The 56,920-nt window shown below is 72.1% G+C and carries 52 protein-coding genes and 1 pseudogene (2 of these 53 only partly in view); 15 read left to right on the forward strand and 38 right to left on the reverse strand.

Annotated features, from left to right (window positions below; genetic code table 11):
• From O7610_RS13750 to O7610_RS13780, 8 genes are all read right to left on the reverse strand, one after another.
• Positions 1 to 1,613: the 5' portion of an aminotransferase class V-fold PLP-dependent enzyme gene (locus O7610_RS13750; protein ID WP_281551129.1), read on the reverse strand. 961 nt of this gene lie to the left of the window's left edge; only the first 1,613 of its 2,574 coding nucleotides appear in the window; its start codon is at positions 1,611 to 1,613; its stop codon lies off the left edge, out of view.
• Between the two features lie 72 nt (positions 1,614 to 1,685).
• The gene (locus tag O7610_RS13755) at positions 1,686 to 3,140 is read right to left on the reverse strand and encodes an aldehyde dehydrogenase family protein (protein WP_281551130.1); all 1,455 of its coding nucleotides are present in this window, start codon (positions 3,138 to 3,140) and stop codon (positions 1,686 to 1,688) included.
• A 12-nt stretch (positions 3,141 to 3,152) separates the two neighbouring features.
• On the reverse strand, positions 3,153 to 4,685 hold the full coding sequence (locus O7610_RS13760; RefSeq protein ID WP_281551131.1) for a glutamine synthetase family protein: 1,533 nt from the start codon (positions 4,683 to 4,685) through the stop codon (positions 3,153 to 3,155).
• Positions 4,678 to 6,039, reverse strand: a complete 1,362-nt coding sequence (locus O7610_RS13765) for a Rieske 2Fe-2S domain-containing protein (RefSeq protein WP_281551132.1) — start codon at positions 6,037 to 6,039, stop codon at positions 4,678 to 4,680. Before O7610_RS13765 ends, O7610_RS13760 begins: the two co-directional genes overlap by 8 nt.
• 111 nt (positions 6,040 to 6,150) lie before the next feature.
• A complete protein-coding gene (locus tag O7610_RS13770) occupies positions 6,151 to 6,324 on the reverse strand; it encodes a hypothetical protein (protein ID WP_281567293.1) in 174 nt (57 codons plus the stop codon).
• Positions 6,321 to 7,601 (reverse strand): RNA-guided endonuclease InsQ/TnpB family protein, encoded by a 1,281-nt coding sequence (locus O7610_RS30650; protein WP_353850383.1) that lies wholly within the window; start codon positions 7,599 to 7,601, stop codon positions 6,321 to 6,323. Before O7610_RS30650 ends, O7610_RS13770 begins: the two co-directional genes overlap by 4 nt.
• A 226-nt stretch (positions 7,602 to 7,827) precedes the next feature.
• The gene (locus O7610_RS13775) at positions 7,828 to 8,604 is read right to left on the reverse strand and encodes a hypothetical protein (protein WP_281551134.1); all 777 of its coding nucleotides are present in this window, start codon (positions 8,602 to 8,604) and stop codon (positions 7,828 to 7,830) included.
• A gap of 140 nt (positions 8,605 to 8,744) precedes the next feature.
• Positions 8,745 to 9,326, reverse strand: a complete 582-nt coding sequence (locus tag O7610_RS13780) for a helix-turn-helix domain-containing protein (protein WP_281551135.1) — start codon at positions 9,324 to 9,326, stop codon at positions 8,745 to 8,747.
• A gap of 80 nt (positions 9,327 to 9,406) precedes the next feature.
• On the opposite strand from O7610_RS13780, the gene O7610_RS13785 reads away from it, so the two are divergent.
• Both O7610_RS13785 and O7610_RS13790 read left to right on the forward strand, forming a co-directional pair.
• On the forward strand, positions 9,407 to 10,060 hold the full coding sequence (locus tag O7610_RS13785; RefSeq protein WP_289213448.1) for a class I SAM-dependent methyltransferase: 654 nt from the start codon (positions 9,407 to 9,409) through the stop codon (positions 10,058 to 10,060).
• 156 nt (positions 10,061 to 10,216) lie between these two features.
• Positions 10,217 to 10,786, forward strand: a complete 570-nt coding sequence (locus O7610_RS13790) for a GntR family transcriptional regulator (protein WP_289213449.1) — start codon at positions 10,217 to 10,219, stop codon at positions 10,784 to 10,786.
• Positions 10,787 to 10,903: 117 nt separating this feature from the next.
• On the opposite strand, the gene O7610_RS13795 is transcribed toward O7610_RS13790, so the two are convergent.
• From O7610_RS13795 to O7610_RS13810, 4 genes are all read right to left on the reverse strand, one after another.
• Complete coding sequence (locus O7610_RS13795) at positions 10,904 to 11,149, reverse strand: hypothetical protein (protein ID WP_289213450.1); 246 nt, start codon at positions 11,147 to 11,149, stop codon at positions 10,904 to 10,906.
• A 121-nt stretch (positions 11,150 to 11,270) separates the two neighbouring features.
• Positions 11,271 to 12,167 (reverse strand): carbohydrate ABC transporter permease, encoded by an 897-nt coding sequence (locus tag O7610_RS13800; RefSeq protein ID WP_281551140.1) that lies wholly within the window; start codon positions 12,165 to 12,167, stop codon positions 11,271 to 11,273.
• Positions 12,164 to 13,093 carry a carbohydrate ABC transporter permease gene (locus tag O7610_RS13805; RefSeq protein WP_281551141.1) on the reverse strand — a complete coding sequence of 310 codons (930 nt, stop codon included), beginning with the start codon at positions 13,091 to 13,093 and terminating at the stop codon, positions 12,164 to 12,166. Before O7610_RS13805 ends, O7610_RS13800 begins: the two co-directional genes overlap by 4 nt.
• A 9-nt stretch (positions 13,094 to 13,102) precedes the next feature.
• Positions 13,103 to 14,386 (reverse strand): extracellular solute-binding protein, encoded by a 1,284-nt coding sequence (locus O7610_RS13810; protein ID WP_289213451.1) that lies wholly within the window; start codon positions 14,384 to 14,386, stop codon positions 13,103 to 13,105.
• Between the two features lie 258 nt (positions 14,387 to 14,644).
• Here O7610_RS13810 and O7610_RS13815 point away from each other — a divergent pair, with 258 nt between their 5' ends.
• A complete protein-coding gene (locus O7610_RS13815; RefSeq protein WP_281551143.1) occupies positions 14,645 to 16,270 on the forward strand; it encodes a glycoside hydrolase family 43 protein in 1,626 nt (541 codons plus the stop codon).
• Positions 16,271 to 16,283: 13 nt separating this feature from the next.
• Here the strand turns inward: O7610_RS13815 and O7610_RS13820 are convergent, their stop codons facing one another.
• The 5 genes from O7610_RS13820 to O7610_RS13840 form a co-directional block, all read right to left on the reverse strand.
• On the reverse strand, positions 16,284 to 17,042 hold the full coding sequence (locus O7610_RS13820; protein ID WP_281551144.1) for a beta-ketoacyl-ACP reductase: 759 nt from the start codon (positions 17,040 to 17,042) through the stop codon (positions 16,284 to 16,286).
• 100 nt (positions 17,043 to 17,142) lie between these two features.
• Entirely contained in the window at positions 17,143 to 18,417 is a 1,275-nt protein-coding gene (locus tag O7610_RS13825) for an MFS transporter (protein ID WP_281551145.1), read from the reverse strand.
• 46 nt (positions 18,418 to 18,463) lie between these two features.
• Entirely contained in the window at positions 18,464 to 18,739 is a 276-nt protein-coding gene (locus tag O7610_RS13830; RefSeq protein ID WP_281551146.1) for a ubiquitin-like small modifier protein 1, read from the reverse strand.
• A 1-nt stretch (position 18,740) separates the two neighbouring features.
• Positions 18,741 to 19,841: a WD40/YVTN/BNR-like repeat-containing protein gene (locus tag O7610_RS13835; RefSeq protein WP_289213452.1), complete on the reverse strand. Its 1,101-nt coding sequence runs from the start codon at positions 19,839 to 19,841 to the stop codon at positions 18,741 to 18,743.
• 116 nt (positions 19,842 to 19,957) lie between these two features.
• Positions 19,958 to 20,488, reverse strand: coding sequence for a hypothetical protein (locus O7610_RS13840; protein WP_281551148.1), 531 nt, complete (start codon positions 20,486 to 20,488; stop codon positions 19,958 to 19,960).
• Between the two features lie 346 nt (positions 20,489 to 20,834).
• Between O7610_RS13840 and metH the strand changes: the two genes are divergently transcribed.
• Positions 20,835 to 24,482, forward strand: coding sequence for a methionine synthase (gene metH, locus O7610_RS13845; RefSeq protein WP_475049418.1), 3,648 nt, complete (start codon positions 20,835 to 20,837; stop codon positions 24,480 to 24,482).
• Positions 24,483 to 24,509: 27 nt separating this feature from the next.
• Here the strand turns inward: metH and O7610_RS30865 are convergent, their stop codons facing one another.
• From O7610_RS30865 to O7610_RS13855, 3 genes and pseudogenes are all read right to left on the reverse strand, one after another.
• Positions 24,510 to 25,400 (reverse strand): hypothetical protein, encoded by an 891-nt coding sequence (locus tag O7610_RS30865; RefSeq protein WP_281551150.1) that lies wholly within the window; start codon positions 25,398 to 25,400, stop codon positions 24,510 to 24,512.
• A gap of 96 nt (positions 25,401 to 25,496) precedes the next feature.
• Positions 25,497 to 26,363: pseudogene (locus O7610_RS13850) on the reverse strand (phosphatase PAP2 family protein); the annotation flags it as partial.
• Positions 26,364 to 26,453: 90 nt separating this feature from the next.
• Positions 26,454 to 27,080: a hypothetical protein gene (locus O7610_RS13855; RefSeq protein ID WP_281551152.1), complete on the reverse strand. Its 627-nt coding sequence runs from the start codon at positions 27,078 to 27,080 to the stop codon at positions 26,454 to 26,456.
• A 114-nt stretch (positions 27,081 to 27,194) separates the two neighbouring features.
• Here O7610_RS13855 and O7610_RS13860 point away from each other — a divergent pair, with 114 nt between their 5' ends.
• On the forward strand, positions 27,195 to 28,436 hold the full coding sequence (locus tag O7610_RS13860; protein ID WP_281551153.1) for a GNAT family N-acetyltransferase: 1,242 nt from the start codon (positions 27,195 to 27,197) through the stop codon (positions 28,434 to 28,436).
• Between the two features lie 23 nt (positions 28,437 to 28,459).
• On the forward strand, positions 28,460 to 28,927 hold the full coding sequence (locus tag O7610_RS13865) for a hypothetical protein (RefSeq protein WP_281551154.1): 468 nt from the start codon (positions 28,460 to 28,462) through the stop codon (positions 28,925 to 28,927).
• 60 nt (positions 28,928 to 28,987) lie between these two features.
• On the opposite strand, the gene O7610_RS13870 is transcribed toward O7610_RS13865, so the two are convergent.
• The 4 genes from O7610_RS13870 to O7610_RS13885 form a co-directional block, all read right to left on the reverse strand.
• Positions 28,988 to 29,455, reverse strand: a complete 468-nt coding sequence (locus O7610_RS13870) for a ribose-5-phosphate isomerase (RefSeq protein WP_281551155.1) — start codon at positions 29,453 to 29,455, stop codon at positions 28,988 to 28,990.
• Positions 29,456 to 29,539: 84 nt separating this feature from the next.
• The gene (locus O7610_RS13875) at positions 29,540 to 30,739 is read right to left on the reverse strand and encodes a DUF1015 family protein (protein WP_281551156.1); all 1,200 of its coding nucleotides are present in this window, start codon (positions 30,737 to 30,739) and stop codon (positions 29,540 to 29,542) included.
• A 159-nt stretch (positions 30,740 to 30,898) separates the two neighbouring features.
• Positions 30,899 to 31,135 carry a hypothetical protein gene (locus O7610_RS13880; protein ID WP_281551157.1) on the reverse strand — a complete coding sequence of 79 codons (237 nt, stop codon included), beginning with the start codon at positions 31,133 to 31,135 and terminating at the stop codon, positions 30,899 to 30,901.
• Positions 31,136 to 31,285: 150 nt separating this feature from the next.
• Positions 31,286 to 31,912 (reverse strand): DsbA family protein, encoded by a 627-nt coding sequence (locus tag O7610_RS13885; protein WP_281551158.1) that lies wholly within the window; start codon positions 31,910 to 31,912, stop codon positions 31,286 to 31,288.
• A gap of 221 nt (positions 31,913 to 32,133) precedes the next feature.
• Between O7610_RS13885 and pepN the strand changes: the two genes are divergently transcribed.
• On the forward strand, positions 32,134 to 34,686 hold the full coding sequence (gene pepN / locus O7610_RS13890; protein WP_281551159.1) for an aminopeptidase N: 2,553 nt from the start codon (positions 32,134 to 32,136) through the stop codon (positions 34,684 to 34,686).
• Between the two features lie 103 nt (positions 34,687 to 34,789).
• Here the strand turns inward: pepN and O7610_RS13895 are convergent, their stop codons facing one another.
• The 3 genes from O7610_RS13895 to O7610_RS13905 form a co-directional block, all read right to left on the reverse strand.
• On the reverse strand, positions 34,790 to 34,966 hold the full coding sequence (locus O7610_RS13895) for a hypothetical protein (RefSeq protein WP_281551160.1): 177 nt from the start codon (positions 34,964 to 34,966) through the stop codon (positions 34,790 to 34,792).
• Between the two features lie 75 nt (positions 34,967 to 35,041).
• Entirely contained in the window at positions 35,042 to 35,335 is a 294-nt protein-coding gene (locus tag O7610_RS13900) for a hypothetical protein (protein ID WP_281567292.1), read from the reverse strand.
• Positions 35,320 to 35,460: a hypothetical protein gene (locus O7610_RS13905; RefSeq protein WP_281551162.1), complete on the reverse strand. Its 141-nt coding sequence runs from the start codon at positions 35,458 to 35,460 to the stop codon at positions 35,320 to 35,322. The genes O7610_RS13900 and O7610_RS13905 overlap by 16 nt, the downstream gene beginning before the upstream one ends.
• Positions 35,461 to 36,073: 613 nt before the next feature.
• Here O7610_RS13905 and O7610_RS13910 point away from each other — a divergent pair.
• The gene (locus tag O7610_RS13910; RefSeq protein WP_281551163.1) at positions 36,074 to 37,108 is read left to right on the forward strand and encodes an NAD(P)-dependent alcohol dehydrogenase; all 1,035 of its coding nucleotides are present in this window, start codon (positions 36,074 to 36,076) and stop codon (positions 37,106 to 37,108) included.
• A 41-nt stretch (positions 37,109 to 37,149) separates the two neighbouring features.
• Here the strand turns inward: O7610_RS13910 and O7610_RS13915 are convergent, their stop codons facing one another.
• From O7610_RS13915 to O7610_RS13925, 3 genes are read right to left on the reverse strand one after another with little or no spacing between them, the layout of a single operon-like run.
• Positions 37,150 to 37,569, reverse strand: a complete 420-nt coding sequence (locus tag O7610_RS13915; RefSeq protein ID WP_278170924.1) for a DUF5130 family protein — start codon at positions 37,567 to 37,569, stop codon at positions 37,150 to 37,152.
• Positions 37,556 to 37,852: an aa3-type cytochrome oxidase subunit CtaJ gene (gene ctaJ / locus O7610_RS13920; protein ID WP_502959092.1), complete on the reverse strand. Its 297-nt coding sequence runs from the start codon at positions 37,850 to 37,852 to the stop codon at positions 37,556 to 37,558. Before ctaJ ends, O7610_RS13915 begins: the two co-directional genes overlap by 14 nt.
• Before the next feature lie 26 nt (positions 37,853 to 37,878).
• Positions 37,879 to 39,387, reverse strand: a complete 1,509-nt coding sequence (locus O7610_RS13925; protein WP_289213454.1) for an amidase — start codon at positions 39,385 to 39,387, stop codon at positions 37,879 to 37,881.
• Positions 39,388 to 39,602: 215 nt separating this feature from the next.
• Between O7610_RS13925 and O7610_RS13930 the strand changes: the two genes are divergently transcribed.
• Positions 39,603 to 40,130, forward strand: a complete 528-nt coding sequence (locus O7610_RS13930) for a hypothetical protein (RefSeq protein WP_281551165.1) — start codon at positions 39,603 to 39,605, stop codon at positions 40,128 to 40,130.
• A gap of 225 nt (positions 40,131 to 40,355) precedes the next feature.
• The gene (locus O7610_RS13935; RefSeq protein ID WP_289213455.1) at positions 40,356 to 41,183 is read left to right on the forward strand and encodes a class F sortase; all 828 of its coding nucleotides are present in this window, start codon (positions 40,356 to 40,358) and stop codon (positions 41,181 to 41,183) included.
• 63 nt (positions 41,184 to 41,246) lie between these two features.
• Here O7610_RS13935 and O7610_RS13940 read toward each other — a convergent pair whose 3' ends face one another.
• Entirely contained in the window at positions 41,247 to 41,780 is a 534-nt protein-coding gene (locus tag O7610_RS13940; protein WP_281551167.1) for an HNH endonuclease, read from the reverse strand.
• A 267-nt stretch (positions 41,781 to 42,047) separates the two neighbouring features.
• Here O7610_RS13940 and O7610_RS13945 point away from each other — a divergent pair, with 267 nt between their 5' ends.
• From O7610_RS13945 to O7610_RS13955, 3 genes are all read left to right on the forward strand, one after another.
• Positions 42,048 to 43,133 carry a mechanosensitive ion channel family protein gene (locus O7610_RS13945; RefSeq protein WP_502959093.1) on the forward strand — a complete coding sequence of 362 codons (1,086 nt, stop codon included), beginning with the start codon at positions 42,048 to 42,050 and terminating at the stop codon, positions 43,131 to 43,133.
• Between the two features lie 266 nt (positions 43,134 to 43,399).
• Positions 43,400 to 44,833: an MFS transporter gene (locus tag O7610_RS13950; RefSeq protein WP_281551168.1), complete on the forward strand. Its 1,434-nt coding sequence runs from the start codon at positions 43,400 to 43,402 to the stop codon at positions 44,831 to 44,833.
• A 68-nt stretch (positions 44,834 to 44,901) separates the two neighbouring features.
• Complete coding sequence (locus O7610_RS13955) at positions 44,902 to 45,372, forward strand: globin (RefSeq protein ID WP_281551169.1); 471 nt, start codon at positions 44,902 to 44,904, stop codon at positions 45,370 to 45,372.
• A 7-nt stretch (positions 45,373 to 45,379) separates the two neighbouring features.
• On the opposite strand, the gene O7610_RS13960 is transcribed toward O7610_RS13955, so the two are convergent.
• The 4 genes from O7610_RS13960 to ettA all read right to left on the reverse strand — a co-directional run bounded on the left by O7610_RS13960 (position 45,380) and on the right by ettA (position 49,093).
• Entirely contained in the window at positions 45,380 to 46,012 is a 633-nt protein-coding gene (locus tag O7610_RS13960; RefSeq protein ID WP_289213456.1) for a type III secretion system chaperone family protein, read from the reverse strand.
• A gap of 129 nt (positions 46,013 to 46,141) precedes the next feature.
• Positions 46,142 to 46,915 carry a DUF8185 domain-containing protein gene (locus tag O7610_RS13965; protein WP_289213457.1) on the reverse strand — a complete coding sequence of 258 codons (774 nt, stop codon included), beginning with the start codon at positions 46,913 to 46,915 and terminating at the stop codon, positions 46,142 to 46,144.
• Positions 46,912 to 47,334 carry an acyl-CoA thioesterase gene (locus O7610_RS13970; RefSeq protein WP_281555672.1) on the reverse strand — a complete coding sequence of 141 codons (423 nt, stop codon included), beginning with the start codon at positions 47,332 to 47,334 and terminating at the stop codon, positions 46,912 to 46,914. Before O7610_RS13970 ends, O7610_RS13965 begins: the two co-directional genes overlap by 4 nt.
• Positions 47,335 to 47,416: 82 nt before the next feature.
• Entirely contained in the window at positions 47,417 to 49,093 is a 1,677-nt protein-coding gene (ettA, locus tag O7610_RS13975; protein ID WP_281551172.1) for an energy-dependent translational throttle protein EttA, read from the reverse strand.
• Between the two features lie 359 nt (positions 49,094 to 49,452).
• Between ettA and O7610_RS13980 the strand changes: the two genes are divergently transcribed.
• Together O7610_RS13980 and otsB are read left to right on the forward strand one after the other, a co-directional pair.
• Positions 49,453 to 50,850, forward strand: coding sequence for an alpha,alpha-trehalose-phosphate synthase (UDP-forming) (locus O7610_RS13980; protein ID WP_281551173.1), 1,398 nt, complete (start codon positions 49,453 to 49,455; stop codon positions 50,848 to 50,850).
• The gene (gene otsB / locus O7610_RS13985; RefSeq protein WP_281551174.1) at positions 50,851 to 53,460 is read left to right on the forward strand and encodes a trehalose-phosphatase; all 2,610 of its coding nucleotides are present in this window, start codon (positions 50,851 to 50,853) and stop codon (positions 53,458 to 53,460) included. It begins immediately after the preceding gene.
• A 46-nt stretch (positions 53,461 to 53,506) separates the two neighbouring features.
• Here the strand turns inward: otsB and cobA are convergent, their stop codons facing one another.
• The 3 genes in view from cobA to cobC are tightly spaced (at most 47 nt apart) and all read right to left on the reverse strand, a layout consistent with a single transcriptional unit that may run on beyond the window.
• Positions 53,507 to 54,787 carry a uroporphyrinogen-III C-methyltransferase gene (gene cobA, locus O7610_RS13990; protein WP_281551175.1) on the reverse strand — a complete coding sequence of 427 codons (1,281 nt, stop codon included), beginning with the start codon at positions 54,785 to 54,787 and terminating at the stop codon, positions 53,507 to 53,509.
• Positions 54,784 to 55,833: a nicotinate-nucleotide--dimethylbenzimidazole phosphoribosyltransferase gene (gene cobT / locus O7610_RS13995; RefSeq protein ID WP_289213622.1), complete on the reverse strand. Its 1,050-nt coding sequence runs from the start codon at positions 55,831 to 55,833 to the stop codon at positions 54,784 to 54,786. Before cobT ends, cobA begins: the two co-directional genes overlap by 4 nt.
• Positions 55,834 to 55,880: 47 nt before the next feature.
• Positions 55,881 to 56,920 carry the 3' portion of an Rv2231c family histidinol phosphate aminotransferase CobC gene (gene cobC, locus O7610_RS14000; RefSeq protein ID WP_502959094.1) on the reverse strand. It continues 10 nt past the right edge of the window, so 1,040 of the gene's 1,050 nt are visible here — the last part of the coding sequence; the start codon falls outside the window, past its right edge; the stop codon is at positions 55,881 to 55,883.

A 56,920-nucleotide genomic window follows, 5' to 3' on the forward strand; every position in this document is an offset into this window, starting at 1 on the left:
CCGGCGGCCTGTTCCAGCTCGCGCCAACCGGTGTACGCGCGGTCCACCAGGTCGTCCCAGACCGGCGACGGATAGGCGCGACGGATCATCCGGGTCTGTCCGTGTGACGATCCTTCCGTGTGCCCGGCCGGCAGCCGGTCAAGCTGGATCACCCGGACACCGCGTGCGACGAGTGCCCAGGCCGCGCTGCGTCCGTGGACGCCGGCACCGATGACGATCACGTCGGCCCGGCGGTCTGCACCGGTCAGCAGCGCGGGAGCCGGGCCCGGCGCTGGCGGCACCGGCGGCACAGCGTCCGGCGTGGCAGTCGCCGTCGGTGGCGTCGGTACGCCGGTGGCCGCCGGGCGGGCCAGTCGGGCGAGCAGCGCGTCCACCTCGGTGTCGTCGTTGTAGACGTGCACGGAGGCTCGGACCACCGCAGGCAGGCCGCGCCGACCCAGGTCCCACTGGCCGTGGCTGGCCGGCACGGCGACCAGGTGCAGGCCGGCGGCGCGCAACGTGCGTACCGTGGTGGCCGGCTCCTCGCCGTCGCGGACGAAGGTGACGATGCCACCGCCGGCCGCCGGCGGGTCGACCACGGTCACTCCGGGCAGCTCGGCCAGCCCGGCCCGCAGCCGGGCGGCCAACTGGCTGACGTACGCCGAGATGGCGTCGACGCCGAGGGCAAGCGCCTCGGTCAGCGCGGCGCCCAGGCCGAGCCGCAACGCGTGCGACGCCTCCCAGGTCTCGTACCGTCGGGCACCGGGCAGCAGGTCGTACTCCTCGTCGCCGGTCCATCGGGCCCCGCGTACGTCCGGGGTCAACGGACGGGCGCGTTCACGCAGCGCCGGGTCGAGATAGAGCAGCCCGGTGCCGCGCGGTCCACGCAGGAACTTGCGGCCGGTGGCGACCAGGATGTCGGCGTGCATCGCGCCGACGTCGACGGGCAGTTGGCCGACCGACTGGGTGGCGTCGACCAGCAGCGGTACGCCGGCAGCGGCGACCCGGGCGCCGATCTGCGCGACCGGTTCGATCAGCGCCGACGAGGTCGGTACGTGGGCGACAGTGACCAGCGCGGCCGGCTGCCGCAGCGCCTGCTCCAACTGGTGCAGGTCGACGCCGCCCGAGTCGTCGGTGGGCAGCACCTCGACGCTGATGCCCCGGGCGCGGCGCAGCTCGAGCAGGTGCAGTGCCGAGCTGACGTAGCTGGACGCGGAGGCGAGGATCCGGTCGCCGGGGCCGAGCCGCAGCGCGTCGATCGCCCGGTGCCACGCCACGGTGGCACTCTCCACCAGGGCGATGTCCTCTCCTGTCGCGCCGAGCAGCCGGCCAGCCAGGTGGTAGACGTCGGCGGTCCGCTCGGCGGCGGCCTCGGCCGCCTCGTAGCCGCCGAGCCGCGACTCGAGCCGCAGGTGGTCGATGACCGTGTCGAGTACGGCGAGGCTGGGCAGTGCGGCGCCGGCGGCGTTGAGGTGGTGGGCCAGGGTCGCGCCGGGAGTGGCGGCCCTCAGCGCCGCAGGGTCCAGCGTCAGCGCGCCCGCCGGCACAGACGCCGGGCCCAGCGGCACGGGCGCCGGGTCGGCGGGCTCCGCGACCGCACCCGCCGGCCCGGTCTGGGATGCAGAGTCTCTCAAGATGGATCCCATCGGTGATCGAGGCGGTGCCCGGTCCGGTCGACGGCACCTCGCCGGACCGGGCACCGCCGGTCAGAGCGCGACGACGACGCCCTTGCGCTCGCAGTACGAATGCAGGGCTTCGTCGCCCAAATCCCGGCCCAGACCGGAGTCCCCGACCCCGCCGAAGGACAGCGCCGGGTCGAAGATGTTGTACGTGTTCACCCAGACCGTGCCGACCCGCAGCACGGCCGCCATCCGGTGTGCCCGGGACAGGTCCCGGGTCCACACCCCGGCGGCCAGCCCGTACGACGTGTCGTTGCCGATCGCGACCGCCTCGTCCTCATCGTCGAAGGCGATCACCCCGGTCACCGGCCCGAAGATCTCCTCCCGGGCGATGGCCATGTCATTGCGTACCCCGGTGAACAGGGTCGGCTCGACGAAGTAGCCGGGCCGGTCCGGCACCCCGCCGCCGACCGCGACCGTGGCCCCTTCCCGGATGCCGGTCTCGATGTACGACAGCACCTGCTGGCGCTGCTCCTCGGAGACCAGCGGGCCGACGGTCACCCCGCCGTCCAGTCCGTTGCCCAGCGGCACCCGGCGGGTCGCTGCGGCCAGCCGCTCGGTCATCTCGTCCAGGATCGACCGCTGCACCAGCAGCCGGCTGCCGGCGGTGCACATCTGCCCGGAGTGGCCGAACGACGCCCGCATCGCGGTCAGCACCGCGGCGTCCAGGTCGGCGTCGGCGAAGACAATGTTCGGGCTCTTCCCACCCAACTCCAGGGTGAGCCGTTTCGTCGTCGCCGCCGCGCCGGCCATCACCAACCGGCCCACCTCAGTGGAGCCGGTGAACGACACCTTCGCCACGCCCGGGTGGGCGACCAGCGCCGCGCCGACCTCGCCGTCGCCGGTGAGCACGTTGAACACCCCCGGCGGCACGCCGGCCTCGGCGGCCAGGGCGGCCACCCGCAACATGGTCAGCGGGGTCTGCTCGGCCGGCTTGACCACCACCGGGCAGCCGGCGGCCAGCGCCGGGGCGATCTTGAAACAGCCGGTCATGATCGGAAAGTTCCACGGCAGGATCAGCGCCGCCACACCGACCGGCTCCAGCACCGTGTAGACGTGGTGGCCGCCGCCGTCGATCGGCACGACGGTGCCGGTCAGCCTGCTGGTCGCCCCGGCGAAGTGCCGGAACGCCCGGGCCGCCGCGCCGGTGTCGGCCCGGGAACGTTCGATCGGCTTGCCGTTGTCCCGGGTCTCCAGCACCGCCAACTCCTCGAGGTGCGCCTCGATCAGGTCGGCGAGCCGGTGCAGCACCCGGGTGCGCTCCAGCGGAGCCAGACCGCTCCACCGCCGGTCGGCGTACGCCCGGGTGGCGGCGGCCACCGCCGCGTCCACGTCCTCGGCGGTGGCCTGGGCGACCCGGCTGATCACCGCGCCGGTGGACGGGTCACGCACCTCGATCAGCGCGCGCCCACCGGGGGCGATCCACCCGCCGTCGACGTGGAACGGCTCCAGGTCGGCCAGCGGGGCGACAGACGACGTCATCGGGCTACTCCCTCAGATCAGATCGAAGTACTCGCGCTGCTCCCAGTCGGAGACGTGCGCGAGGTAGCGGGCGAACTCGCGGCGCTTGAGCGTCGCGTACCAGGAGATCACCGGGGCGCCGAGCGCGGCGGTGAACGCCGGATCGGCCTCCAGCGCGGTCAGCGCCTCGGCCAGCGAGGCCGGCAGCCGGGGCGCGTCGGCGGCGTACGGATCCTGCACCGCCGGCGGCGGGGCGAGCCGCCGGTCGATCCCGTCCAGGCCACTGACCAGCTGCGACGCGATATACAGGTACGGATTGGCGGCCGGCTCGCCGCACCGGTTCTCCAGCCGTACGCCGGTGTCGGAGCCGGCACCGACGGCCCGGACCATAGCCCCCTTGTTGTCGACCCCCCAGGCCACCCGGTCCGGCGCGAGGGAAAACGGCAGGTAGCGCTTGTAGCCGTTGACCGTCGGGGTGGCGAAGGCGGCTGCCGCACCGGCGTGCTCCAGCAGACCGGCGAGGTAGTGCCCGGCGACCGGGGAGAGCGCCTCCCCCGGCGTGACCGGGTCGAACGCCGCCGTGCCGGTGGCCAGCTCGCGCAGCGACTGGTGCAGGTGCCACCCGGTGGAGGCGGTCTGGGCACCGGCCGGGCGGGACATGAACGTGGCGTGGTAGCCGTGCCGGCGGCAGAGCTGGCGGATCGCCGAGCGGGCCAGCAGCACCTGGTCGGCGGCGACCGCCGCGTCCCCGGCGGTCATGGTGATCTCGAACTGGCTCGGCCCGAACTCCAGCTCCAGGGAGCGCAGCGGCAGGTCGAGCCGGGTCAGCCCGTGGTGCAGCAGTTGGACGACCTCGTCGGCGCGGTCCAGCCCGTCCTCGTGCAGCAGTTGCGCGCCCCGGCTCAGCGGCCGGGCGCCGCTGGCCCGGCCGGGCGCACCCGGCCGGCCGACCTGGTCGTCGTCGAGCCCGCCGTCGGTGGGACCGTCGGTGGCGAAGACGTGGAACTCCAGCTCGGCGCCGACGGTCATCGCGTACCCGGCGGCGGCCAACCGGTCGAGCTGCGTGCGCAGCAGGCCACGGGTGCAGAACGGCACCGCGGCACCGTCGGGGAACCGCAGGTCGCACAGCAACCAGCCGGTCCGTGGCGCCCACGGCAGCACCCGGAACGTGGTCGGGTCGGGCACCAGCACGATGTCCCCGGCACCGGCGAACCCGCTCACCCCGACGCCGGTGTCGGCGGCGAAGACCGGGAAGACCGACGCGCCGGACGGGTCCTTGAGCAGCAGCGACGACGGCGCGGTCACGCCGGACCGCAGTGCCGTGGCGGCGGCTTCCCGGGTCAGCGTCTTGCCACGCAGCACGCCGTGCTGGTCGGCGAAAGAGAACCGGATCAGCTCGATACCGAGCTCGTCGACGACCCGGCGCAGCTGGCCGGCGGCGGCGTACTGGGTGTCGGTCCACAGCTGGTGACGGTCGATGAAGCCGCCCCGGTCGGCGGCGAGCATCGGCACCACGCGGCGGCCGTCCCCGCCGTCGGCGACGGGCCGTTCGTCGAGGCTACGCATCGCCGGCCGCCGACCGCGTCGGAGCGCCGACCGCCGACCGCGACGGGGTGCCGGCCCACGGGGAGCCGGCCCGCCGCTGCGCCTCACGTTCGCGCCAGGTCTGCTCCCAGCCGTCGGTCGGGGCCACGGTGTCGACGGCGAGCGGGCCGGTCAGCTCGGCGGCCGCAGCCTCGTCGGCCGGGCGGGCCGGGACCGGGTTGCCGGCCTCGAAGGCGTCAATGGCGCGCAGCAGCAGCCGGCGGTTCGCGGTCACCGCCCGGTCGGAGACACCGAGTCGCTCCACGGTGCGGTCCTGGATCGGGCCCATGCTCTCCACCGCCCACTGGTCGTGGACGTTGATGTCCAGCCCCATTCCGGTGTAGGTCAGGTCCCGCTGCTCGGCCGGGTCGAAGCCCCAGTTGTTGGCCCGGTTGCGCAGCGGCCGGTAGTCCGGCAGGGAGACCTCGTCGAGCCGCTGGGCGAGCAGGGTCTGCTTGTCGGTCGGCTCGGCGAAGTCGTAAAAGATCATGTACCAGTAGTGGTGGTAGTCGTCGATCGGCACGTGCCACTGGCAGAAAACCTTGTCGTTGCCGAACGGGACCACGAACGCGTTGGGGAAGACCAGGTTCGTGATGCGTACGTGGCGGATCTCGTCGGTGAGCTGGCGCAGCGCGTACACCCGCAGGCCGTGCTCGGCCTGCTCGACCTCGATGTCCGGCCGGTAGGCGTCGCCGACCAGCTTGGACAGCTTCTGCCCGGTGCCGGCGACCTCCTCGCTGAACTGCTGGCCGTAGACGTCGCGCGGATCCTCGTCGATGAACCGGTGCAGGAACGAGACGTGGCTGGGGTCGATGCCGCCCTCGACGCCCTGCAGCCAGTTGCACTCCCACAGCCCTTTGAAGGCGAAGGTGTACTCGTCGGGTGCCTGGAAGCAGTCGTAGTGCGGCATCGGCGGCGGGTCGCCCTCGCCGAGGTAGGCGAAGACGATGCCGTTGCGCTCGACGCACGGGTAGCTGGGGATGCGCACCTTGCTGGCGAAGGTGCTGTGCGGCGGCTCGGCCGGCTGCTCCAGGCAGCGCCCGTCCGGCCCGTACAGCCAACCGTGGTAGAGGCAGCGCAGCCCGCCGTCCTCGTGCCGGCCGTACGCCAGGTCGACGCCCCGGTGCGCGCAGAACCGCCCGACCAGCGACCAGCCGCCGTCGGCCTGCTTGAACAGCACCAGGTCCTCGCCGAGCAGCCGGACCGGTTTGACCGGCCGCTGCGGGTCCATCTCCGACACCAGCGCCGCCGGCTGCCAGTACGCGCGCATCAGCCGGCCGAGCGGTGTGCCCGGCCCGGAGCGGGTGATCCGCTCGTTCTCCTCGCGCCGCAGCATGGCACCCCTCTCAGCTAGGCATCCGATCCAGCATGCATTGGATCCAATCCTGGCATAGATGTGGGCGGCGCGATAGTTGCAGCATCCCGCTATCTGCGGAATCGCGGACGGTCACTCCAGCGTCACCGCCGGTCCGCTCGATCTGCTGGCGCTCGCCCGCACCACGAACCGGTCAGCGCCGACCCACGCCCGGACCAGCGCCGACACCAGCACGTCGGCCAGCCGCAACCGGCGGGCCAGGCGGAACAACCCGGACGACCGACCGGCGAACAGCGGCCACGTCAAAGCCCTGGAGTCGAGGCACATCCGGGTGGTGGCCCGGATCCCGTGACGGGCCGCCAGGACATGCTGGTCCGAGAACGGAAAAGGGAAGACGGTACGGCGACCGACCCCGGGCAACTCGACCCGCGTCCGACGCGGCCAGCACCGGCCGTGCGCACCGACGCGGTCGCGGCCTGCTCGACGATCCACCGCACCGAGTCACGACCGTGCGGGTCGCCGGTGCCGAGCATCAGCGCCAACACCACCCTCGTACCGGCGGCGATCAGCCGGTTCCGCGCCCGGCACCCGGACGTCTTCGGCCGATCCTGCTGGTGTCGCACCCGCTGCTGTCGCGCCCGCCGTCGGCGACGGGGTCGACCTGACGGACGAGGAGCTGCTGGTCGCCCTCCCCGCCGGGCACAGGCTGGCCGGCGTCGACCGGGTACGGCTGACCGACCTGGCCGGCGAGACGTGGATCGACTGCGCGTACCCGGGCTGTCTGGGGCCGCTGACCGCACTGGCCGACGCCCTCGGCGGCCCGCCCCGGATCGCCTTCCACTGCGTTGACTTCCTCCCCGCCCTGAAGGGACGGGGATTCCCTGGGTCGCCCCAGGGGGTTCCTGCTTCACCGACGACCGCCCCGTCCGAGAGGAGGACTCCCGGTGAGGTCTCACACCGCCTCCACAGGCAGTCACGGAGAGCCCCTCCGCGAGAATGTTCCGGGCCGCGTTCACGTCCCGGTCATGGGCCTGCCCGCACCGGCAGGTCCACGACCGGACCGCCAACGGCAGGTGTTCAGCCAGTACGCCACAGCCCGAGCACAGTCGGGTCGACGGGAACCAGCGGTCCACGACCACCAGATCCCGGCCGTACCAGTCCGCTCTGTACCCCAGCATGCTGCGGAACTGCCGCCAGCCCGCGTCCGAGACGGCGCGGGCCAGACTGTGACTGGCCATCATGTTGCGGACGGCCAGGTCCTCGATCACGATCGTCTGGGTTTCACGAACGAGCCGGGTGGTCAACTTGTGCAGGTGGTCGCGGCGGCGGTCGGCGATCCGGGCATGAACCCGGGCCACCGCCAGCCGGGCCTTGGCCCGGTTCGCCGAGCCTCTGGCCTTGCGTGCGAGGTTCCGCTGGGCCCGGGCCAGCCGCCGCCGGTCACGGCGTTCATGCCCCGGGTTGGGGATCTTCTCCCCGGTGGACAGGGTGAACAGGCTGTCGAGGCCGGCGTCGACCCCCACCACGGCGTCTGATGACTGGCACGGCAAGCAGGCTCTGGTTGCTGCCGGCACCGGCATCATGCTGGTGCCCGCGCTCGCCTGGGGCACGGCCCATCCAGGCCGTCACCGTCATGCTCGCCATGCTCCGCGAGCTGATCGCTGCGGCGCGGTGACGTCACCGCCCAGATCGCCGCCGAGCTGTCGCTCACCCGCATCGCCGAGGCGCTGCGGCTGGCCGAGTCCGGCACCGTCGCCGGCAAGGTCGTCCTGACCCCCTGACCGATTCCGGCGAACGCCTGTACCGCCGCTAGCCGCCGGGCCGAGGCACCCACCAGTCGCCGAGCACAATGTGCAGCACCATGGTCAGCAGACTGATCCCGAGGGCCGCGAGCAACCCGAACGCGAAGCCGAGCAGGCCGGTGTACCGACGCTGGTTGACGCCGACCACACCAGGCAACGCCGCCGCCCTGCCCGACCACGGAAGCTCCAGACCCAGCCACCACAGCAGACCGAGCCCGAACGGGGCCAGGAAGACCAGCCAGAACCAGTACCACCGGGTGCCCAGCGCCGGAGCCGGCCCACCGACCAGCACCACCAGGAAGGTCACCAGCAGCACGAAACCGATCTGGGTACCGACCCGCACGGCGGACTGCACGCCGCCGACCCGCTGTTCCAGGCCGGCGGCGCGCAGGTCCCGGGCCAGGGCGGCCGCGCCCGGTCCTGCGTAGCTGCCGCCGCCGTCGGCAGCAGCAGCGGTCACCGCGCCGAAGGTCGCGGTGTTGGTCCAGCGCACTCGGCCGTCGGCGGTACGCCACCCGAACAGCGGGCCGAGTTGACCCGACGACCGCAGCTCGGCGACGTCGAACCATCCGCGTCGACTCCGGTCCCAACTGTCACCCCACTGGTACGCCACCACCCGACCCGCTGCCACGTCCGCCCTTGCCTGGTCGTAGTCGTGCTGCCGGGGGGCCGTCCACCAGGCGGTCGCCGCCGCGACCAGCCACAGCAGGACGATCACCAGCCGCAGCACCGTCCACCATGCAACGGCAGGTACGACCGCCAGCCCGCGTGAACCGTCACTCATGGACGCATTGTCGCAACACCTGACCAGCCGCGGCCGACCTCGTCAACCACCGCGCGGGCGTACCGTCAGGTTGCCAAGACGGCGGAGACCAGTGCCGCTGCGCTGGGCGGCAACCCGATGCGCCTTCGATGACCCTGATGTCAGTTGGTCGGCACCGGTGACAGGTGGGCGCGTTCGCCCTGGGCGCCGAAGAGGGTGAGTGTCTCCGCCGGTTGGGCGTCGGCACTGCCGATCCAGTGCGGCGTACGGGTGTCGAACTCGGCGGCCTCACCCGGGTCGAGCTGGAACTCCTGGTCGCCGAGGACGAACCGGACCCGCCCGTTGAGCACGTAGAACCATTCGTACCCGTCGTGGGTCTGCTGTTTCATGGTGGGTGACCGGCCGGCCGGCGGGTAGACCACCTTGTATGCCTGGACGCCGCCGGCCCGCCGGGTCAGCGGCACGATGGTCAGCCCGGAGCGTCGGATCGGCCGCAGGTGGATCCGCGGGTCGCCGGTGGGTGGGGCGGCGACCAGGTCGTCGAGCGGTACGCCGTGGGCCCGCGCCAGCGGCAGCAGCTGCTCCAACGTCGGGCGGAGTTTGCCGTTCTCCAAGCGGGACAGCGTGCTCGTGGTCAGACCGGTCTCTTCGGCCAGGCCGGCCAGGGTGACGCCGCGTGCCCGGCGCAGGGCACGCAGCCGAGGGCCGACCCCGGCGAGGACGTCCGCTGCGGTGACGTTCATGGCACCCATGATGCGGATCGGCAACTCTTCTTGCAATTGCCGTGCAGTGGTCCGGATGCTGTCCCCGAAGGAGGCAACCGATGAATGGATGGCAGGGCCCGCAGCTGGGTGCCGATCCCGAGTCGTTCTGGGAGGGGCTGCACCGCAGCCTGACCGCCTCGGACCGACCGACCAACTCACAGCTCGTCGAGACCGCCGGGGCGCTGACGCCGGGCGCCGCCCTGGATCTGGGCTGTGGTGGCGGCGGCGACAGCATCTGGCTGGCCCGACAAGGCTGGCAGGTCACGGCCGTGGACATCTCCGCTACGGCCGTTGCCCGCGTCGTGGCAAAGGCCGACGAGCTCGGCCTCGGCGACCGGGTCACCGGTGAACGGCACGATCTGGCGGACAGCTTCCCGGCCGGGACGTTCGACCTGATCAACGCGCAGTACTTCCACACGCCGTTCGCGCTGGACCGGGGCCGGGTGCTGCGTACCGCCGCGTTGGCCCTGCGGCCCGGCGGCCGGCTGCTGGTCGTCGACCACGGATCCACCGCCCCCTGGTCGTGGAATCAGGACCCGGACGCCCACTTCCCCACCCCGGACGAGGTGGCCACCGGCCTCGATCTCGATCCGCGGCAGTGGCGGGTGCTGCGGGCGGACATGCCGCAGCGGCGGGCCACCGGGCCGGCCGGTCAGACCGCGATGGTCACCGACAACGTGCTGCTCATCCGGCGCGACGGAGAGATCGGCTGATGCCACCCGCACCGCGACCATCAGCAGGGCCACCGGCCGCCGGGGCGCGGCCATGCACGGGATCGATCGGGTTTGCCCGCTGTCGCGTCGGGCTGCTTACCGCCGCGAAACACGCCAGAAGCACGACGTCCCTACGTCCCGTCCATGGATCCGGCGTTGGATAAAGGACTGGACGCACCTCCGCGAGCACAGGCCGATGAGCACGCCTACACCGAGCTGAAGCGGCGGCTGCTGGTCGGCGACTTCCCGCTGAGGATCCGGCTCGGCGAGGAGCGGCCGGCCACCCTGCTGTCGGTGTCGCGTACCCCGGTTCGCCAGGCCCTGACCCGGTTGCACCCCGAGCGGCTCGTCGAACGCCTGCCGGACGGCGGCTACGTGCCGACGGCGTCCAATCTGGTCGAGGTCCGGCAGTTGTACGAGGTCCGCCGAGCGTTGGAGCTGGCGACGCTGCACCGGCCGGTCGAGACCGGTGAACCACACGATCCGGCCGTCGTCGAGCCGCTGCGTGACGACTGGCTGGTGCTGCGCCGCGACACTCCGGAGCCGGATCCCGGCTTCGTGCTGCCCGACTCCGCTCCGCCGAGCGGATCGACCGGACGACCACGCAGCACCTCGGCATCCTGGAGGCCGTCCTCGGTGGCGACCTCGACACCGCCCACCGGGAATTCACGATGCATCTGGGGGAATCCGTCGCCGTCGTCGAGCAACGGGCCGCGCAGGCCCTGACCCGGATGATGGCCGTCGAGACAAGGCCGCTGCCCTGACCGCCGTGGCGACGCCGGCGGACAGCACCACCGCACTGCTGTCGGGCCGCCCTCGCCGGCCTGCCGAACCCGCCGGCGGTCAGGTTAACCGGCGCAGGATCTCCTTGACCAGCGGGCCGAGCCGGGCGGCGGCCCCGTGGCCCGGATCCCAGGTGCAGGCGACGCCGACGGCGGCCACCCGCCCGGTGTCAAGCACGGCGGTCACCGCCCGGCGCGTCGTCGGCGACGCCGACCCGCAGGCGGGCGCCGCGGCCATCGACCGACGAGCCGTCCACCGGACGGTCACCCCGGCGGCCACGACTGTCACGAGACTGCGACGACTCATGATCACGCAGTCTCACCAACCGCCGACGGCCGGAACAACCACCCCCGGGCCGGCTTGTCCCGCCGACCGGCCAGCTCGGCGGGACTATCGTCACCGCGCGACGCTCATCCGGGTCGCCCGGTCAGCCCTTGGTGGCACCGGCGGTGAGCCCGCCGATCAGCTGACGTTCGGCGATCGAGTAGAAGGCCAGCGCCGGGACCATCGCCAGCACGACGTACGCCAGCACCTTGGCGCTGTCGTCGGCGTACTGGCCCTGGAACTCCTGCACGCCCACCGGGATGGTCCACCAGTTCGGGTCGTTGAACACCACCAGCGGAAGCATGAAGTTGTTCCAGCTGGCCACGATGGCGAGCACCGACACGGTGGCGATCGCCGGCCGGGCCATCGGCAGCAGGATCCGCCAGAAGAAGCCGAACGGCGTACAGCCGTCGAGGATCGCCGACTCCTCCAGCTCCCCCGGTATGGCCCGGAAGAACGACCGCAGGATGATGATCGTCACCGGCAGGCCGAACGCGGCCTGCGGCAGGATCACCCCGAGCGGGTTGTCCAGCAGACCCATGGTGCGCAGCAGGATGAACAGCGGCAGGATGGCGACCGCGAACGGGAACATCAGCCCGATCGTGAAGAACAGGAACAGCAGTTCCCGCCCCCGGAACGCGTACCGGGCGAAGACGAACGACGCCAGTGCCGCCACCCCGACCACGATCACCGCGGTGGCCAGCGCGATCAGCGTGCTGTTGAACAGCTGCCGCCAGAACGATCCGGAGCCGAGAATCTCGAGGTAGTTCTCCGGTATCCACGGCGACGGCAGACCGAACGGGCTGTTGGACAGCTGGCGGTTGTCCTTGAACCCGCCGAGCAGCGCGAAGGCGATCGGTACCACGATGATCAGCCCGACGATGATCGAGACGGTGTGCAACGACAGGGACCGGGCCGGGCCGGGCAGCCGCGACACCCGGTCGCCACCCCGGTCGGCCCGCTGCGGCCGGGGCCGTGCGGTACGAGTCGGGGCGCTCATCGCTGGTCCCCCATGGTGGTCATCGCTCCTTCGAGGTCGCGGCGCAGGATGAAGCGTTGATACAGCACGGCGAAGGCCAGGCTGATCAGGAACATCGCGATGCTGATCGCGCTGGCGTAACCCACCTCGAAGCGCCGGAACCCGTACTGGAACATGGTCACCGCCATGGTCTCCGACGCGTTCAGCGGACCACCGCCGGTGAGCACCCAGACCAGGTCGAACAGCTGGATGCTGCCGATCACGGCCAGGAACATCGAGATCCGGATAGTCGGGGCCAGCAGCGGCAGCGTGACGTGCCGGAAGATCTGCCAGCCGCCGGCTCCGTCGGTCGCCGCCGCCTCGTGCAGTTCCCGGGGGATGTTCTGTCTGCCGGCGAGCAGCAGGACCATGTGGAAGCCGAAGTACTTCCAGGTCATCACCAGGAACACCGAGTACAGCACGGTCGACGGGTCGGACAGCCAGGTCGAGCTCAGGCTCTCCAGGCCGACCAGGCCCAGCACGTGGTTGGCCAGGCCCCGGTTCGGGCTGAAGACCATGGTGAACAGGACCGCGGTGATGACCTCGGACAGCACGTACGGGGCGAAGAACAGCACCCGGTAGACCGCCCGGCCGCGCAGCTTCTGGTTCAGCAGCAGGGCCAGCCCCAATGCGAGCGGCAGCTGGACGGTGACCGACAGCACCACCAGCAGGGCCCCGCGTCGCAGGTCGCCGATGAAGACCGGGTCGTCGAGCAGCCGGACGAAGTTGTCCAGGCCGATGAAGTCGGTCGGTAGGCCGCCGAACCCGTTCCAGCGGAACAGACTGGTGTACGCCGCGACCAGGATCGGGACGACGACCAGCACGCCGAACAGCACCAGCGCCGGCAGCAGGAACAGGCCGATGGTGATCCGGTCGCTGATCCGGCGACGTCTCAGGTTGCGGTCCATCGTCGCCGGTCAGCGCTGAGCGACGACGGTGACGGCCTCGGCGACCTGCTCCGGGGTCATCTGCCCAGCGATCAGTTCGGCGACCCGGTCGTTGACCTCCTGGCCGACCGCCGGTGCGTACGCCTGGTCCAGGTAGAGCTGGAAGTTGCTGGCGTCGGCCAGGGTCTCGGCGACGGCGGCGAGGTTGGGGTCCTCGATCGCGTCCTCGGCGCCGATGGTGACCGGCAGGAACGCGCCGGTTGCGGCGGCCCGGCGCTGCTTGTCCACCTGGCTGATGAACTCCAGGAACCGGATCGCGTCCGGCGAGGCGTCGCGGCCGATGGCGAACCCGCCGCCGCCGCCGAACGCGTCGGAGGCCGATCCCTGACCGCCGTCGACCACCGGGAACGGGAAGAAGCCGAGGTCGGTGCCGATCCCGCCCTCGACGCCGGACGCCTCCTCCTGGACGGCCGGGGCCCACTGGCCCATCAGCTCCATCGCCGCGTCGCCGTTGCCCATCGCCGCGGCCTGGCCGTCGGGTTCACCGTACGACGCGCCGAGGAAGCCCTCCTGGAATGGTTCGAGGGCGACCAGCTCGGCGAGCCGTTCGCCGGCGCCGATGAACGCCGAGGTGGTGAAGTTGTTGTCCTCGCCGGCCTGGCTCAGCGCCTCGACGCCGCCGATGCGCATCGCGAGGTAGGCCCAGTAGTAGTGGCCGGGCCACTTCTCGCCGCCGGCCAGCGCGATCGGTGTGATCCCGGCTGACTTGAGTCGGCCGACGACCTCGAGGTACTCGGCCCAGGTCTGCGGCGGTGCGGTGATGCCGGCGTCGGCGAACAGCGCCTTGTTGTACCAGAAGCCGACCATACCGATGTCGAACGGGACGCCGTAAAGTCGTCCGTCGATCTCGTACGGCAACGTCGAGGCCGGCTGCAGGATGTCCCGCCAGGGGGCGACCGCGTCGGTGATGTCCTGGCACAGCCCGGCCTCGACCTGCTGCCGGAGAACGCCACCGCCCCAGGTGTGGTAGATGTCCGGCGGGTCGCCGGCCTGGGTGACCGTTGTCAGCCTGGCCTTGAACGCCTCGTTCTCCAGCGGGGTGATGGTGATGCCGACGCCTTCGTTCTGCGCTTGGAACTCCTCGGCGAACGCCGCCCAGACAGGCAGCATCGGGTCGGTGTTCTGGATGTGCCACCACTCGATGCCCGCACTGTCGCTTCCGGAGTCGCCGCACGCGCCGAGCGCGACCGCGCCGGCTCCGAGGCCGGCAAGGCTCAGCAGCGTACGGCGGGAGAAGTGGATCGGTGTCGCCATGTGCCGTCCCCTCAGGTAAGCGGCGAGCGTGGTCCCACCCACCGCTGAATGCCGAGCAATCGACCGGTGTCACCGAAAATTTCACCTGCGGAACGCCATGAATTGGTGACGTTGCGCACGCTACGACGGCGTTGCCGCTCGGTCAAGACCCGGTTTCCACACAACGACCGTCGTCAACGGGCCGCAGAAGCCTCCTCGAGTGGCATACTTTCCGGAAAACTGCCGAAGATCTCGCCAGCCGAGCCCGGAGGACCACCGATGCCGACCGACACGACCGACGTGGCCACCTCGGCCCGGGTCATCACCAACCCCGTGCTGCGCGGGTTCTACCCCGACCCGTCGGTGCTGCGCGTCGGCGACGACTACTACCTGGCCACGTCGACCTTCGAGTGGTACCCGGGCGTGACCCTGCACCACTCACGCGACCTGGTGCACTGGCGCCCGCTCGACGGGATACTCACCGAACGACGACTGCTGGACCTGACCGGTGCCGGGGACTCGTGCGGGGTGTGGGCACCCGATCTGACGTACGCCCATGGCTTGTTCCACCTGGTCTACAGCGACGTCGCCAGCTTCGCCAGCGGCTACTGGGATCCGCAGAACTACCTCATCACCGCCCCGTCGATCGACGGACCGTGGTCCGACCCGGTGCCGCTGCACGCCCACGGCTTCGACGCGTCGCTGTTCCACGACGACGACGGCAGCACCTGGCTGCTGGCGATGACGGCCGACTGGCGGCCGGGCCACGACCGGTTCGGTGGCATCGAGATCCAGCGCTACGACCGCGACGCCCGGCGCCTGGTCGGCGACCCGGTCACCATTTTCACCGGCACGCCGACCGGGCTCACCGAAGGACCGCACATCTACCGGCACGACGGGTGGTACTACCTGGTCACCGCCGAGGGCGGCACCAGCTGGGAGCACCAGGTGACCGTCGCCCGGTCCCGCGCCCTGCTCGGGCCGTACGAGGCCGACCCGGCCGGGCCGATGCTCACCTCCGCCGGCCGCCCCGAACTGACCCTGCAGAAGGCCGGGCACGGCAGCCTGGTGCGGACCCAGCGCGGCGAGTGGTACCTCGCCCACCTGGTCGGTCGCCCCTACACCCCGCTGGGGCGGTGCGTCCTCGGCCGGGAAACCGCGATCCAGCGGGTCGACTGGTCCGCCGACGGCTGGCCGCGGGTCGCCGGTCAGGTCCCGGCCGAACAGGTGCCCGCCCCCGACCTGCCGGCGCACCCCTGGCCCGCCGAGCCGTCCACCGACCACTTCGACGCCGCGACCCTCGGCCCGCGCTGGTCGACCCTGCGCCGACCGGCCGGGCCGGACTGGACCGACCTGACCAGCCGCCCGTCACACCTGCGGATCGTCGGCGGCCAGTCCCCGGTCGGACGGCAACGCCCCAGCCTGGTCGCCCGCCGGGTGACCGCACCGAACTGCGTCTTCGAGACGCTCGTCGAGTTCCGCGCGGCCACCCCCCGCCAGCTTGCCGGGGTGACCGGCTACTACAACACCGAGAACTGGCACTACGCCTATCTGACCCGCACCGACGACGGTCGCCAGGAGCTGCAGCTGCTCAGCTGCGACAGCGGCCGCCGACAGTCCCACCCGCAGGCCAGCGTCGACGTCACCGACGTCGCACGGCTCGGGCTGCAGGTGGTGTTCGACGGCCCGGTGCTGAGGTTCGGCTACCACCGGGGCGACCACTGGCGCGAGCTGCCGGTCGAGCTGGACGCCACCATCCTGTCCGACGAGTACGCCGCCCGGATGACCGACGGCGAGCCGGAGGCCTGGGGCTTCACCGGCGCGTTCGTCGGGCTCTGGGTGCAGGACATCGGCAACGACGGCGGGTACGCCGACTTCGACCACGCCACCTACCGGGAGCTGTGAGCGACGGGCCGGGTTACCGGGCACCACCGTTGACGTACAGCGTCTGCCCGCTGACGTAGGACGCGTCCTCGCTGGCCAGGAAGGCGATCACCGAGGCGATCTCAGCCGGCTGGCCGACCCGGCGCAGCGGCGTCTGCTCCGCGACCTGCCGGCGGTGCTCGTCCGGGTCGACCCCGATCCGGGCGGCCACCGCCGCGGTCATCGACGTCGCCACATAGCCGGGTGCGACCGCGTTCACGTTGATGCCGTACGGCCCCAGCTCGATCGCCAGGGTGGCGGTGAGCCCCTGCACGCCGGCTTTGGCTGCGGCGTAGTTGACCTGGCCACGGTTGCCCAGCGCCGACCGGCTGCTCAGGTTGACGATCCTGCCGTAGCGGGCCGGCACCATGTGCCGCTGCGCCGCCCGGCAGCAGTGGAACATGCTGGACAGGTTGGTGCGCAGCACCGCGTCCCAGTCGTCGGCCGGCATTCGGAACAGCAGGTTGTCCCGGGTGATCCCGGCGTTGTTGACCAGGATGTCGAGCCGCCCGTGCGCGGCGACCGTCTGGTCGACCATCGCGTCGACGGCGACCGGGTCGGTCACGTCACAGCCGACCGCGACCGCGCTGCCGCCGGCCGCGACGATCTCGTCGACCACCGGACCGGCCCGCTCGGCGGTCAGGTCGACCACCGCCACCGTGGCGCCCTCGGCGGCCAACCGCCGGGCGGTGGCTGCCCCGATACCCTGCGCGGCTCCGGTGACCAGGGCGACCCGGTCGGCGAATCTGTCCATCGAAGCGGCTCCTTCGGCGCTGGGGTGAACCGGCGGGGGTGTTCGCCGGTGCGGACCCTCGGGTCGGCGCAGACCATTGTGCCCGGTGCCGGACGGTCGTTCACGGAGTGGGATCGCGGGCGTCGTAGTGGGCGAACGTCGGCTGGTGGCGGGCCAGCGCCGCCAGCACCACCAGGCAGGCCAGGCCACCGGCGACCGCCGCGACCGCCTCACCGGTCAGCTGCGCGGTGACGCCGAGCACCAACTGGCCCAGCTGCGGGCCACCGGCGACCACCACGATGAACACCCCCTGCAGCCGACCGCGCAGCGCGTCCGGCGTCGCCGCCTGCAGGATCGTCATCCGGAACACCGAGCTGACCGCGTCTGCCGCGCCGGCCAGCAGCAGCACCGCCACCGCCGCCCACAGCAGCGGATGCGCACCACCGCCCGGTGCCGGCCCCGGCGCCGCCACGACGATCAGCCCGAACACGGTGATCGCCACCGCCCAGCCGGCCACCGACACCAGCACCGCCAGGCCCTGCCGGCGCACCGCACCCAGCGGCCCGGAGAGCAGGCTCGCCGCCAGGGTGCCGCCGGCGATGCCGGCAGTGAGCAGCCCCACCGTGGTGGCCCCGCCGCCGAGCGCGGTCGCGCCGATCGCCGGGAACAGCACCCGGGGCATGGCCAGCACCATCGCCGCCAGGTCGACCAGGAACGTCATCCGCACGTTCGGCCGGGTGCCGAGGAACCGCAGGCCTTCCCAGACCGAGGCGAGCCCGGCCCGGCGGACCTCGCCTTCCGGTGGGATCGACGGCAACGCCACCAGGGTGGCCAGGGCCACCGCCACCAACGCCACCTCGATCAGGTAGGTCCCGGGGTAGCCCCACCAGCCGACCAGCACCCCGGCCAGCAACGACCCGGCCGTGTAGGCCACACCCATGGACAGGTTGGACAGGGCGTTCGCCGCCGGCAGCAGGCCGATCGGCAGCAGCCTCGGCACGATCGCGGTACGGGCCGGATTGTTGATCGCGAACAGCCCGTTCTGCGCCGCGACCAGGCCGTACAGCAGCCCGACGCTGCCGACGTCGAACAGCGCCTGCCCGGTGAAACCCATCCCGACCAGCAACAGGCCGGTGGAGGTGGCAACCACCACCCGCCGCCGGTCGTACGCGTCGACCAACGCACCGCCGTACAGGCCCAGCGCCACCAGCGGCACCAGCGCGAAGAACCCGACCAGGCCGACGTTGAATGTGGAACCGGTGAGGTCGTAGACCTGCAGACCAACCGCCACCGTGGTCAGGCTGGTGCCGATGCCGGACAGCGAGGCGCCGAGCCACATCCGGCGGTACGGCGCGCTGGCCCGCAACGGGCCGAGGTCGATCAGGAGACTGGGCACCAGTGGATCATGCCTCGCGCCGCCGCCCGCAATGACGTGTGCCGAGTCACCCGCCAGCGACCGACGGGACCACCTGCACCTGGGCACCGGCCGGGACCGGGGTGTCCAGACCGCCGCTGTGCCGGTGGTCGGCACCGTCGACGTAGACGTTCACGTACCGCCGGATCTGGCCCTGCTCGTCGCGGATCCGGCGGGCGAGTCGCGGCCAGCGGCGGGTCACCTCGTCGAGGACCGCCCGCAGCGTGCCGTCGGCGTCGACGGTGAGCCGGGCCTGCCCACCGCTGTCCGCCCGCAGCGCGCCCGGCACCAGCAGCGTCACCACCTCACACCACCGCGGCCCGGACACAGAGCACGTCCGGCAGGCCGGTGGCGACCGGTTGCCAGGAATCGCCCTCGTCACGGCTGGCGAACACGTCCCCGCTGCGGGTGCCGAAGTAGACCCCGGCGGTCGACGCGTCGTCGGTGGTCAGCGCGTCACGCAGCACCGCCGGATAGTACGGGTGCTGCGGCAGCCCGGCGGTCAGCGGCTGCCAGGTGGCACCGGCGTCGGCGGACCGGAACACCCGGCACCGGTCGTCGACCGGGAACCGCCGCGAGTCGGCGACCAGCGGGAACGTGTAGATCACCCCGGACCGGTGCGGGTGGGTGGCGATCGGGAAGCCGAAGTCGCTGGGCAGGCCGTCGGCGATCGACGACCAGGTGGCGCCGGCGTCGTCGGAGCGGTAGACGCCGTGGTGGTTCTGCGCGTACAGCCGGTCCGGGTCGACGGCGTCCCGGACCACCTTGTGCACACACTGGCCGAACTCGGGCCACTCGTCGGGCAGGAAGTACGCGCGGATGCCGGTGTTGCCGGGTGCCCAGCTCGCCCCGGCGTCGGCGGACCGGTAGACGCCGCCGGTGGACATGGCGACCAGCAGCGCGGCCGGGTCGCGCGGGTCGGGCAGGACGGTGTGGATCGCCTGGCCGCCGAAGCCGGCCTCCCACTGCGGCCGGTGCGGGTGCTCCCACAACGGCCGGACCAGCTCGAAGCTGGCCCCGCCGTCGGTCGACCGGAACAACGCCGAGGGTTGGCTGCCGGCGTACACCACGTCGGGCTCGGCGGCCGACGCCGGCGTGAGCTGCCAGACCCGCTCCAGGGCGGCCCCGGTGTCGCCCGGGAAGGCGACCGGCGGCTGCTCCGGCTCGGACCAGGTGCGCCCGAGGTCGTCGCTGGTCGCGACGCTTGGCCCGTAGTGCGAACTGGCCACCGAGGCGAGCAGCCGGGGCACCGCCCGGCGTTTGTCGATCGCCACCGCGTACACCGCGGTCATCGCAAAGTGCGGGCCGCTGACCTGCCAGCCGCGCCGGTCGTCGGTGCTGGTCGCGAGGAACAGACCTTTCTCCGTGCCGATCGCGAGCAGCGCCCCGGCATTCGGTGTCCCCATCGATTCCCCTCCTGGTCACCTCTGGTCACCGGCCGGCGACGTCGCCGGCCCGAACCGGAGTATGCCGAGACGGACCGACAGTTCAGGTCAGGTCAGCGGGGGTGGCGAGCTGGGCGTCAGTCGGGATCGGCCGTGCGGGCGAAGCCGTACCGCTCGGCGTGGTCGGGGTCGGCCGGGTCGATCTGGCGCAGCCCTTCGTCGGCCAACCGCTTGTTGATCTCGTCAAGGTGGTCGCGGACCAGCCGGGCCTCGTCGTCGGTGGTCTTGCCGCGGTGCGGTTTGCCGGCGTGCTCCAGGGTCGCGTAGTCAACCCGCTCGGCGGCCTTGCGGCTGGCCTTGGCCGGTTTGACCCGCTCGGCGGTACGCAGCAGCTGGGCCATCGGCACGTCGGTGGCGAGCGAGTCGAACTCGCTGGCGGTCAGTACCACCCGACGCGGCTCGCCGTCGCCCTGTCCGTCGTGGATCTCCACGACGGCGACGTCGAGCGCCGCGTCGTCGATGCTCTCCACCTCGTCCGGCCGGGCCTCCAGCCGCACCGGACCGGCGACCAGGTCGGGGTGTTCGAGGACGACGATCCGCACCAGCTCGTCCGCCGAGTCCAGCACGGCACCACTGAAATCGGAGACGTACACCGTCTTCCTGCCCATGTCGAAACATCTCCCGTCGGTCCGGATCGCTGCCGGCATCCGCTGGCGGCGGAGCCGGTCACCGAAGCTACCCGACAGGTGTGCGAAGACCGCAACAGCCGGGTCACTGGTGTGTCCGACCGGGCCGGCTAGAATCAGCCGGGTGCCCGGACCGGGCCACGGGTAGGATCACCACGAGGTCGAGAGGCGCTGCGACGGGCCGCGAGAAGCCCGCCACGCTCGGCCACGATCACGGCCCCTGATCGGGCGTGATCACCAGACAAGGGCGCCTCCGAGCTACCAGCGGAGGTGTCAGATGAGTCATGTGTCACGTGCCGGCGACAGCGAGCGGGCGCTGCGGGAGCTGCTGAGTCAGCGGATCGCGGTGCTCGACGGCGCCTGGGGCACCATGCTGCAGGGCGCCGGTCTCACCCCGGCCGACTATCGCGGCGACCGGTTCGTCGACCACCCCCGGGACGTCACCGGCGACCCGGACCTGCTCAACCTGACCCGCCCGGACGTCATCCTCGACGTACATCGGCAGTATCTCGCCGCTGGCGCGGACATCACCACCACCAACACGTTCACCGCGACCAGCATCGCCCAGGCCGACTACGGGCTGGAGGCGTACGTGCCGGAAATGAACCTGCGCGGCGCGCAGCTGGCCCGGCAGGCGGCCGACGAGTTCGGCGGCCGGTTCGTGGCCGGCTCGGTCGGCCCGCTCAACGTCACGCTGTCGCTGTCGCCCCGGGTGGAGGATCCGGCCTACCGCGCGGTCACCTTCGACCGGGTCAAGGCGACGTACGCCGAACAGCTGACGGCGCTCGCCGAGGGCGGCGTCGACCTGCTGCTCATCGAGACGATCTTCGACACGTTGAACGCGAAGGCGGCAATCGCGGCGGCCCGCGAAGTCGTGCCGCAGCTGCCGCTGTGGATCTCGGTGACCATCGTCGACCTGTCCGGACGAACCCTGTCCGGGCAGACCGTCGAGGCGTTCTGGCGCTCCGTCGAGCACGCCCGGCCGCTGGTCGTCGGAGTGAACTGCTCGCTCGGCGCGACCGAGATGCGCCCGCACGTGGCCGAGTTGGCCCGCATCTCGGACAGCTATGTCGCCTCCCACCCGAACGCCGGCCTGCCGAACGCGTTCGGCGGCTACGACCAGACCCCCGACGAGACGGGCGCGCTGGTCGGCGAGTTTGTCGACAGTGGGATGGTCAACCTGGTCGGCGGGTGCTGCGGCACCACACCGGCGCATATCACCCGGATCGCCGAGGCGGTCGCCGGGAAGGCACCGCGGCAGCTGCCGCAGCCGGTGCGGACCAGCCGGTTCAGCGGCCTGGAGCCGTTCGAGATCGGCCCGGACACCGGGTTCGTGATGATCGGCGAGCGGACCAACGTGACCGGTTCGGCGAAGTTCCGGCGGCTGATCGAGGCAGGCGACTTCCAGGCCGCCGTCGACGTGGCGCTGGACCAGGTCCGAGGCGGGGCGAACCTGCTCGACGTCAACATGGACGCCGACCTGCTCGACAGCGAGCAGGCGATGGTGACCTTCCTCAACCTGATCGCCACCGAGCCCGAGGTGGCCCGGATTCCGATCATGATCGACAGCTCGCGGTGGAGCGTGCTGGAGGCCGGCCTCAAGTGCGTACAGGGCAAGGCCGTGGTCAACTCGATCAGCCTCAAGGAGGGCGAGGAGGTCTTCCTCGACCAGGCCCGCAAGATCCGGGCGTACGGGGCCGGCGTGGTGGTGATGGCCTTCGACGAGCAGGGCCAGGCCGACACCACCGAACGCAAGGTCGACATCTGCGCCCGCGCGTACGACCTGCTCACCGGGAAGGCCGGCTTCGACCCGACCGACATCATCTTCGACCCGAACGTGCTGGCCGTCGCCACCGGCATCAGCGAACACAACGGGTACGCCAAGGCGTTCATCGACGCGCTGCCGCTGATCAAGCAGCGCTGCCCGGGTGCCCGCACCAGCGGTGGCATCTCCAACCTGTCGTTCTCGTTCCGCGGCAACGACGTGGTCCGCGAGGCGATGCACTCGGCGTTCCTACTGCACGCCGTACGGGCCGGGCTGGACATGGGCATCGTCAACGCCGGGCAGCTCGCCGTCTACCAGGACATCCCGGCCGACCTGCTGGAGCTGGTCGAGGACGTACTGTTCGACCGCCGTCCGGACGCCACCGACCGGCTGGTGACGTTCGCCGGCACCGTCTCCGGCTCCGGCACGAAGCGCGCCGTCGACCTGTCCTGGCGGGACGCCCCGGTCGCCGACCGGCTGTCGCACGCGCTGGTGCACGGCATCGTCGATTTCATCGAGGCCGACACCGAGGAGGCCCGCCAACTGGCGGCCCGGCCGCTCGAGGTGATCGAGGGGCCGTTGATGGACGGCATGAAGGTCGTCGGTGACCTGTTCGGATCGGGCAAGATGTTCCTGCCTCAGGTGGTCAAGAGCGCCCGGGTGATGAAACGGTCGGTGGCCTACCTGGAGCCGTTCCTGGAGGCGGAGAAGGAACAGGCCCGGCAGGACGCCGCGAACGTACCGGACGGGCAGCAGGAGGCCGCGGCGACCGCCGGCGAGGGCGGGCCGGGCACCGTGGTGCTGGCCACGGTCAAAGGCGACGTGCACGACATCGGCAAGAACATCGTCGGGGTGGTGCTGGGCTGCAACAACTACCGGGTGATCGACCTCGGAGTGATGGTGCCGGCCGCGAAGATCCTGGACACCGCGGTCGCCGAGAACGCCGACGCGGTCGGGCTGTCCGGCCTGATCACCCCGTCGCTGGACGAGATGGTCACGGTCGCCGGGGAGATGCAGCGGCGCGGGCTGAAACTGCCGCTGCTGATCGGCGGGGCCACCACCTCCCGGCAGCACACCGCAGTACGGATCGCACCGGCGTACGACGGCAGCACCGTGCACGTGCTCGACGCGTCCCGGGTGGTCGGGGTGGTCTCCGACCTGCTCAGCGCCGACCGGGTGGAGCGGTTCGACAGCGACAACCGGGCCGAGCAGGACCGGCTGCGCGAGCAGCACACCAACCGGCGGCAGCCGCTGCTCACCCTGGCCCAGGCCCGGGCCAACGCGGAGCCGGTGTCCTTCGACGATCTGCCGGTGCCGGCGTTCACCGGCGTACGGTACGTCGAGCCCCGCCTCGACGAGCTGCGGCCGATGATCGACTGGCAGTTCCTCTTCCTCGCCTGGGAGCTCAAGGGCAAGTACCCGGCGATCCTGGACCAGCCGGTCGCCCGCGAACTGTTCGACGACGCCAACACGATGCTCGACCAGATCATCGCCGACGGTTCGCTGCGGGCCCACGGCGTGTACGGCTTCTGGCCGGCCCATTCCGAGGGCGACGACCTGGTTGTCGCCGCCGGACAGGCCGACCCGCCGGGCGGCGGCACCGACAACGACCGGCCGGTACGGATCCCGATGCTGCGCCAGCAGACCACCAAACCCGCCGGGCGGCCGAACCGCTGCCTCGCCGACTACGTGGCACCGGCCGGGGACCATCTCGGTGGCTTCGCGGTGGCCGTGCACGGCGCGGAGGAGCTGGCCGCCGGATACGAGGCTGCCCAGGACGACTATCGGGCGATCATGGTGAAGGCGCTGGCGGACCGGCTGGCCGAGGCGTTCGCCGAACACCTGCATCTGCGGGCCCGACGGGACTGGTACGAACCGGACGCCGACCCGGATGTGGCCGACCTGCACGCCGAGCGGTTCCGCGGCATCCGGCCGGCGCTGGGCTACCCGGCCAGCCCGGACCACAGCGAAAAGTGGCAGCTGTTCGACCTGCTGGGCGCCGGGCGGGCCGGGATCGAGCTGACCGAGTCCGGGGCGATGACCCCGGCGGCCAGCGTCAGCGGCCTGCTCTTCGCCCACCCGGCGTCGCGGTACTTCACCGTCGGACGGATCGGCCGGGACCAGGCCGAGGACTACGCGGCCCGGCGTGGGATGCCGCTCGCCGAGGTGGAGCGCTGGCTGCGCCCCAACCTCGGCTACGAGACCGACTGAAACCGCGCCGCGCGGGCTGGGGAGGAATCAGCCCGCGGCGGTGAGGTCCGAACAGTCGGTCTCGTCCGGCAGCAGCGGGCGCAGGGTCACCGTCCACCGCTTACCCGCCGACGTCCACGGGGTGGCGGTGGTCGCGTCCGCCGCTGCGGACCGCAGCTCCTCCAGCGCCTCCCCGGTGACCGTCACGCAGCCGAGGTCGAGCGTCTCGGACAGCGATTCGCCGGGCAGTTCCGGGCCGGGCCAGGCCACCTCGGGCTGGCTGGCGTCGACCGGCTCGTCGACCGCCACCCACGGCTCGGCGACCGCGGCGATCGCGTGCGCGACGTACGGCTCGGAGTCCTCCGGTGCCGCGCCGACACCGCCGGACAGCTCGGTGAGCGAGTCGGCGAAGTCCCGCAGCTTGTCCCGGGCGGCGACCTGCTCGTCGGTCAGCCCGGCGTCGCCGGAGGTGTCGTCGGACAACGCGTACACCTCGAGTTGTTCGACGCCGTCCTCGGTCAGCACGGTGAACCGGGTCGATGTCGCGTCGGCCACCGGCGGCCGGCCCAGGTCCTGCTCGGTGCCGACCCCGGCGGCCAGCGCCTGCTTGACCAGCTCGTCGACCTGCTCCGCGCTGATCGTCTGGACCTGCAGGTTCGGCATGGCCGGACCGGGGTAGACCAGGATGGTGGGGCCCTGGGTGATCACTCGGCCGTCGGCGTACACACTGACTACCGGCAGCCGGGTCAGCAACGCCGCCGGCATGGTGAAACCGCCGGTGTGGTCCACCCGTAGGACCAGCGTGTCGGCCGGCAACGACGACCCGCCGGCAGTGCCGTCGGTGGACGAGTCGGTGCCCGGGTTCTGTCCGCACGCGGCGGTGAGCAGCAACAGGGAGGCAGCGGTGGCCGCCGCCCGTACGCCTCGAAGAATCGTCATGTCTGCTGAGACGTCGCTCGATCCCGATCGGTTCCACCCCAACCGGTTTTGTTCCCACCCGCCGGATCCGGGCCGGCGGACGCCGGGGCCGGGGGCCGGTACGGCGTAGCCGGCCGTCCCCAGCATCAGGGCCATGGTAACCGCTGCCGTTCCGGCGATCCCCGCCGCGCTGCCCGCGTACGCCACGAACAGCCGCCGACGGCTCAGCGCCTCCAGCGGCAGCCCGGCCACCTGGTCGGTCACCGCCATCGCGGCCCCGGCCGCCGCCAGCAGTCCGACCCCGGCGAGCAGCAGCAGCGCCAGCGACATCGGGTGGTGTTCGCTCGGGCGCAGCCCGTCGTCCGGCGACCGGGCCAGCGTGAGCGCGAGCATCCCGGCCGCCGCCCACCCCCCGACGACCAGCAGCGCCGCCACCGCGTCGCTGGGCCGGTGCCAGCCGGCGGACAGGGTGGCGACCCCGGCGGCCGCCGCGTAGCCGGCACCGGCGAGGGCGCCGATGCCGCGCAGTGCCGCCGGCAGCACCAGGACCAGCGCCACCGCGACCGAGGCGGCAACCGTGGTGTGCCCGCTGGGCAGGCTGTTGGCCGAGTTCGCGTCGACCGGGTCGACCCCGAACGACGGCCGGGCGACGGCGTACTTCACCCACTGGGTGGTCAGGTTGGAGCCGGCGACCACCCCGGTGGCGACCACCGCCAGCAGGACCCGGCCCCGGATCAGCGCGATGAACCCGATCACTCCGGTGGCCAGGGCGAGCGAGGCCACCGAGACCACACCGAGCACCGTGCTCGCCGGCCCGTACGCCTCGTCCTGGCCGATCGAGTTGCCGGTCAGCGCGATGGTGTCCAGCCACTGGCCGCGCCAGGTCCGCACGAAGACCCACCAGACCACGCCGAAGGCCGCAGTCTGGCCGGCGGCCAGCAGAAGGCACCAGACGCCCAGGAGAACCGCGCCGCGACTGCGCATGCCGTCACGGTAGCCGCCCGGCCCGGCTCCCGCGCTCGGTCAGAACGTCCCGCGCCCGGTCACAACGTAGGAGTCCAGGATCTCAGGACGTCAGAACCAGCCAGCGAACCAGTTCCAGACGCTGACCACCCATTCGGTCTGCCGCAGATAGGCGAACCCGACGGCGATCAGGTACGCCCCGGTCACCATGTGCGAGGCACGGGCACCGTGCCGGACCCGACCCAGCTGGCGTTCCAGCACCACCCGGCCGATCACCCGGCACAGCGCGAACAGACCCGCCCCGACCAGCATCGTCAGCACGAAGGTCAGCACCGGGCTGGTCAGGTTCCCCCGGGCGGAGATGGCCCAGACCCCCCAACAGACGAAGGCGAACAGGCCACCCAGCACGCTCCACTCGCCACCGCGACGCAGCTGGGCGAGCTGCTGACTCAGCGGTGGCCGGGGCGGCCGGATCCGGCCGTCCGACCAGCCCGGCCCGACCTCCGACGGCCAGCCCGTACCGGTCGGCTCGTGCGGCGCGGTGAACTCGGCGGTCGGGGGCGGCCCGCCCCGGCCGACCTGCGCCACCCCGCGCCGGAAAAGGCCGGCGACACCCGGTGCCGTCGGCTGGTCCGCGTCGGGTGCCGTCGGCTGGTCCGCGCCCGCTGCACCGGCAGCCGTACGCTGCGGCGGCACCTCCACGGTCCGCTCGGCCCAGGGTGTATGCCGATCTGCCATGTTTCCTCCCCACGGGTGCGGGCGGACCCCCGTACCATTTAGACGCTCACATCCGAGAGTAGCGAGCCGGCAAATGGGTCGCCGACCCCGCCACCGATCGGCTAGACAGAGCAGATGGATGCACCGCTTCCGATCCGGGCCGGCGTGCCGCAGGATTTCAACCCCGTGATGGAGCTGCTGCTGGCGGCCTTCCACCAGAACCCGGACCCGGAGCTGCACGACGTCGAGCAGGGCGTCTTTGAGCCGGACCGGTCACTGGTGGTCACCGACGGTGACCGGGTGGTCGGGCACGCCGGGGCGTACACCAGGGATCTGACCGTGCCCGGCGCGGTGCTGGCCGCCGCCCACGTCACCATGGTCGCGGTCGCCCCGACCCACCGGCGGCGTGGGCTGCTGACCCGGCTGATGCACCGCCAGCTGCGCGAACTACGCGACGGCGGTGAACCGGTCGCGGTGCTGTGGGCCAGCGAGGGCCGCATCTACCCACGGTACGGCTACGGAATGGCCGCGCAGCGGCTGGAACTGGATGTCGACCTGCGGGAGACCCGGGTGCTCGATCCGGCTGACCCGTCCGCTGGCCCTGGCGTCGGGTCGCTGCGCGTCGGCGACCCTGGGCAGCTACGGCCCGACCTGGCAGCGGTGTACGAGCGGCTGCGTCCCGGCCGTCCCGGCTGGTCCGGCCGGGACGGCCGGTGGTGGCGGTACGTGCTGGCCGACAGCCCGGCCCGCCAGTCCGGGCAGACCGCGCTGCGGGTCGTGCTGCACGACGGTCCGACCGGCCCGGACGGCTACGCCCTGTGGCGTACGGTGAGCGACTGGGACGCCCATGGGCCGAAGGGCCGGGTACGGGTGATCGAGGCGGTGGCCGGCAGCGTCGACGGATACCGGGCCCTGTGGCGGTTCCTCACCGGCATCGACCTCAGCCGGGCGCTCTCCTTCCGGTTCGCGGCGCTGGACGAGCCGCTGTTCCAGCTGGTCGACGAGCCCCGGCAACTCGGTGCCGCGCTCGCCGACAGCCTCTGGGTGCGGCTGGTCGACGTCGCGGCGGCGCTGTCCGCCCGCCGGTACGCCACCGGGGTCGACGTGGTCGTCGACGTCACCGATCCGCTGCTGCCGGAGAACTCCGGCCGCTGGCGGCTGACCGGCGACCGGGAACAGGCCCGCTGCGTACCCACCGACGAGCCGGCGGACCTCGCCTGCGGGGTGGCCGACCTGGCGGCGGTGTACCTGGGCGGACCGTCGCTGCGGTCGCTGGCCGACGCCGGTCGGGTACGCGAGCTGCGCCACGGTGCGGTGGCCGAGGCCAACACCGCGTTCGGCTGGGACCGTGCCCCCGCCGGCATCGAGATCTTCTGAGCCGGTCGCGGTACGGTCGGCGGATGGCGGACTTCGAACGGCGCAGGCGACGGCACCGGCACGGCGCCCCCACGGAACGTCCCGACAGCGGACCAGCCAACGCCAGCACCGCCGAGGTACACGACCCGGAGCAGGACGGTACGCCGGAGCCGGACGGCAGGCCCGTACCGGGGCCGCGCCCGCAGTCACCGGGGCCACGTACTCCGGAGCCGTCGCAGCGCGTCCCGGAGCCACCGCCGACGCACCGTCAACGCCGGCAGACGTCGGGCCGTTCAGCCGGTGGCGGGTCCGGCGGCGACGACCGGGACGCCGACCGTGGCCTGCGTGGACTGGTCGGTTCCGGCACCTCACAGGTCAGCATCTCGGCGGCGCTGCGGGCGCGGGACGCGTCCCGCCCCAGCGAGGACGACCTCACCAGGGCCGACGAGACGCTGACCATCGTCCGCCGGCACTGGGTGCCCCGGGAGGAACTGCCCCGCCGGGAGCGGTGAACCGGCCGGTCCCGACGTGACCCACCGGGCACCGAGAGGTGCCGCTGCGGACCAACGGGGTCAGGGCAGCGTTGGCAGCTTGCGGTCGATCTCGTACGCGCCGACCTGGGCGATGCGGCGGGCGTGCCGGTCGTTGCCGGAGAACCCGGTGGCCAGGAACGCCTCCACCAGCGTGGTCGCCTCGTCGAGGGTGTGCTGGCGGGCGCCGATCGCGACGACGTTGGCGTCGTTGTGGGTGCGGGCCAGCTGCGCGGTCTCCAGGTTCCAGGCCAGCGCAGCCCGCACCCCGGGAACCTTGTTGGCGGCGATCTGCTCGCCGTTGCCGGAGCCGCCGATCACCACCCCGAGGCTGCCCGGGTCGGCGACCACCCGGGTTCCCGCGTGCAGGCAGAACGCCGGGTAGTCGTCGTCCGGGTCGAACTCGTGCGGCCCGACGTCGGTCACCTCGTACCCCTGCTTGGCGAGGTGGTTGACCAGATGCACCTTGAGCTCGTAGCCGGCGTGGTCGGCTGCCAGGTAGACGCGCATACCGGCAGTCTCTCAGCGCCGGTCGGTCGGCCGCACAGCCGGGTCAGCCGATCTCACCGGCCGGATCTGCCGGCCCTCGACGGCTCAGCTGATCTCGGCCAGCACCAGACCGCCGCGCGCCTTCGGGGTGAACCAGGTGCTCTTGCGGGGCAGCTTCTGCCGGGCCAGGTTCACCGCGACGAAGTCGTCGACGGTGACCGGGGCGATCAGCACAGCCAGCTCGGCCCGGCCGGCGTCGACCTCGCCGGTCAGCCAACTGGCCGGATAGTCGCCGCCGACGTACGTGATCCGCTTGTCGCCCGGGTCGAGGCCGAGCACACCGCGCAGCAGCACCCGCTCCACCAGGGCGTGGTCGAGGTTGTCCACCCGGTCACCGTCGGTGGTCGGCAGGGTGACCTGGTAGCCGCGTCCGGCCAGGTAGAGCCGCACCGCGCCGCCGGAAGCCGGCACCGTCGGCGCACCGTCGAGCGCGGTCACCGTCGCACCGGCGTCAGTCAGCCCGGCCAGCGTCTCGTCCGGGCTCAGGGTCAGCTCGCTGACCAGCCGGTTGTACGGCTGGATGGCCACCGACGCGGGGGTGGTGACCACGGCCAGGAAGCGGGACAGGCCGCCGGTCTGCGCGGCCAGACTGCGATGGTTGCCGTCCGCGACGACCAGCTCACCGCCGCCGGCCAGCGCGCAGAGCCGCTGCTGCAGCTCTCCCGGACCGACCGGCCAGATCGCGTGGGTTCGGCCGGCCTGGTCCAGATCGGTCGCGGCCGGCGCGCCGGCGGCCTCGGTCGCTGCGGCGAGCGCGGCGTGCAGTTCGTCGCCGCGCCCGGTCTGCAGCAGCAGCACCGGCGACAGCAGATGTCCGACCGCTTCGGCGAGCGCGACCCGCTCCCGGACCTTGGCGATGAACACGTCCTCGTTGCGGATCACCAGACCCGGTTCGTCGGCGCTGGTGGAGATCTGATCGGTGTCGACCATCACGAACAGGCCGTACGCCGCCGCGTCGCTGGCCGGCTCGGTGATCCGGTAGAGCACGGCGACCTGCTCGGCCGGCGTGTAGCTGCCGTCGGCCCGGGCCTCACCGAGCCGCCCGGCGGCCGCCGGCAGGCAGTCGAGGAACGACCGGCCGAGGCTGTCCGGCGCCCGGTGCGGCATCTCCACCGCCAGCGCGCTACGGGGATTCGCCTCGATGATCGCGGTGATCTCGGCGTCGTCGGCGAACTCGTCGTAGTTCTGCGCGCCGGTCTCGCCGGTGGTGATCCAGGCGCGGGAAATCGGGTGAACGACCGTCATGGCGCGGACGCTACCGGCGGGGTCCGCTGTGACGACCGATACATCGGCCGTTTCCACCGGATGGACAACAGCCCGGTCGCCGGACCAGCGTGACGGACAGCGGCCCGGTTGCCCGGGCCGCTGTCGACGGCGGTGGCCGCAGTGACCGGCCGGACCGGATCATCCGACCGGAGTCGGGCGCCGGTGCCGGCCGCCGCCGGTCCGGGCCGCCGGGACCGCGCCGACCGTCGACGCCGGCAGCCCCGACGGTACGGCGACCGGCACCCGCTCCGTGTCGTGGACCGACGGTTCCCGCCGGTGCCGGCTGCCGTCACTCGCCACGCCCCAGACCCGGGCCGCGATCGCCTCGCGCAGCACGGGCAGATCCCAGTAGTCGGAGTCGATGTCGACCAGCATGTTGACCTCCGATGCGTCGGTGTGACCCGGTTTCCTGCCGGGCCGGCGGGGTGAACATCCTGGGCAACGACGTGGCCTGGGACGCGTCACGTGCGCCGCGCAGCGACACGCCGGGCGACATGGAACTCGTCACCGACACCGACGAACTGGTCAGTCGAACGTGGGATCCACCTCGCGGGACCGCTTCAGCTCGTAGAATCCCGGCGTCCCGGCGACCAGCAGCACACCGTCCCAGAGCCGGCCGGCGGCATCCCCGCGCGGTACCGGGGTGATCACCGGGCCGAAGAACGCGACCGGGCCGGCACCCTCCGGGCCCGGGGCGTGGATCACCGGCGTACCGACGTCCATCCCGACCGGGGCCATCCCGGCGGCGTGGCTGGCCCGCAGCGGGCCGTCCCAGGCCGGATCGTCGGCGGCGGCGGCCAGCGCCGGGTCCAGCCCGGCCTCGGTCAACGCGGCGGTGTAGAGCTCGGGTCCGGTCGGCTGCTTCTCCAGGTGGATCCGGTTGCCCAGCGCGGTGTAGAGGGCCCGTACCGCAGCGTCGTCGAGGTCCTGCTGGACCGCGACGGCGACCCGGACCGCCCCCCAGGCGCGGTCGAGGAAGTCGCGGTAGTTCTCCGGCAGGTCACGGCCCTCGTTGAGGACGGCCAGGCTCATCACCCGGAACCGGACGTCGACCGGCCTGACCTGTTCGACCTCCAACAACCAACGCGAGGTGATCCAGGCCCACGGGCACATCGGATCGAAGTACATGTCCACGGTCTGACGGTCGGACATCAGACTCCCCTTCTTCTTTGTCCGGCGGCTGTCCGCCGCCATTGTCCGGGTCACCTCGCCAGACGGCGCCCCAACCCAGCAAGTCCAGGATCTGGGCCGGCCTCGCCAGGCCCCCACGACGTGAAAGACTTGGCCGAACGGGGTCATTCCCAGCTGTCCCCGACGCCGCCGACGTCGACGTCGGCGGTTGAACGATTGGACGGAGGCACACGGTGGCTGGAGTGCGCAATCTGACCCAGGTCGAGGCGGCCGAACGCGCCCGCCTGCTCGACGTGACCGGGTATGACATCCACCTCGACCTGTCCGGCGCCGGCAGCGCCGCGGACAGCCGGGTGTTCCGTTCGACAACAACGGTCACCTTCCGCTGCACCGAGCCTGGAGCAGGCACGTTCATCGAGGTCGCGGCGGACCAACTGCACTCGGCGACGCTGAACGGCCAGCGGCTCGACCCGTCCGGCTGGTCGGCCGAGTCCGGGCTGGCCCTACCGGGCCTGGCCGCGGAGAACACGCTGGTCGTCGAGGCCGAGTTCATCTACTCGGCCAGCGGGCAGGGGCTGCACCGCAGCGTCGACCCGGTCGATGGCGAGACGTACCTGTACAGCCAGTTCGAGACCGCGGACGCGCAGCGGGTGTTCGCCTGCTTCGACCAGCCCGACCTGAAGAGCGTCTACACCTGGCACGCTGTCGTGCCGGCCCACTGGCGGGTCATCTCGAACATGCCGGTGGCCACCGAGGAGCCGGCCGGGCCGGACACCAAGACCGTCCACTTCGCCGAGTCGGCGCGGATGAGCACCTACATCACCGCGCTGTGCGCCGGCCCGTACCACGAGGTGCGACGCAGCCACGACGGCGTCGACCTGGGCTACTTCTGCCGGGCCAGCATGGCCGAGCACCTCGACGTCGACGACCTGCACCTGATCACCGCGCAGGGTTTCGACTTCTTCCAGGCCCAGTTCGGGGTCCGCTACCCGCTGCCCAAGTACGACCAGATCTGGGTGCCGGACTTCAACGCCGGCGCGATGGAGAACTTCGGCGCGGTCACCCACGCCGAGGCGCACTACATCTTCCGTTCCCAGGTGACCGATTTCGAGTACGAGCAGCGGGCCAACACCGTGCTGCACGAGCTTGCCCACATGTGGTTCGGCAACCTGGTGACCATGCGCTGGTGGAACGACCTGTGGTTGAACGAGTCGTTCGCCGAATGGGCCAGCCACTGGTGCAACTCGGAGGCGACCCGGTTCACCGACGCCTGGACCACCTTCCTGTCGGTCCGCAAGAACTGGGGCTACCGGCAGGACCAGCTCTCCTCCACCCATCCGGTCTACTGCGAGATGCCGGACCTGGAGGCGGTCGAGGTCAACTTCGACGGCATCACGTACGCCAAGGGCGCCAGCGTGCTCAAGCAGCTCGTCGCGTACGTCGGTCTGGAGCCCTTCCTCGCCGGTCTGCGCACCTATTTCCAGCGGCACGCCTGGGGCAACGCCACCTTCGACGACCTGCTCTCCGAGCTGGAGGCCGCCTCCGGCCGGGAGCTGCGCAAATTCGCCGCCCAGTGGTTGGAGACCGCCCAGGTCAACACGCTGCGGCCGGAGCTGTCGGTCGGCCCGGACGGCACCTACCAGCAGGTCACGGTGCTTCAGGAGGCACCGGCCGGGCACCCGACGCTGCGTACCCACCGGATCGGGGTCGGCCTCTACGACCTGACCGCCGGCCGGCTGGTCCGCCGGCACCGGGTCGAGGTCGACATCAGCGGTGAGCGCACCGAGCTGACCGGGCTGACCGGGCTGCCCGCCGCCGACGTGCTGCTGCTCAACGACGACGACCTGAGCTACACCAAGCTACGGCTCGACCCGGCGTCGATGGCCAACGTGGTGCAGCACATCAGCGCGTTCGAGTCGTCGCTGGCGCGGGCGCTGTGCTGGGCGGCGGCCTGGGACATGGTCCGGGACGGGGAGCTCGCCGCACGCGACTACGTCGCCCTGGTGCTCACCGGGCTGCCCAACGAGACCGACATCAACCTGGTGACCGCGACCCTGCGGCAGGCCACCAACACCCTGACGTTCTACGCCGAGCCGGGCTGGGCGGCGCAGGGCTGGGCCGACCTGGCCCGTACCGCCCGGACCGCGCTGCAGGCGGCGGAGCCCGGCAGCGGCTTCCAGCTGGCCTGGGCGCGCAGCTACGCCACGGCGGCCCGCTCCGACGGCGACCTGGCGGTGCTGCGTGGCTGGCTCGACGGGGCAGACGTGGTGCCGGGGCTGACCATCGACACCGAGCTGCGCTGGACGGTGCTGCAGTCGCTGGCCGCCAACGGTGCCGCCACCGGCGAGCAGATCGACGCGGAGCTGGCCCGGGACCGGACCGCCAGCGGTGAGCGGGAGGCGGCGCTGGCCCGCGCCCTGCTGCCGGACCCGGCCAACAAGGCCGCCGTCTGGGCCAAGCTGACCGGGCCGGACAGCCTGCCGAACTGGCAGCACCGGGCGTTGCTGCAAGGCTTCCAGCACTCGACGCAGGTGGAGCTGACCGAGCCGTACCGGACGGCGTACTTCGACGTGGTGGGCCGGATCTGGGCCACCCGGGACAGCGAGCCGGCGCAGGAGTTCGTCACGCTCGCATACCCGGCGTACCTGGTCTCCGAGGAGACCGTCGCGGCAACGGACGAATGGCTGGCCGGCGACGGTCACCCGGCTCCGCTGCGCCGGCTGGTCGCTGAGGGCCGCGACGGGGTGGTCCGGGCGTTGACCGCACGGGCCACCGACACGGCCGCCGCCCGCTGAGTGACTCCCGCGCCAGCCGCCATCGAGGTGAGGCTGAGACACCCTAAGACGCAGATTCAAGGTGTCTCAGCCTAACCTCGACGCGGCTCTCCGGTCCCCCGGCTCAGCCGACGCGCAGGGCGGCGGCCATGGGTGGCTGGTCTGGTGGTGCGCCGCCCCGGCGCATCGCCCACAGCGGCGGGCCGCCGGCCGGCAGGTGCGCGACCCGTACGATCCGGTAGCCGTGGCGCAGGTAGAAGGCCTGGGAGCGTGGGCTGCTCGCCTCTACCACCGCCGGCATGCCAGATGGTGGTGCCGGCCAGTCGCTTCCAGGCGGCCGGAGGTGAGCGTGTAGTGCGCGTACGGGCCGTGCCGGTCACCGCAGGCCCGCAATCTGCGCCGCTGATGCTCCGCACCGAGCAGCCGGTCGAACGGGTGCGGATACCAGATCGCCACCGGCGTCGCAGTGGCCGACGACGTCGACGATGCCATGCCGGACGCCGAACTCCACCTCGGCGGAGAAGAACCGGTGCATCGTCAGATACCGCAGCGCGTGATCATTGATCAGCCAGGACACCACCGGATCCAGCACACACGACTGCGCCAACAACTCGGCCAGGGGTTCGACGTCGGCGGCCGTGGCGGCCCGTACGGTCAGCATGGCCGCCACGTCCACACCAGGAACCGGTCGAACAACTCCGTCGCCGTGACGTCGGGCAGGTCGAACGCCGCCCCGGTCATCCGCTCGACCACTTGACAACCGCACCCGCCCAGCTCCCGCAGTTGTTCCATCACCGCGACCACCGGCCCCGGTTGACCCGGGTAGCATCCACCGCCGCCCGACCCACAGCGGCAGCCGAACCGGCACCGACCGCACCAGTCAGACTGGACGGCCCGGTCGGGCTGAACCGCATCGAATGCCGAGGTGCGCACTCCGGACACCGCAAGATCTGCCCGCACCTCGGACACCACCGCTGCTTCAACCGGAACGTGAAGAAGCCGACACACCACCCACCCAGCGCCGCCAACACGACTCCCACCAAGGTCAACACTCCTGGAGGACTTCCCGAAAGGGGTCCGCCGATCCGGAACCGAGCCCTGTCGATGTAACGTGGCGTGCCCGGCCGGACGTGGGCCGGGCTGCATGCAGCGGCGACCAACCAGAAGCGAGGAAGCTTGGACGCAGTGTCACCCCGCCGGGCCGGGAGTACCGGTCGAGCTTGATGCCAGAGATGCATCAAGATGCACCTGCGGCATCACGTCCCCGGAAGGCCATCGGGTCCCCCGAAGCAAGCCCGAGCGCGTCGCTGGCTGCCGGCCGTACCTCCGCGTGCGGCGGCTCAGCCGCAGTGGGTGATCCGGGGCGGTTCGGCGGACGCGAAGCGCGAACCTGGCCGACGCTGAGGGCATGCGTGCCATCCAACTCACCGCGCCCGGCACCCTCGAACTCGTCGACGTGCCGACACCGGAGCCCGGCCCCGGCGAGATCCTGCTGGCCACGGCGGCGGTCGGCGCCTGTCACTCGGACCTGCACATCCTCGACGCGCCCGCCGGGGTCTTCCCGACCCCGATGACAATCGGCCACGAGATCGCCGGCCGGGTCGCCCAGCTCGGTCCGGGGGTCACCGGATGGGCCGAAGGGGACACCGCGGCGGTGTACGGGATCATCGGCTGCGGGCGCTGCCGGGCCTGCCTGCGCGGGCTGGAGAACCAGTGCCGCACCGTAACGGTCGGCGGGGTCGGCATCAGCCGCGACGGCGGGCTCGCCGACCACGTGGTGGTGCCGGCGGACCGGCTGCTGCCGCTGCACGGGCTGGATCCGGTGCAGGCGGCACCACTGACCGACGCTGGGCTCACCCCGTACCACGCGATCTCCCTCAGCCGGGACGCGCTGCGGCCCGGCACCCACGCGGTGGTGATCGGTGTCGGCGGCCTCGGCCACATGGCGGTGCAGATCCTGGCGGTGACCACCGCCGTCACGATCATCGCGGTGGACACCAGCGACGCCGCGCTGCGGCTGGCCAAACGGATGGGCGCACACCACACCGTGCAGGCCGGTCCGGCGGCGGTCGACCAGATCCGTGAGCTCACCGGCCCGGCCCCGGACGGCGCCGACGTGGTGCTCGACTTCGTCTGCGTGGACGCCACCCTGGACACCGCCCGGCAGGTGGTGTCCACCGGCGGTCACCTGACGATGGTCGGCCTGGGCGGCGGCACGCTGCGGATCGCGGCGACCGTCGAAGGCCCGCCGCCGGTGCCGATGGAGACCAGCGCGGTCATCCCGTTCTGGGGCACCCTCGCCGAGCTGTCCGAGGTGATCGCCCTCGGTCGCCAGGGTCTGCTCCGCGCCGAGGTGCAGACCTTCCCGCTGGCCGAGGCGGTGCAGGCGTACCAGCAGTTGCGGGACGGGAAGATCCACGGCCGCGCCGTGCTGGTCCCCTGACCAGGCGACGGTGACTGGGAGATCCGGTAAGGCCGGGTCCGTCAGGCGCGGCCGGCCCGGGACGCCAGCTGGTCGATCCCGCTGACCAGGCCGCCGGCGAGGTCACCGCCGCCGAAAGACGCCACCATGGACAGCGCGGCGAGCTTCGCGTCCCGGTCCGGGATCCGCTTACGGGCCTCGGCGCCGGTAACGACCTCCAGCACCCGCTGATTCGGCGACACGGCGATGAGCACCGCGTCGTCCGGGTCGGTGAGCTGCCGGTGCAGCGTCACCGCGTACTCCCGGGTCGGCTCCTCCAGCTCGCCGACGTAGATGCTGAACGCCAGTCCGGTGGCCGAGTCGGCCAGCCGCAACGCCTCGTCGAGCCGGAGCAGCTGCCGGGTGCCGAACGGCCCCGGCAGGGTAGCGCTCGTCCGGGTGGACTCGCTGGACTGCTCGTGGGCCTGCTCACCAACGGTCACTTGCGCCTCCCGTCGCGCCCGGACGCGGCTGCCCGCCGCCGAGGTTGGTCGACTCGATCGCCGTCGGCTCGGTGCCGGCCGGCAGCGCCGCCGCCGGGGTCCCGGTCGACCGGTCGCCTGACGAGACGTACCAGACCGGGCTGAAGTCGAACTGCCGGCCGGGCCGGTAGCGGCGGTCCGCGCCGCCACGCCCGCCGATCATCGCCAGACCGGCCACCACGAGCACGATGACCGCCGGGATCACGACGAAGAAGAGCACCGTGTTGGTAACAGACAATCTCAACGCCCCCCGGCATCGGTTCAAGGGACTCAGCGGATGTCTGGAGTGGTGGACCTGGCCACACCGCCAGCCCGTTCCGGCTCAGACGCCTTCACGGTAGCGGAGGGCCCGGCCCGCCAGATCTCCGGGTGCCGACCGGGCCAGCCGGTCCGCTCCTCCAGCTGAGCGGCCGCGGCCAGCACGGTGGCGTCCGCGCCACCGCGGCCGGTCAGCAGAACCCCCACCGGCTGCCCGGCCGTACTCTGCGCCACCGGGACGGACACCGACGGTTGCCCAGTGACGTTGAACACCGCACAGTACGGCGAGAAGCGCCGCTGCCGGTCGAAGTCCTCGGCCGGGTCACCCGTTTCGGTGAACCAGCCGACCGGGGCCTGCGGAGCGCTCAACGTCGGGCACAGCAGCAGGTCCAGCCCGACCACCGCGTGCATCGCCCGGCGTACCTGGACCTGCAGCTCGGCCAGGGTGGCGACCAGCGTCGCGGCGCTGATCGCGTTGCCCCGGCGGCGTAGCAGCCGGGTCAACGGCAGCAGCCGCGCCTCTCGTTCCGGTGGCACCGGGGCCAGCGCGAGCACGTACCAGACGGTCTCGAACAGCGGCCACAGGTCCGGGCCGAGCGGCGCCGGGACGTCGACCACCTCGTGGCCGGCGTCGGCGAGCAGCGCGGCCGCCGTGTCCACCGCTGCCAGGCAGTCCGGATGCACCGGTTCGTCGGCGAGCATCGGGGTGGTGAACCGGCCGATCCGCAGCCGGCCGGGGTCCGCGCGACGGGCCGCCGCCAGATAGCCGCCGGGCGGCGGTGGCGGTGCCAGGTACGGCTCACCGGGCACCGGCACCGCGATCGCGTCGAGCATCGCGGCAGCGTCGGCGACGGTCCGGGCGATCGGTCCGTGGCTGGGCAGACCGAACCCGCCGGCACCGAGCGGGCCGCCGGAGACGACCCCCCGGGTGGGCTTGTAGCCGACCAAACCGCAGAGGGCGGCCGGGATTCGGCACGAACCGCCGCCGTCCGAGCCCTGCGCGAACGGCACCAGCCCGGCGGCCACCGCCGCCGCCGCTCCCCCGCTGGAGCCGCCGGCGGTGCATGCCAGGTCCCACGGGTTACGCGCCGGCGGCGCCACCTCCCCTTCGGTGTAGAGCGAACAGCCCAGCTCGGCGGCGGTGGTCTTGCCGAGGCTGACGGTGCCGGCGGCACGCAGCAGGCGGACCACGTCCGCGTCGACGCTCGGCACGTAGTCGGCGAACGCCGCCGAGCCGAAGGTGGTCCGGACCCCGGCGGTGAGGGTGAGGTCCTTGATCGCCACCGGTACGCCGTACAGCGGGCCGGGGTGCTGCCGGGACCGGATGCCGGGCGCGACCCGGCCGAGGGCGAGGGCCTGTTCCCGGGCGTGCTCCGCGGTGACCGTGACGAACGCCCCCACCGTGTCCGAGTGGGCGTCGATCCGGGCCAGGTAGTGCTCGACGATCTCAATGCCACTCAACTCGCCCCGGCGGATCGCGGCGGCCTGCTCCAACGCGGTCAGATCATGGATCTGCGACATTGACCGATCCTGGCAGGTCACCCGTTGACGCGTCATCCCGGTGCGGGATCACCCGGAGGTGGGAGGCATAGCCGGCGCCGGGACGGGAAGTCGGGCCAGCAGGCTCCGAACGTCGGTGCGGCACACCGGTCGCGCCGACGGTGCCGGCACGGCCGGGCCGGCCGCAGCGGCGACGGGGCAGACACGGCCGGCCGGGGCACAGTCGGGGGGAGATCATGCGCAGAGTGAGCAATCCGGTCCGGACGCTGGCCGGGCTCGCCGCCGCCGTGCTGATCGGCACGGTGGCGGCCGGGGTCGACGCGTCGCCGGCGCATGCGGGCAGCACCTACGTGGAGGCCGATCCGAGCACCGTGCAGGCCGGTGGCCGGGTGACCGTCCGGGCCAGCTGCGGCGACGACAACACCAGCCAGGCGACGGTCGAGTCGGACGCGTTCGGCCGGGTGATCGTGATGCCGGACCAGGACGTGCTGACCGGTCAGGTGACCGTGCCCAGCAGCAAGCGGCCTGGGCGCTACCCGGTCGACCTGCAGTGTCAGAACGGAAACACGGCGACGACCACCCTGACCGTGACCGGCACCGCCCACCCGACCCGGGGGCCGGACGCCGGTGGCGGCGGCACCGCGTCGGCCAGCACCGGTTCCGGCGGCTCGGCCTTGCTGGTCGGCGGCATCGCCGCGATCGGGCTGGGTGCCGGGATCGGGCTGCTCGCGATGCGCCGCCGACGCGCCGACTCCGGCGCGTGACCAGCGGGCAGGCAGGTGGTCCGTCCCACACCGGCCGGCGGCCGTCCGGGGGGCTGGCTGCTCCCGTTCCTGACCCAGGTCACGGCGGCCGGTACCACGGCGCACACGGTGGCACCCCGGGTGTCGACCTACGGTCAGCCGAGGCCGACAGCACCGGATGAGCGGACGGACGGTGCGGCGGATCAGCCGGGCGCGCATCCGGCGATCCCCGGCACCGTCCGAGGGGTGGCCCGTGCCCCGCTGCGCGGGGTGGCGGCGGTGCCGGGTGCCGCCGGACGCGGCGGCGGCTACGGATCCGCCGCCGGCCGTCGTCCACCGCACGGCTCACCCCGGCGGCGGGGCTGGCCCGGATTCGGGTCGCTGCGTCCGGGTCGACGCCGGGTGCCCTCGGCTGCCGACCGGCGGGCCGCGCTGGGCGGCTACCGGGGACGACCGGACGTGCCGTCGCGGTGGAGCCCGGTCGCGCTGGTGCTGATCGTGGCAGGCGTCTTTGTCGCCGGGTTCGGCTTCGAACGGGTGACCGGCACCCCGCTCGGGCAGTGGCTGCCCGGAGCACACCGCGCGACGCCCGAGACGCACCCGCCGCTGGGCGCCAGCGACCCGGTCAGCCTCGCCATCCCGGCACTGAACCTGCAGGCCGCCGTGCACGATGTCGGGCTGGCTGAGGACGGCACGATCGCGGTGCCCGAGCTGAACCGGCACAACGAGGCCGGCTGGTACGTGGCGAGCCCGACGCCGGGCGAGAACGGCTCGGCGGTCATCGTCGGCCACGTCGACACCAGTACCGGGCCGTCGGTGTTCCACCGGGCCGCCACGCTGCACCCGGGCGCGCAGATCCAGGTCCGCCGGATGGACCGGTCAGTGGCGCTGTTCGAGGTCACCTCGGTCGAGCAGTTCGACAAGTCGTCGCTGCCGGCGGACCGGGTGTACGACGACTTCAGCCACCCGGGGCTGCGTCTGATCACCTGCGGTGGTCAGTGGGTCGGCGGCGCCACCGGGTACGCGGACAACGTCGTCGTCTTCGCGTCACTGGTCGGCACCCAGAACGGCTGACCTGCGCAGCCGCCCGTACCGGCCCGCAGCCGCCAACAGCGGCCTGAGCCGGCCCGCACCGGCTCAGGCGACGGCTTCGGACGACAGGTCGAGCCAGTCGGCCCAGCGCGGATCCGGCGCACGGTGCCCGAGCACCCGCCAGGCGGTGCCCTTCGGGGCGGCCGGCGGGGATGGCAGCCGCCACCCCAGCTCGGCCGGGGTCCGGTCGCCCTTGCTGTGGTTGCAGCGGGCGCAGGCGGCGACGACGTTCTCCCAGATGTGCCGGCCACCACGGCTGCGGGGAAAGACATGGTCGATGGTCTCCGCCGGACCCCGGCAGTACGCGCACCGCCAGCCGTCGCGGGCGAAGATGGCCCGGCGGGAAAGTCCGACGTGGGTCCGGTAGGGCACCCGTACGTAGCGGGTGAGCCGTACCACCGACGGCACCGGCAGGCAGTGCCGGGCGCTGTGCAGCATGCCCTCGCCGTCGGCGACGCAGACCGCCTTGGCGGACAGGACCAGGATCGCGGCCCGGCGTACGGATACGACACACAGCGGCTCATACGTCGCGTTGAGCACCAACGAACCGGAGCCCACCGTGGGTCGTATGTCAGGCATCCCGCTCACCCTCTCGGTTGTGTTCCCACCCGCTCCTAGTGCCGACTGCGACTCGACGCGGACCGAAGGTCGGACCGCGACCGGCGCTGGCGAATCGCCAGCGCCCGTGCGCCAATAGTCCCCGATTGATGACCCGAATGCACGTACTATTCGGGCCTGACCCCTCGGGCGTTCGGCCGATGGCCGGTCGCTGTGGTGTTCCACCTGGTCAGGCCGACAGTGCGGGTCGGCCGCCGACCGGGCAGGGCGGTACGGTACGAATTGACGGTGACCGCACGATCGCCCGCCCCCGCTGACCCCGAGCCTCCCGACCCGGCGACCGACCCGCCGTACCAGTGGGCTCAACCGGAGCCGCAGCCCTCGGTGAGCCCGGTGTGCCCCGACGACGACCCGGTCTGCAGTCAGGTGCTCGACTGGACCGGGCTGCCGTGGCTGGCGGAGGGGAGCTTCTGGCTGCTGGTCAAACCCCTGCGGATCGTGCTGATCATCGCGGTCGCGGTGGTACTGCGGTACCTGCTGCACCGGGCCATCCGCCGGCTGGTGACCAGTACCTCGACGGTCGCCGGGCCGACCATCCTGCGGCCGTTGCGGGAACGGACCCCGCCGGCCGGGCCGGTGGTGATGCCGGAACGGCGGCGGCAACGCGCCGAGGCGATCGGCTCGGTGCTGCGCAGCACGGTGAGCGCGACCGTGTTCGGGATCGCCGTACTGCTGGTGCTGGGTGAGCTGAGCTTCAACCTGGCCCCGCTGCTGGCCAGCGCCGGCATCGCCGGCATCGCGCTGGGTTTCGGGGCGCAGACGCTGGTGAAGGACCTGCTCGCCGGGCTGTTCATGCTGCTGGAGGATCAGTACGGCGTCGGCGACATTGTCGACCTTGGCGAGGCGACCGGCGTGGTCGAGGCGGTGGGTCTGCGGATCACCACGGTCCGGGACGCCCGGGGCGTGCTCTGGTACATCCGCAACGGGGAGATCATCCGGGTCGGCAACAAGAGCCAGGGCTGGGCCATGGTGGTGGTCGACATGCCGGTCGGCTTCGCCGACACCGAGCAGGCCGCTGCGGTGCTGCGTACCGCCGCCCTTGGGGTGGCCGCCGATGGGAAGATGGCCGGCCACTTCGTGGAGCCGCCGGACGTGCTCGGCGTCGAGCAGGTCACGGTCGACGGCGCGGTGATCCGTACGGTCGCCAAGACCACCGCCGAGGGGCAGTTCGTGGTGGGCCGCGAGTTGCGCCGTCAACTGGCCGCGGCACTGCACACCTCCGGGATCTCGGCACAGATCGTGGCCGGGCGGATGTTCGTCGCCCGTGGGTCGGGAGGTGGGCAGGAGGAGCCCGGCCAGGGCGGAACGACTTGACCGGTCACCGGGACGACGCGTCCGAGTGCCGGGACGACGCGCCCGCCTCGGCCGACTAGCAGGGGCTATGCACCGTATGGCGAACTGGTTGTCATCCGAATGTTTAGTCGGAGTGACGACAAACTAGCCGTTCACACTAGCCAGATGTCACCCGATCGGGCATGATCCGGGACGAGTGTCATCGGAGTGTCACCACCACTTCGCTCAGCCGTACGTCCGGGACGTTCCCCGGTAGTACCCGCCACGAGCGGGTGCCGCCGAGAACGATGGAGGCGCCGTCCGTGTCCGACGAGGCACAAACCGCCGGGAGTCCGGCGACCTTCCGCGAGGTGTTCGCGGCGGATGAGTTCCGCTTTCTCTTCGTCTCGGTGGCGCTGTCCTGGATCGGCGACTACATCGCGAAGGCAGCGGTCACCGTCCTGGTCTACCGGGAGACGGAGTCGGTGGCCCTGTCGGCCGCCGCCTTCGCGGTCAGCTTCCTGCCCTGGTTGATCGGTGGTCCGCTGCTCACCACGGTCGCCGAGCGGCACCCGTACCACCGGGTGATGATGACCACCGATCTGATCCGGATGGCCCTGATCGCCGTGGTCGCCACCCCCGGCCTGCCGGTCTGGGCGATGATCAGCCTGCTGTTCTGCACCACACTGGCGAATCCGCCGAACCAGGCCGCCCGGTCCGCGCTGATGCCGACCGTGCTGACCGGTGACCGGCTGATCGTGGGGCTGTCGCTGATCGCCAGTACCGGCCAGCTCGCCCAGGTCGGCGGCTACGTCGCCGGCGCGGCGATCGCCTCCGTCAACCCACGGGCTGCGTTGCTGTTGAATGCCACCACCTTCGCCGTCTCGGCCCTGGTGATCCGGCTCGGGGTCCGGGCCCGTCCGGCGGCCACCGCCCCGGACCGCCGCCAGCATCTGCTCCGCGAAACCGCCGAGGGCTTCCAGTTGGTGTGGCGTACCGACGTGCTGCGGGCCATTGCGATCCTGGTCTGGACGGTCCCGCTGTTCGCCATCGTGCCGGAGGGGTTGGCCGCCGCCTGGGCGGCCGAGCCGGGGGTTTCCGACTCCGAGCGGGGTCTCGCCCAGGCGATGATCATGGCGGCGAGCCCGACCGGCTACATCGTCGGCGGCCTGCTGATCGGCCGGCTGGTCCGTCCGGGGCGTCGGCGCAGACTGATCCGACCGTTCGCGGTGATCGCTCCGCTGGCGCTGGTCCCCACCCTGCTCGACCCCTCGCCGCCGGTGGTGGCGATCCTCGCCGGGGTCTGCGGCTTCGCGGTGGCCGGCCTACTGCCGGTGACCAACGGGCTGTTCGTCCAGGCGTTACCGCATGGTTACCGGGCCCGCGCGTTCGGCGTGATCGCTACCGGCATCCAGGTCGGCCAGGGAGCTGCGGTGCTGGTCACCGGTCTGCTCGCCGACCGGTTCGACATCCCGACCGTGGTCGGGTTGTGGAGCCTCACCGGCGCGGTGGTGATCTCCCTGGCGCTGCTGCGGTGGCCGGCCGAGGAGCGCTTCGACGCGGCGATCGCCGCCGTCGCAGCCGCCCCCGGTGCCTCGACCGGCGGTAGACCCGGCACAGCGACCGCTGGCACGCCGGATACTTCCGCCACCGGCCCCGCCGCCAACCCGGCGGCCAGCAACGGCAGCCCCGTACCGCAGGCCCGTGACGCGCAGCAGTCCGACGAGGTCGGCAGCGCCTGAGCGACGCTGGTACACCGCACCGGGCACCGGGCACCGGCCGGTTGCGCACCGGCTGGCAGGATGGAGTGGTGACAGCGTCAGATCCTGCCAACGGCCCGGCCGGCGCGACGCCCGCAGCCGGCGGTCCCACCCCGACCTTCTTCGCCGCCATCGGCGGCGAGCCTGCCTTCCGCCGGCTCGTTGACGAGTTCTACGCCGGTGTCGCCACCGATCCGCTGCTCCGCCCGATGTACCCGGAGCAGGATCTGGGGCCGGCTGCGGAACGACTGACCCTGTTCCTGATGCAGTACTGGGGTGGCCCCGGCACGTACTCCGAGCAGCGTGGGCACCCCCGGCTGCGGATGCGGCACGCACCGTTCCGGATCGGTCCGGCGGAGCGGGACGCCTGGTTGACCCACATGCGGCGGGCGGTCGACCGGCTGGACCTGCATCCGGAGCTCGCCGGGATGCTCTGGGACTACCTGGAGCGGGCCGCCTACTTCATGGTCAACGAGATGGACCCGACCGAACCGCCCCGGCGCGACCTGGCCAGCGGCTGACCGGCCGTCAGAGCAGGGCACCCTCGTCGTGCAGCCAGTCGACGAAACTGGTCGCTACGGCCGCTCCACAGTCCAGCAGCTCGACCAGCAGCGCGTCGTTGGCTCCGGCTGCGAGTGGGACCTGCAGCTCGGCGTAGATGGGCAGCTGACTCCGGTCGGTAGGGTCGCCGACGTACGCCTTGCAGAACCGTCTGGTGTGGTTCCACTCGTTGACCACCCGGTAGGCACGGTCTGCCCAGTCGGGCGGCACGGTGGAGTGCGGTCGGGCGCGGACCACCAGGATCTCGTCCTCCGGCCCTTCGAGGGTGAACAGGACGGCGTGCCGCTCCCACATCGCCAGCAGGCTGCCATCACCGTCCGCGAGATACCGAATGTCCAACATGTCCAATGCGGTGCCGATCCGACGGAGGGTCACCGGCACCACCTGCGGCGAGAGCTCCTTGCCCGCTGCCGGCGACGGCATCGGGCAGGACGGCCCCGCAGGTCTGGTCGACCCGAGTTCGGTCGACGACCGGGGCGCCTGCTCCGGCGTTCGTGGCGCGGGCGGTCCAAGTCGGACACCGCCGTCCACTCCGGTCCTGCTTCGGGTATCCGGCTCACCGCCATCTGCGTGACCGGAGCGCCACGACCACCATGGCATTATCCGCACCTCACTCCCCAGCGGATCCGGGTGCCTACGTTGCGTCGGATCCGAGGCCCGACGGTACCCGGATAGCCGTTCCTAGACACCCCCCCAACGAACCCCCCGAACCAGAGGGATGAGGTAGCATCATACTTTCGGCTGAGTGATCGTCGGCATGAGCGCAAGATTGTTAGCTCTTTGTGTCCAGGCAACCCCGAACGGCGCATCAAGTGCTACCCAATTACCTACTGTCCTGACCCGTACCACCGATTGCGGTTGATCCCCGGGGCGGCCCGACAGGTCGGTCCGGTCCTGACAGTCGACCGGCTCCGGCCGACCGACCGGCCCCTCGGTCGTGCCGAGAAAGCCCATCCGGGCCACCGCCTGCACCAGCCCTTGGCGGATCTCGATCCGCTCGCCGGTCGGACCGTCGTCGGTCACCACCACGGCCACGTGGTCGAGCAGGGCGTCCCGTACCGCCCGCTGGCCCACCGCCCGTCCACCGACGCCCTGCGTCTCGGCGGCTCGCAAGGTGCCGGCCGCCGCCACCGCGACCCGGCGCAGATCGGCCGCTGGCACCACCTCGACGGCCCGCGCCGGGCCGGGCGGCAACGGCCACCGCCACGCGCTGTCCCGGCGCGGCGGCAACCCGGTGGAGACCGCCGTCAGCCGGGCCAGCAACTCCGCAGCGGACACCGTGGCGTCCCCCGGGCCGGGCCCCGAGACGGTCCGCTGCACCAGGACCGCCCACGGCAGGCGGGCCCAGAGCTCGGTGCGGTCCCGGCCGGCCGACCGCAGCCGGACCGGCGCGTCGGGGTCCAGCCGGACCAGCCGGGCCAGGAACGCGCCGGCGTCGGTCAGCCCGGTCAGCCGGTGACCGGCCGACGCCGGGTCAGCCCGGGGTGCACGGCCGGCCATCATGCCTCGGCGGCATCGGCCGGTCGGACGTACGGCAGCAGGAAGGCCCGCTCCGCCTCGGTCAGCCGACGTGGCCGCCCCCGCTCCAGGTCGAACGGCACCAGCACCGAACGGGCCCGGCTGACCAGCAGATCGCCGTCGAACATCTCGTAGGCGACCGTGAACCGCGACGGACGGACCTGTTCGATCCAGAGCTCGATTCGGACGGTCGGTGCCTGGTCGGCAGTCGACCGGCCCATCCGGTAGTCGACCGGGCGCAGGTAGTCGACCTCGTGCCGGTGAATCAGCACCCCGTCGGCGAACGAACCGATGCCCCAGGCCCGCCCGCCGGAGAACATCAACGCGACCCGGGCCTCCTCGTACAGCGTCAGGAACCGGGCGTTGTTGACATGCCCGTACGCGTCGAGATCGGACCAGCGCAGCGCAGCGTGAAACGTGTAGCGCCGGCCACCGCCGACGGCCGGAACCTCGCCGGTCGTCGACGAGGCCCCGGCCAGTGCCGCATCAGTCACGGGTCAGCTTGCGGTAGGTCACCCGGTGCGGTCGGGCCGCTTCCGCGCCGAGCCGGTCGATCTTGTTCTTCTCGTACGCCTCGAAGTTGCCCTCGAACCAGAACCACTTCGCGGGGTTGGTGTCGTCGCCCTCCCAGGCCAGGATGTGCGTGGCGACCCGGTCCAGGAACATCCGGTCGTGGGAGATGACCACGGCGCACCCCGGGAACTCCAGCAACGCGTTCTCCAGGCTGGACAGCGTCTCCACGTCGAGGTCGTTGGTCGGCTCGTCGAGCAGGATGACGTTCCCACCGATCTTCAGGGTGAGCGCCAGGTTGAGCCGGTTACGTTCACCACCGGACAGCACCTTGGTCGGCTTCTGCTGATCCGGTCCCTTGAAGCCGAACGCGGCCACGTACGCCCGGGACGGCATCTCCACCTTGCCGACCATCAGGTGGTCCAGCCCGTCGGAGACCACCTCCCAGACCGTCTTGCTGCTGTCCAGGCCGGAACGGTTCTGGTCGACGTACGACAGCTCCACGGTCTCGCCGACCCGGACCTGGCCGCTGTCCGGCTGCTCCAGCCCGACGATCGTCTTGAACAGCGTGGTCTTACCGACGCCGTTCGGGCCGATGATGCCGACGATTCCGTTGCGCGGCAGCGAGAAGCTCAGGTCGTCGATGAGGACCCGGTCGCCGAAGCCCTTCTTCAGGTTCACCGCCTCGATGACGGTGTTGCCCAGCCGCGGCCCCGGCGGGATCTGAATTTCCTCGAAGTCCAGCTTGCGGGTCTTCTCCGCTTCGCTGGCCATCTCCTCGTAGCGGTCCAGCCGGGCCCGGGACTTGGTCTGGCGTGCCTTCGCGTTGGACCGGACCCATTCCAGCTCCTCGCCGAGGCGCTTCTTCAGCTTGGCGTCGCGACGACCCTCGACCGCCAACCGGGCGGCCTTCTTCTCCAGGTACGTCGAGTAGTTGCCCTCGTACGGATAGGTCCGGCCACGGTCCAGCTCGAGGATCCAGTTGGCGACGTTGTCCAGGAAGTAGCGGTCGTGGGTGATCGCCATCACGGTGCCGGCGTACTTGGCCAGGTGCTGCTCCAGCCAGTGCACGCTCTCCGCGTCCAGGTGGTTGGTGGGCTCGTCGAGCAGCAGCAGGTCCGGCGCCTCCAGCAACAGTTTGCACAGCGCGACGCGGCGGCGTTCACCGCCGGAGAGCTGGGTCACCTCGGCGTCCGGCGGCGGACAGCGCAGCGCGTCCATCGCGAGTTCGAGCTTGGAGTCGATGTCCCAGGCGTCGGCGTGGTCCAGATCCTCCTGCAGCTGACCCATCTCGGTCATCAGCTCGTCGGAGTAGTCGGTCGCCATCTGCTCGGCGATCTTGTTGAACCGCTCCAGCTTCGCCTTGGTCTCGGCGACCGCCTCCTCGATGTTGCCGAGCACCGTCTTCGCGTCGTTGAGCGGCGGTTCCTGGGCGAGCATGCCGACGGTGTAGCCGGGCATCAGCCGGGCATCGCCGTTGCTCGGCCGGTCCATGCCCGCCATGATCTTCAGCAGGCTGGACTTGCCGGCGCCGTTCGGGCCGACCACACCGATCTTGGCACCCGGCAGGAAGTTGAGCGTCACGTTGTCCAGCACGACCTTGTCGCCGTGCGCCTTGCGCGCCTTTTCCAGGACGTAGATGAACTGGGCCACGGTGCGGCCTACCTCCAGAACTCTCGTGGGACCCGTCGGTACGGGCAGGTCACGACCCCGCGTACCGGCCGCCGGCACCGACCGGAGCGGCTACGGGTGGTACGCGGTACGCGGTCGTGCGCGGTACGACGGTCCGATCGGTGCGTACGCCGTTGTCAATCCTGACAGGTCCGACGCCCCAGCCGCACCTCACCCCACCGGACGACTGGGAGGTTCCCGCCGGTGGTACCTGCCGCATTGCGTCCGGCCGGGTTTCGAAGTCCTGATCAGCTGGGCACCAAGAGGGGGACGGGGGTCCGCCCGTCTGGCCCGCACAGTACGCTCATGGCGGTCCCGTAATCACCGGAGGTGTACGGAACGTGACGGTTCGGAGCTCGTTCGTAGTGGTCGCCAACCGCCTGCCGGTGGACGAGGTGACCACGCCGGAAGGCCGCCAGTGGCGGCGCAGCCCCGGTGGTCTGGTGACCGCCCTGCACCCGGTGCTCGCCGCGCACCAGGGCACCTGGGTCGGCTGGGCCGGTGGCGCAGGTGCGGCGCCGGAGCCCTTCGACCTCGAAGGCATCCGGCTGCACCCCGTCCCGCTGAGCGCGGAAGAGCTGGAACGGTACTACGAAGGTCAGTCCAACGCCACCATCTGGCCGCTGTATCACGACGCCGTCGAAACGCCGGCGTTCAAGCGCCGCTGGCGGGAGGCGTACCGGGTGGTCAACGCCCGGTTCGCCGAGGCGGCTGCGGAGGTCGCCGACGAGGGTGCCACGGTGTGGGTGCAGGACTACCAGCTGCAGTTGGTGCCGGCCATGCTCCGGGAGATCCGCCCGGACCTGCGGATCGGTTTCTTCCTGCACATCCCGTTTCCACCGATCGAGCTGTTCATGCAGATGCCGCAGCGCGCCGAGATCCTGCGTGGGCTGCTCGGCGCCGACCTGGTCGGCTTCCAGCAGCGGCTGGCCGCGCAGAATTTCGTCCGGCTGGCCCGCCACCTGCTCGGGCTGCGGTACGAGGGCCAGATGATCCAGGTCGACGGCCGTAAGGTCAAGGCCGGCGCCTTCCCGATCTCGATCGACGTTCCGGAGATGGAACGGATGACCCACGACCCGACGGTGGAGGCACGGGCCAAGCAGATCCGCGCCGAGCTGGGGGATCCGAAGACGGTGATCCTCGGAGTGGACCGGCTCGACTACACCAAGGGGATCGAACTCAGGCTGAAAGCGTTCCGGGAACTTCTTGCTGACGGAAAGCTGACAGTTCCGGACGCGGTTATGGTGCAGGTCGCCACCCCCAGCCGCGAGCGGGTCGAGCACTACCAGGCACTTCGGGTCAAGGTTGAGCGCGAAGTTGGCCGGATTAATGGTGAATTCGGCCGGGTGGGTGTGCCCGCCGTGCACTACCTGCACCAGTCGTACAGTCGCAGTGAACTCGCCGCGCTCTACCGCGCGGCCGATGTGATGATGGTGACACCACTGCGAGACGGAATGAACCTGGTGGCCAAGGAGTACGTCGCGGCCCGCGCCGACACCGGCGGCGCCCTCGTGCTCAGTGAGTTCGCCGGCGCCGCAACGGAGCTGCGTCAAGCGTTCCTGTGCAACCCGCACGACCCGGACGGCGTCAAGGACGCGTTGTTGCGGGCGGTGCATGTCGACAGTTCCGAGGCCCGGCGGCGGATGCGGATCATGCAGCGCCATCTGCGGACCCATGACGTCGGCCACTGGGCCCGCTCCTTCCTCACAGAACTCGGTGTGCCCGAGACGGAGGAATGAATGAGAACGTCCGTCCTTGACGGGGACGTACGCGCGGCCGCGGATCAGATCGATCCCGAGCTGCGCGCGGCGATCGGGCGGATCGCCCGGATGCCGATACTGCTGGTGGCCTGCGACTACGACGGCACCCTCGCACCGATCGTCGAGGACCCGACCCGAGCCGTACCGCTACCGGAGTCGGTCGCGGCGGTGCGGGCGCTGGCCGCGCTGCCGCAGACCACCGTCGCGGTGGTCTCCAGCCGAGCGCTGCGCGACCTCGCCGCGCTGTCCCGGCTGCCCAGCGAGGTCCATCTGGTCGGCAGCCACGGGTCCGAGTTCGACATCGGCTTCGTCGAACGGCTGGCCCCCGAGCAACTGCAGGTGCACTCCCAGCTCAAGCGGGAGCTACGGCAGCTGATCAAGGACCAGCCCGGGGTACGGCTGGAGGTCAAGCCGGCCAGCGTCGCGGTGCACACCCGGGGCGCCGATCCGGCGGTCACCGAAGCGGTCGTCGCGGCGGTCAACACCGGGCCCGCCGCATGGCCGGACGTCACCGTCACCCAGGGCAAGGAGGTCGTCGAACTGTCGGTGGTCGCCACCGACAAGGGCACCGCCCTGGACCAGATCCGCACCCAGACGTCGGCCAGCGGCGTGCTCTTCATCGGCGACTCGATCACCGACGAGAGCGCCTTCGCCAACCTGCACGGTCCGGACGTCGGCATCAAGATCGGCGACGGTGACACCCGGGCGCCGTTCCGGGTGGCCGAGCCGATCGACGCCGCACGGGTGCTCGGCGTCCTGCTGGAGACCCGGCGCAACTGGCTCTACGGCGAGCACGCGGTGCCGATCGAGCGCCACTCGATGCTGGCCAACGGCCGGACCATCGCGCTGCTCACCCCGGACGCCAAGGTGACCTGGCTCTGCCACCCCAAACCGGACTCGTCGGCGATCTTCGCCGATCTACTCGGCGGCGCACCGGCCGGGCACTTCACCGTCGCACCGGCCCGCGGCGGGTTCCCGCTGGGCCAGCGCTACCGGCCCGGCACGATGACCGTGGAGACCCGTTGGTCGGGGCTGACCGTCACCGACTGGCTGGACCACCCGCCAGCCGAGTCCTCAGCCGGCGACACGGTGCTGCCGGGCGCCGACTCCACCCTGGTCCGGGTGCTCACCGGCACCGGGCAGGCACAGCTGGAGTTCGCGCCACGCCCCGAGTTCGGTCAGGTGGCTGTGCAGTTGCAGCCGCTCGGCGACGGGCTGCTGGTGCTCGGTTCCAACGAGCCGGTCGCCCTCTACTCCCCCGGGGTGGAGTGGAAGGTCATCGACGACGGTGGCCGGGAAACCGCCCGAGCCCTGGTCGACCTGGCTGCTGTCGACGGCATGCTCACCATGGAACTGCGGTTCGGCTCGCACAGCCTGGAGCACCACACCGTCACCGTGCAGGACCGCCAGTCCACCGCAGAGCAGCCGTGGCGGGAGTGGGTCCGGCAACTGCGGCTGCCGAACACCGGCCGGGAGCTGGTCGCCCGCAGCGCGCTCACCCTGCGAGGGCTGTGCCACGAGGCGACCGGCTCGATCCTCGCCGCCGCGACCACCTCACTGCCCGAGGAGCTCGGCGGGGTACGCAACTGGGACTACCGGTACTGCTGGCTGCGGGACGCGGCGATGAGCGCCCGGGCGTTGGTCGACCTCGGCTCGCTGGCCGAGGCCGAGGCGTTCCTACGCTGGGTGGACGGCTGCGTCGAGCGCACCGGCGGCCACCCGGAGCGGTTGCACCCGCTCTACACGGTGGAGGGACTGGAGCTGGGCGCGGAGGCGGTCATCGACACCCTCCCCGGCTACGCTGGTTCCCGCCCGGTGCGGGTCGGCAACCTGGCCAACCACCAGCTGCAGCTCGACGTGTTCGGGCCGATCGCCGACCTGCTCGCGGTGGTCGCCGATGCCCGTGGTTCCGTGCACGATGACGAGTGGCGGGTGCTGGAGGCGATGGTGCAGGCGGTCGAGCGCCGCTGGCACGAGCCGGACCACGGACTGTGGGAGGCCCGGCTCGCTCCCCGGCACCATGTCTTCTCCAAGGTCATGTGCTGGATGACGGTGGACCGGGCGCTTCGGATGGCGGGCCGGCACGGCGGCGGCGAACGGCCAGACTGGGTCGAGCTACGCGACCGGATCGGCCGCAACGTGCTGGAACACGGCTGGCATGCCAAGGCCGGCGCGTACACAGTCGCCTACGGCGACGAGGAGATGGATGCCTCCTCGCTGTGGATCGGGTTGTCCGGGCTGCTGCCCGACGACGACCCGCGGTTCCTCGCCACCGTGCTCAAGGTGGAGGCGGACCTGCGCAGCGGCCCGGTGGTCTACCGCTACCGGTGGGATGACGGGTTGCCCGGCCGGGAGGGCGGGTTCCACATCTGCACCGCCTGGCTGATCGAGGCGTACCTGCGCACCGGGCGGCGCGGTGACGCCGAGGAGCTGTTCGAGCAGATGATCGACACCGCCGGCCCGACCGGTCTGCTGCCCGAGCAGTACGATCCGCTCGCCGAACGCGGGCTGGGCAACCATCCTCAGGCGTACAGCCATCTGGGGCTGATCCGGTGCGCGCTGCTGCTGGACGACATGCTCAAGCTCTGAAACCGCAGCTGGTCCGGCGCGCCGCTCCCCCGGCACGCCGGACCGCTCAGTCCTCGGTCCGGTCGGCTCGGCCGGTCGGCCGGTCGGCTCGATCGGTCGGCACGTCCAGCGTGCCGACCACGTCGCCGACGACCACCACGGCCGGCGGCCGCAGTCCGGCTGCGGCGGCCTCGCCGGCCACCGCGCCCAGGGTCGACGTCAGCGCCCGCTGGGCACCGGTGGTCGCCTCCTGCACCACCGCCGCCGGGGTGTCCGCGCCACGGCCGTTGGCGAGCAGCGTCCCGGCGATCGCCGGCAGGTTCTTCAGCCCCATCAGCACCACCAGGGTGCCGCGCAGCCGGGCGAGCGCCGGCCAGTCCACGAGCGACAGCCGGTGCCCCGGCGGCAGGTGGCCGGAGACCACGGTGAACTCGTGGGCCACCCCCCGGTGGGTGACCGGGATACCGGCGGCGGCGGGTGCCGCGACCGAACTGCTCACGCCGGGCACCACCGACACCGGTACGCCCGCCTCGACGCAGGCCAGCAACTCCTCGCCGCCCCGGCCGAAGACGTACGGGTCACCGCCCTTGAGGCGGACCACTGTGGATCCGGACCGGGCCCGGTCCACCAGGATCCGGTTGATCTCCTCCTGAGCGGCAGCCGGGCCGTACGGGATCTTCGCGGCGTCGACCAGCTCGACCCGGGCGGGCAGCTCGTCCAACAGCAGCCCGGGCACCAGCCGGTCGGCGACCACCACGTCGGCTTCGGCGAGCGCGCGGCGGCCCTTCACGGTGATCAGTTCCGGGTCGCCGGGGCCGGCGCCGACCAGGACCACCCGGCCGGTCGGGCCGGGGCCGGCGGTGGCCGGTGCCTCCCCGGCGGGGTCAGCGACCGGGATGGTGCCGTCGGACAGCCGCTGGTCAATCGCGTCCCGGACCCGGACCGCCCGCTGCGGGTCCCCGCCGCCGAGCACCGCCACGGTCACCGGGCCGTGCCGGGTCACCGCCGGCGTCCAGGCGGTCGCCTCGGTCCGGTCGTCGGCCCGAACGCAGAACACCCGCCGGGGCTCGGCGGCAGCGCTGACTTCGGCCGCCGCCGCCGGGTCGTCGACGGCGACCTGGACCAGCCAGGCCCCGTCCAGGTCACCGGGCTGGAACCGCCGCTGCCGCCAGCTCAGCCGCCCGGCGGTGACGAGCCCGTGCAAAGCCGGGGTCAGCTCGGGTGACACGACGAGCACGTCGGCTCCGGCGTCCAGCAACGCCGGCACCCGCCGGGTGGCGACCGCGCCGCCGCCGACCACCAGCACCCGCCGGCCGTCCAGCCGCAGCCCCAGTGGGTAAAGATTCACTTCTCGGAAACTCCCGCCGCGTCAAAGGTGGCCACCTCGTGCAGGACCCGGACCGCACTGACCATCATCGGCCAGGCGAGCAGGGCGCCGGTGCCCTCTCCCAGGCGCAGCTCCAGGTCGACCAATGGGTGCAGGCCGAGCTGGCGCAGCCCAACGGTAGCCCCCGGCTCCACCGAACGGTGCCCGGCGACCATCGCGGCGGTGGCGTGCGGGGCCAGGGCCGCTGCGGCCAGCGCGGCGGCCACCGCGCTGACCCCGTCCAGGATCACCGGGATCCGCCGGGCGGCGGCACCGAGCAGGAAGCCGCAGAGCGCTGCGTGTTCCAGCCCGCCGAGCGCGGCCAGCACGCCGACCGGGTCGGCCGGGTCCGGCCGGTGCCGGCGCAGCGCGGCGTCCACCACGGACATTTTCCGCTGGTACGTCGGCTCGTCGACCCCGGTACCCCGGCCGGTGACATCAGCTGCCGCCGCACCGGTGAAGCCGGCGATCAGGGCCGCCGCCGCGGTGGTGTTGGCGATCCCCATGTCCCCGGTGAGCAGGCTGGCGGCGCCACCGTCATGCAGGTCGCCGGCGACCCGGATGCCCACCTCGACGGCGGTACAGGCCTCGTCGACGGTCATCGCCGGCCCGCTGGACAGGTCGGCGGTGCCGGGGCGTACCCGGGCCGACACCAGCCCGGCGGCGGGCTCCAGCGGCGCGGCCACGCCCACGTCGACCACGGTGACGCTGGCCCCCATCTGCCGGGCGAAGGCGTTCACCACCGCGCCGCCGGCCAGAAAGTTGGCCACCATCTGCGCGGTGACCTCCTGCGGCCAGGGGGTGACCCGTTGCCGGTGCACCCCGTGGTCGGCGGCGAAAACGGCCACCGCGCCGGGCTCGGGCAGCGGTGGCGGGCAGGCCGCGGCGAGGCCGGCGAGCCGCACCGACAGCTCCTCCAGCGCGCCGAGCGAGCCGGCCGGCTTGGTCAGCCGGGCGTGCAGTGCGCGGGCCTGAGTCATCGCGTCACCGTCAGGTGGCCGGATCCGCGCCAGGGTCGCCTCGACCAGTGAGCCGGTCGGGCCGTCGGGCGCAGGACCTCCAGAGCCGTCGGGCATCAGTCCTCCAGGGTGGTCGACAACACGGAGACGAAGGCGTCGGTGGTGGCAGTGTCCCGTACCGCGATCCGCAGCCAGTCGACACCCAGCCCGGGGAACGTGTCGCCGCGGCGTACCGCGTAGCCACGCTCGCGCAGCCGGTGCCGAACCCGCTGCGCACCGGCGACGTGGATCAGGACGAACGCGCTGGCCGGGGTGCCGGCCACGGTGACCGCGGGCAGTTCGGCGAGCCGTCGGACCAGGTGGGCGCGCTCGGTGGCGAGCGCGGCGGCGAACCGGCGTTCGGCGCCCACCGCCCGGCGGCTGGCGCACACCTCGGCGGCGACCAGCGCCGGAGTGGCGACCGGCCACAGCGGCGCCGCGGTGGCGAGCCGGCGCAGCAGCGGCTGCGGGCCGAGCAGGTAACCGATCCGCAACCCGGCCAGGCCCCAGGTCTTGGTCAGGCTGCGCACCACGACGAGTCCGGGCAGGTCGCGCCGGTCGGCCAGGGACTGAGGTTCACCCGGTCCGTCGGCGGCGCAGGTAGTGTCGGCGAACGCCTCGTCGACGACGACGACCCGGCCGGGTCGGGTGAGCGCGGCGACCGTCTCGGCGGGGTGCAGCACCGACGTCGGGTTGGTCGGGTTGCCGATGAGCACCAGGTCCGCGTCGGCCGGGACGAGGCCGGGGTCGAGGGTGAACCCGGTGTCGGCGGACAACAACACCCGGTCGACCCGGTGCCCGGCGTTGCGCAGCGCGGCTTCCGGCTCGGTGAACTGCGGGTGCACCACCACCGGGTGGCGGGCGTCGCGCAGCGCCTGGGCGATCAGTACGAAGCCCTGGGCGGCGCCGGCGGTGAGCAGCACCTCGCTGGCGGGCCGGCGGTGCCGGGCTGCGACGGCCGTGACAGCGGCCCGCTGGTCGGGGTAGCGGGCGAGGTCGCGCAGGCTGGCTCGGACCGGATCGGTCAGCCAGCGCGGCGGTTCGCCGACGCGGACGTTGACCGCCAGGTCGATCAGGCCGGGGGTGGCCTCGACGTCGCCGTGGTGCCCGAGATCGT

The sequence above is a fragment of the Solwaraspora sp. WMMA2065 genome, from assembly GCF_030345075.1.
GTDB lineage: Bacteria > Actinomycetota > Actinomycetes > Mycobacteriales > Micromonosporaceae > Micromonospora_E.

Bases quoted from the DNA above. Each gene is read 5' to 3' on its own strand.
- O7610_RS13910 (WP_281551163.1), top strand. From the start codon at position 36,074: ATGCGTGCCATCCAACTCACCGCGCCCGGCACCCTCGAACTCGTCGAC.
- O7610_RS13855 (WP_281551152.1), bottom strand. From the start codon at position 27,080: ATGGCAGATCGGCATACACCCTGGGCCGAGCGGACCGTGGAGGTGCCG.
- O7610_RS13835 (WP_289213452.1), bottom strand. From the start codon at position 19,841: ATGGGGACACCGAATGCCGGGGCGCTGCTCGCGATCGGCACGGAGAAA.
- O7610_RS13785 (WP_289213448.1), top strand. From the start codon at position 9,407: ATGAATGGATGGCAGGGCCCGCAGCTGGGTGCCGATCCCGAGTCGTTC.
- O7610_RS13820 (WP_281551144.1), bottom strand. From the start codon at position 17,042: ATGGACAGATTCGCCGACCGGGTCGCCCTGGTCACCGGAGCCGCGCAG.
- O7610_RS13760 (WP_281551131.1), bottom strand. From the start codon at position 4,685: ATGCGTAGCCTCGACGAACGGCCCGTCGCCGACGGCGGGGACGGCCGC.
- O7610_RS13800 (WP_281551140.1), bottom strand. From the start codon at position 12,167: ATGAGCGCCCCGACTCGTACCGCACGGCCCCGGCCGCAGCGGGCCGAC.
- O7610_RS13950 (WP_281551168.1), top strand. From the start codon at position 43,400: ATGGAGGCGCCGTCCGTGTCCGACGAGGCACAAACCGCCGGGAGTCCG.
- O7610_RS13780 (WP_281551135.1), bottom strand. From the start codon at position 9,326: ATGAACGTCACCGCAGCGGACGTCCTCGCCGGGGTCGGCCCTCGGCTG.
- O7610_RS13815 (WP_281551143.1), top strand. From the start codon at position 14,645: ATGCCGACCGACACGACCGACGTGGCCACCTCGGCCCGGGTCATCACC.
- O7610_RS13940 (WP_281551167.1), bottom strand. From the start codon at position 41,780: ATGCCTGACATACGACCCACGGTGGGCTCCGGTTCGTTGGTGCTCAAC.
- O7610_RS13895 (WP_281551160.1), bottom strand. From the start codon at position 34,966: ATGCCGGCGGTGGTAGAGGCGAGCAGCCCACGCTCCCAGGCCTTCTAC.
- O7610_RS13880 (WP_281551157.1), bottom strand. From the start codon at position 31,135: ATGCTGGTCGACATCGACTCCGACTACTGGGATCTGCCCGTGCTGCGC.
- O7610_RS13805 (WP_281551141.1), bottom strand. From the start codon at position 13,093: ATGGACCGCAACCTGAGACGTCGCCGGATCAGCGACCGGATCACCATC.
- otsB (WP_281551174.1), top strand. From the start codon at position 50,851: ATGAGAACGTCCGTCCTTGACGGGGACGTACGCGCGGCCGCGGATCAG.
- O7610_RS13840 (WP_281551148.1), bottom strand. From the start codon at position 20,488: ATGGGCAGGAAGACGGTGTACGTCTCCGATTTCAGTGGTGCCGTGCTG.
- O7610_RS13870 (WP_281551155.1), bottom strand. From the start codon at position 29,455: ATGCGCGTCTACCTGGCAGCCGACCACGCCGGCTACGAGCTCAAGGTG.
- O7610_RS13875 (WP_281551156.1), bottom strand. From the start codon at position 30,739: ATGACGGTCGTTCACCCGATTTCCCGCGCCTGGATCACCACCGGCGAG.
- O7610_RS13965 (WP_289213457.1), bottom strand. From the start codon at position 46,915: ATGATGGCCGGCCGTGCACCCCGGGCTGACCCGGCGTCGGCCGGTCAC.
- O7610_RS30650 (WP_353850383.1), bottom strand. From the start codon at position 7,601: ATGATGCCGGTGCCGGCAGCAACCAGAGCCTGCTTGCCGTGCCAGTCA.
- O7610_RS13885 (WP_281551158.1), bottom strand. From the start codon at position 31,912: ATGTCCGACCGTCAGACCGTGGACATGTACTTCGATCCGATGTGCCCG.
- O7610_RS13925 (WP_289213454.1), bottom strand. From the start codon at position 39,387: ATGTCGCAGATCCATGATCTGACCGCGTTGGAGCAGGCCGCCGCGATC.
- O7610_RS13865 (WP_281551154.1), top strand. From the start codon at position 28,460: ATGGCGGACTTCGAACGGCGCAGGCGACGGCACCGGCACGGCGCCCCC.
- O7610_RS13930 (WP_281551165.1), top strand. From the start codon at position 39,603: ATGCGCAGAGTGAGCAATCCGGTCCGGACGCTGGCCGGGCTCGCCGCC.
- O7610_RS30865 (WP_281551150.1), bottom strand. From the start codon at position 25,400: ATGACGATTCTTCGAGGCGTACGGGCGGCGGCCACCGCTGCCTCCCTG.
- O7610_RS13860 (WP_281551153.1), top strand. From the start codon at position 27,195: ATGGATGCACCGCTTCCGATCCGGGCCGGCGTGCCGCAGGATTTCAAC.
- O7610_RS13765 (WP_281551132.1), bottom strand. From the start codon at position 6,039: ATGCTGCGGCGCGAGGAGAACGAGCGGATCACCCGCTCCGGGCCGGGC.
- O7610_RS13810 (WP_289213451.1), bottom strand. From the start codon at position 14,386: ATGGCGACACCGATCCACTTCTCCCGCCGTACGCTGCTGAGCCTTGCC.
- O7610_RS13795 (WP_289213450.1), bottom strand. From the start codon at position 11,149: ATGAGTCGTCGCAGTCTCGTGACAGTCGTGGCCGCCGGGGTGACCGTC.
- O7610_RS13775 (WP_281551134.1), bottom strand. From the start codon at position 8,604: ATGAGTGACGGTTCACGCGGGCTGGCGGTCGTACCTGCCGTTGCATGG.
- O7610_RS13755 (WP_281551130.1), bottom strand. From the start codon at position 3,140: ATGACGTCGTCTGTCGCCCCGCTGGCCGACCTGGAGCCGTTCCACGTC.
- O7610_RS13960 (WP_289213456.1), bottom strand. From the start codon at position 46,012: ATGCCATGGTGGTCGTGGCGCTCCGGTCACGCAGATGGCGGTGAGCCG.